The organism is Rhodococcus sp. IEGM 1366, from assembly GCF_033142425.1.
GTDB classification, from domain to species: domain Bacteria; phylum Actinomycetota; class Actinomycetes; order Mycobacteriales; family Mycobacteriaceae; genus Rhodococcus_F; species Rhodococcus_F globerula.
Window position 1 is genome coordinate 226882 of record NZ_JAWLRZ010000001.1, and the last position, 56737, is coordinate 283618.

General features: G+C 61.3%; 60 protein-coding genes (2 of these 60 running past the window's edge). 38 read left to right on the forward strand and 22 right to left on the reverse strand.

The features are described from left to right. The 4 genes from R4P64_RS01170 to R4P64_RS01185 all read left to right on the forward strand — a co-directional run. Positions 1-129, forward strand: the 3' end of a protein-coding gene (locus R4P64_RS01170; protein WP_092804380.1) for a GYD domain-containing protein. Its footprint begins 195 nt before the window's first position; 129 of the gene's 324 nt are visible here — the last part of the coding sequence; its start codon lies beyond the left edge, outside the window; the stop codon is at positions 127-129. A 29-nt stretch (positions 130-158) separates the two neighbouring features. Next, positions 159-1007 carry an LLM class F420-dependent oxidoreductase gene (locus R4P64_RS01175; protein WP_233365846.1) on the forward strand — a complete coding sequence of 283 codons (849 nt, stop codon included), beginning with the start codon at positions 159-161 and terminating at the stop codon, positions 1005-1007. Positions 1008-1076: 69 nt separating this feature from the next. Further along, a complete protein-coding gene (locus tag R4P64_RS01180; protein WP_116102604.1) occupies positions 1077-1826 on the forward strand; it encodes an SDR family oxidoreductase in 750 nt (249 codons plus the stop codon). 63 nt (positions 1827-1889) lie between these two features. Further along, the gene (locus R4P64_RS01185; protein WP_045065355.1) at positions 1890-2351 is read left to right on the forward strand and encodes an RrF2 family transcriptional regulator; all 462 of its coding nucleotides are present in this window, start codon (positions 1890-1892) and stop codon (positions 2349-2351) included. A 6-nt stretch (positions 2352-2357) separates the two neighbouring features. Here the strand turns inward: R4P64_RS01185 and R4P64_RS01190 are convergent, their stop codons facing one another. Next, complete coding sequence (locus R4P64_RS01190; protein WP_033233564.1) at positions 2358-3242, reverse strand: helix-turn-helix transcriptional regulator; 885 nt, start codon at positions 3240-3242, stop codon at positions 2358-2360. Between the two features lie 136 nt (positions 3243-3378). Between R4P64_RS01190 and R4P64_RS01195 the strand changes: the two genes are divergently transcribed. From R4P64_RS01195 to R4P64_RS01210, 4 genes are all read left to right on the forward strand, one after another. Beyond that, positions 3379-4416, forward strand: coding sequence for a zinc-dependent alcohol dehydrogenase family protein (locus tag R4P64_RS01195; protein ID WP_116102603.1), 1038 nt, complete (start codon positions 3379-3381; stop codon positions 4414-4416). A 3-nt stretch (positions 4417-4419) separates the two neighbouring features. Further along, positions 4420-5862, forward strand: a complete 1443-nt coding sequence (locus R4P64_RS01200; protein ID WP_317818932.1) for an MFS transporter — start codon at positions 4420-4422, stop codon at positions 5860-5862. Positions 5863-5876: 14 nt separating this feature from the next. Then, the gene (locus tag R4P64_RS01205; RefSeq protein ID WP_317818933.1) at positions 5877-6290 is read left to right on the forward strand and encodes a cupin domain-containing protein; all 414 of its coding nucleotides are present in this window, start codon (positions 5877-5879) and stop codon (positions 6288-6290) included. A gap of 71 nt (positions 6291-6361) precedes the next feature. Then, a complete protein-coding gene (locus R4P64_RS01210; protein ID WP_317818934.1) occupies positions 6362-6820 on the forward strand; it encodes a hypothetical protein in 459 nt (152 codons plus the stop codon). 5 nt (positions 6821-6825) lie between these two features. Here the strand turns inward: R4P64_RS01210 and R4P64_RS01215 are convergent, their stop codons facing one another. Then, positions 6826-7476, reverse strand: coding sequence for an alpha-ketoglutarate-dependent dioxygenase AlkB family protein (locus R4P64_RS01215; RefSeq protein ID WP_172937049.1), 651 nt, complete (start codon positions 7474-7476; stop codon positions 6826-6828). Between the two features lie 94 nt (positions 7477-7570). Here R4P64_RS01215 and R4P64_RS01220 point away from each other — a divergent pair, with 94 nt between their 5' ends. From R4P64_RS01220 to R4P64_RS01230, 3 genes are read left to right on the forward strand one after another with little or no spacing between them, the layout of a single operon-like run. After that, positions 7571-7921, forward strand: a complete 351-nt coding sequence (locus tag R4P64_RS01220; protein WP_033233572.1) for an ArsR/SmtB family transcription factor — start codon at positions 7571-7573, stop codon at positions 7919-7921. After that, positions 7918-8400 (forward strand): SRPBCC family protein, encoded by a 483-nt coding sequence (locus R4P64_RS01225; RefSeq protein ID WP_033233574.1) that lies wholly within the window; start codon positions 7918-7920, stop codon positions 8398-8400. Before R4P64_RS01220 ends, R4P64_RS01225 begins: the two co-directional genes overlap by 4 nt. A gap of 40 nt (positions 8401-8440) precedes the next feature. Then, entirely contained in the window at positions 8441-8869 is a 429-nt protein-coding gene (locus R4P64_RS01230; RefSeq protein ID WP_095887306.1) for a VOC family protein, read from the forward strand. On the opposite strand, the gene R4P64_RS01235 is transcribed toward R4P64_RS01230, so the two are convergent. Beyond that, positions 8832-9125, reverse strand: coding sequence for an Ada metal-binding domain-containing protein (locus tag R4P64_RS01235; RefSeq protein WP_317819725.1), 294 nt, complete (start codon positions 9123-9125; stop codon positions 8832-8834). The two genes, R4P64_RS01230 and R4P64_RS01235, sit on opposite strands and share 38 nt — an antisense overlap. Continuing rightward, positions 9115-9834: a 2OG-Fe(II) oxygenase gene (locus R4P64_RS01240; RefSeq protein ID WP_317819727.1), complete on the reverse strand. Its 720-nt coding sequence runs from the start codon at positions 9832-9834 to the stop codon at positions 9115-9117. Before R4P64_RS01240 ends, R4P64_RS01235 begins: the two co-directional genes overlap by 11 nt. 206 nt (positions 9835-10040) lie before the next feature. On the opposite strand from R4P64_RS01240, the gene R4P64_RS01245 reads away from it, so the two are divergent. The 3 genes from R4P64_RS01245 (at position 10041) to R4P64_RS01255 (ending at position 14392) form a co-directional block, all read left to right on the forward strand. After that, entirely contained in the window at positions 10041-11378 is a 1338-nt protein-coding gene (locus R4P64_RS01245) for an ABC1 kinase family protein (protein ID WP_411742636.1), read from the forward strand. A 77-nt stretch (positions 11379-11455) separates the two neighbouring features. Further along, entirely contained in the window at positions 11456-13171 is a 1716-nt protein-coding gene (locus tag R4P64_RS01250; RefSeq protein WP_317818937.1) for a PucR family transcriptional regulator, read from the forward strand. A 105-nt stretch (positions 13172-13276) separates the two neighbouring features. Further along, positions 13277-14392: an NDMA-dependent alcohol dehydrogenase gene (locus tag R4P64_RS01255; protein ID WP_317818938.1), complete on the forward strand. Its 1116-nt coding sequence runs from the start codon at positions 13277-13279 to the stop codon at positions 14390-14392. A 59-nt stretch (positions 14393-14451) separates the two neighbouring features. On the opposite strand, the gene catC is transcribed toward R4P64_RS01255, so the two are convergent. Genes catC through catA form a run of 3 tightly spaced genes read right to left on the reverse strand, consistent with a single transcriptional unit; the run spans position 14452 to position 16737 of the window. Then, on the reverse strand, positions 14452-14733 hold the full coding sequence (catC, locus tag R4P64_RS01260) for a muconolactone Delta-isomerase (protein WP_045065374.1): 282 nt from the start codon (positions 14731-14733) through the stop codon (positions 14452-14454). Between the two features lie 13 nt (positions 14734-14746). Beyond that, positions 14747-15868, reverse strand: coding sequence for a muconate/chloromuconate family cycloisomerase (locus tag R4P64_RS01265; RefSeq protein ID WP_317818939.1), 1122 nt, complete (start codon positions 15866-15868; stop codon positions 14747-14749). Between the two features lie 29 nt (positions 15869-15897). Then, positions 15898-16737 (reverse strand): catechol 1,2-dioxygenase, encoded by an 840-nt coding sequence (gene catA / locus R4P64_RS01270; RefSeq protein WP_141486796.1) that lies wholly within the window; start codon positions 16735-16737, stop codon positions 15898-15900. Between the two features lie 199 nt (positions 16738-16936). Here catA and R4P64_RS01275 point away from each other — a divergent pair, with 199 nt between their 5' ends. Further along, positions 16937-17707 (forward strand): IclR family transcriptional regulator, encoded by a 771-nt coding sequence (locus R4P64_RS01275; protein ID WP_317818940.1) that lies wholly within the window; start codon positions 16937-16939, stop codon positions 17705-17707. Here R4P64_RS01275 and R4P64_RS01280 read toward each other — a convergent pair. Next, the gene (locus R4P64_RS01280; protein ID WP_233365842.1) at positions 17704-18642 is read right to left on the reverse strand and encodes an AraC family transcriptional regulator; all 939 of its coding nucleotides are present in this window, start codon (positions 18640-18642) and stop codon (positions 17704-17706) included. The two genes, R4P64_RS01275 and R4P64_RS01280, sit on opposite strands and share 4 nt — an antisense overlap. Before the next feature lie 272 nt (positions 18643-18914). On the opposite strand from R4P64_RS01280, the gene R4P64_RS01285 reads away from it, so the two are divergent. From R4P64_RS01285 to R4P64_RS01335, 11 genes are all read left to right on the forward strand, one after another. Further along, complete coding sequence (locus R4P64_RS01285) at positions 18915-19484, forward strand: flavin reductase family protein (RefSeq protein WP_317818942.1); 570 nt, start codon at positions 18915-18917, stop codon at positions 19482-19484. Positions 19485-19495: 11 nt separating this feature from the next. Continuing rightward, positions 19496-21124 carry a 4-hydroxyphenylacetate 3-hydroxylase family protein gene (locus R4P64_RS01290; protein WP_033233584.1) on the forward strand — a complete coding sequence of 543 codons (1629 nt, stop codon included), beginning with the start codon at positions 19496-19498 and terminating at the stop codon, positions 21122-21124. Positions 21125-21358: 234 nt separating this feature from the next. After that, entirely contained in the window at positions 21359-22756 is a 1398-nt protein-coding gene (benA, locus tag R4P64_RS01295) for a benzoate 1,2-dioxygenase large subunit (RefSeq protein ID WP_095887312.1), read from the forward strand. Positions 22757-22770: 14 nt separating this feature from the next. Continuing rightward, on the forward strand, positions 22771-23280 hold the full coding sequence (benB, locus tag R4P64_RS01300) for a benzoate 1,2-dioxygenase small subunit (protein WP_219110303.1): 510 nt from the start codon (positions 22771-22773) through the stop codon (positions 23278-23280). 28 nt (positions 23281-23308) lie between these two features. Continuing rightward, positions 23309-24844 carry a benzoate 1,2-dioxygenase electron transfer component BenC gene (gene benC, locus R4P64_RS01305; RefSeq protein ID WP_317818943.1) on the forward strand — a complete coding sequence of 512 codons (1536 nt, stop codon included), beginning with the start codon at positions 23309-23311 and terminating at the stop codon, positions 24842-24844. After that, entirely contained in the window at positions 24841-25623 is a 783-nt protein-coding gene (locus R4P64_RS01310) for a 1,6-dihydroxycyclohexa-2,4-diene-1-carboxylate dehydrogenase (protein WP_317818944.1), read from the forward strand. The genes benC and R4P64_RS01310 overlap by 4 nt, the downstream gene beginning before the upstream one ends. A 42-nt stretch (positions 25624-25665) precedes the next feature. Continuing rightward, the gene (locus tag R4P64_RS01315) at positions 25666-27051 is read left to right on the forward strand and encodes an MFS transporter (protein WP_033233588.1); all 1386 of its coding nucleotides are present in this window, start codon (positions 25666-25668) and stop codon (positions 27049-27051) included. Next, a complete protein-coding gene (locus R4P64_RS01320; protein WP_317818945.1) occupies positions 27048-29750 on the forward strand; it encodes a LuxR C-terminal-related transcriptional regulator in 2703 nt (900 codons plus the stop codon). Before R4P64_RS01315 ends, R4P64_RS01320 begins: the two co-directional genes overlap by 4 nt. A 3-nt stretch (positions 29751-29753) precedes the next feature. Continuing rightward, complete coding sequence (locus R4P64_RS01325; RefSeq protein ID WP_317818946.1) at positions 29754-30998, forward strand: benzoate/H(+) symporter BenE family transporter; 1245 nt, start codon at positions 29754-29756, stop codon at positions 30996-30998. A 74-nt stretch (positions 30999-31072) separates the two neighbouring features. Further along, a complete protein-coding gene (gene aztD, locus R4P64_RS01330; RefSeq protein ID WP_317818947.1) occupies positions 31073-32317 on the forward strand; it encodes a zinc metallochaperone AztD in 1245 nt (414 codons plus the stop codon). Positions 32318-32579: 262 nt separating this feature from the next. Continuing rightward, entirely contained in the window at positions 32580-33119 is a 540-nt protein-coding gene (locus R4P64_RS01335; protein ID WP_317818949.1) for a hypothetical protein, read from the forward strand. A gap of 14 nt (positions 33120-33133) precedes the next feature. Here the strand turns inward: R4P64_RS01335 and R4P64_RS01340 are convergent, their stop codons facing one another. Continuing rightward, complete coding sequence (locus R4P64_RS01340) at positions 33134-33601, reverse strand: VOC family protein (RefSeq protein WP_317818951.1); 468 nt, start codon at positions 33599-33601, stop codon at positions 33134-33136. Positions 33602-33704: 103 nt separating this feature from the next. On the opposite strand from R4P64_RS01340, the gene R4P64_RS01345 reads away from it, so the two are divergent. Continuing rightward, positions 33705-34697 carry a helix-turn-helix transcriptional regulator gene (locus R4P64_RS01345; RefSeq protein ID WP_317818953.1) on the forward strand — a complete coding sequence of 331 codons (993 nt, stop codon included), beginning with the start codon at positions 33705-33707 and terminating at the stop codon, positions 34695-34697. Positions 34698-34722: 25 nt separating this feature from the next. Here the strand turns inward: R4P64_RS01345 and R4P64_RS01350 are convergent, their stop codons facing one another. Then, on the reverse strand, positions 34723-35328 hold the full coding sequence (locus R4P64_RS01350; protein WP_317818955.1) for a pentapeptide repeat-containing protein: 606 nt from the start codon (positions 35326-35328) through the stop codon (positions 34723-34725). Between the two features lie 496 nt (positions 35329-35824). Here R4P64_RS01350 and R4P64_RS01355 point away from each other — a divergent pair, with 496 nt between their 5' ends. Then, positions 35825-36529 (forward strand): TetR/AcrR family transcriptional regulator, encoded by a 705-nt coding sequence (locus tag R4P64_RS01355; RefSeq protein WP_172937062.1) that lies wholly within the window; start codon positions 35825-35827, stop codon positions 36527-36529. Next, complete coding sequence (locus R4P64_RS01360; RefSeq protein ID WP_033233596.1) at positions 36526-37263, forward strand: SDR family oxidoreductase; 738 nt, start codon at positions 36526-36528, stop codon at positions 37261-37263. Before R4P64_RS01355 ends, R4P64_RS01360 begins: the two co-directional genes overlap by 4 nt. On the opposite strand, the gene R4P64_RS01365 is transcribed toward R4P64_RS01360, so the two are convergent. The 3 genes from R4P64_RS01365 to R4P64_RS01375 form a co-directional block, all read right to left on the reverse strand. After that, positions 37260-38450, reverse strand: coding sequence for an FAD-binding oxidoreductase (locus R4P64_RS01365; protein WP_317818958.1), 1191 nt, complete (start codon positions 38448-38450; stop codon positions 37260-37262). The genes R4P64_RS01360 and R4P64_RS01365 overlap by 4 nt on opposite strands. Positions 38451-38539: 89 nt before the next feature. Continuing rightward, the gene (locus R4P64_RS01370; protein ID WP_257013253.1) at positions 38540-38923 is read right to left on the reverse strand and encodes a hypothetical protein; all 384 of its coding nucleotides are present in this window, start codon (positions 38921-38923) and stop codon (positions 38540-38542) included. Between the two features lie 29 nt (positions 38924-38952). After that, positions 38953-39930, reverse strand: a complete 978-nt coding sequence (locus tag R4P64_RS01375; RefSeq protein ID WP_317818959.1) for a serine/threonine dehydratase — start codon at positions 39928-39930, stop codon at positions 38953-38955. Between the two features lie 197 nt (positions 39931-40127). Here R4P64_RS01375 and R4P64_RS01380 point away from each other — a divergent pair, with 197 nt between their 5' ends. Both R4P64_RS01380 and R4P64_RS01385 read left to right on the forward strand, forming a co-directional pair. Continuing rightward, complete coding sequence (locus R4P64_RS01380; protein ID WP_033233599.1) at positions 40128-40589, forward strand: Hsp20/alpha crystallin family protein; 462 nt, start codon at positions 40128-40130, stop codon at positions 40587-40589. Positions 40590-40870: 281 nt separating this feature from the next. Beyond that, positions 40871-42232: an ammonium transporter gene (locus R4P64_RS01385; RefSeq protein ID WP_033233600.1), complete on the forward strand. Its 1362-nt coding sequence runs from the start codon at positions 40871-40873 to the stop codon at positions 42230-42232. A 62-nt stretch (positions 42233-42294) separates the two neighbouring features. On the opposite strand, the gene R4P64_RS01390 is transcribed toward R4P64_RS01385, so the two are convergent. The 5 genes from R4P64_RS01390 to glnT all read right to left on the reverse strand — a co-directional run bounded on the left by R4P64_RS01390 (position 42295) and on the right by glnT (position 47435). Then, entirely contained in the window at positions 42295-42957 is a 663-nt protein-coding gene (locus tag R4P64_RS01390; RefSeq protein ID WP_045065415.1) for a helix-turn-helix domain-containing protein, read from the reverse strand. A gap of 70 nt (positions 42958-43027) precedes the next feature. Continuing rightward, entirely contained in the window at positions 43028-44368 is a 1341-nt protein-coding gene (locus tag R4P64_RS01395) for an FMN-binding glutamate synthase family protein (RefSeq protein ID WP_317818962.1), read from the reverse strand. A 25-nt stretch (positions 44369-44393) separates the two neighbouring features. Next, a complete protein-coding gene (locus R4P64_RS01400; protein WP_092804473.1) occupies positions 44394-45119 on the reverse strand; it encodes a protein glxC in 726 nt (241 codons plus the stop codon). Beyond that, on the reverse strand, positions 45107-46003 hold the full coding sequence (locus R4P64_RS01405; RefSeq protein ID WP_045065419.1) for a class II glutamine amidotransferase: 897 nt from the start codon (positions 46001-46003) through the stop codon (positions 45107-45109). Before R4P64_RS01405 ends, R4P64_RS01400 begins: the two co-directional genes overlap by 13 nt. Before the next feature lie 37 nt (positions 46004-46040). Beyond that, positions 46041-47435: a type III glutamate--ammonia ligase gene (glnT, locus tag R4P64_RS01410; protein WP_045065421.1), complete on the reverse strand. Its 1395-nt coding sequence runs from the start codon at positions 47433-47435 to the stop codon at positions 46041-46043. A 318-nt stretch (positions 47436-47753) separates the two neighbouring features. Here glnT and R4P64_RS01415 point away from each other — a divergent pair, with 318 nt between their 5' ends. Genes R4P64_RS01415 through R4P64_RS01445 form a run of 7 tightly spaced genes read left to right on the forward strand, consistent with a single transcriptional unit; the run spans position 47754 to position 52847 of the window. Then, on the forward strand, positions 47754-48140 hold the full coding sequence (locus R4P64_RS01415; RefSeq protein ID WP_045065424.1) for a cupin domain-containing protein: 387 nt from the start codon (positions 47754-47756) through the stop codon (positions 48138-48140). 10 nt (positions 48141-48150) lie between these two features. Continuing rightward, the gene (locus tag R4P64_RS01420; RefSeq protein ID WP_317818963.1) at positions 48151-48666 is read left to right on the forward strand and encodes a dimethylamine monooxygenase subunit DmmA family protein; all 516 of its coding nucleotides are present in this window, start codon (positions 48151-48153) and stop codon (positions 48664-48666) included. Then, complete coding sequence (locus tag R4P64_RS01425; protein WP_317818964.1) at positions 48666-49655, forward strand: PDR/VanB family oxidoreductase; 990 nt, start codon at positions 48666-48668, stop codon at positions 49653-49655. The genes R4P64_RS01420 and R4P64_RS01425 overlap by 1 nt, the downstream gene beginning before the upstream one ends. Further along, on the forward strand, positions 49652-50659 hold the full coding sequence (locus tag R4P64_RS01430; RefSeq protein ID WP_317818965.1) for a DUF3445 domain-containing protein: 1008 nt from the start codon (positions 49652-49654) through the stop codon (positions 50657-50659). Before R4P64_RS01425 ends, R4P64_RS01430 begins: the two co-directional genes overlap by 4 nt. Beyond that, entirely contained in the window at positions 50656-51120 is a 465-nt protein-coding gene (locus R4P64_RS01435) for a dimethylamine monooxygenase subunit DmmA family protein (RefSeq protein ID WP_219110316.1), read from the forward strand. Before R4P64_RS01430 ends, R4P64_RS01435 begins: the two co-directional genes overlap by 4 nt. 29 nt (positions 51121-51149) lie before the next feature. Beyond that, complete coding sequence (locus R4P64_RS01440; protein ID WP_317818966.1) at positions 51150-52139, forward strand: DUF3445 domain-containing protein; 990 nt, start codon at positions 51150-51152, stop codon at positions 52137-52139. Positions 52140-52160: 21 nt separating this feature from the next. Further along, complete coding sequence (locus R4P64_RS01445) at positions 52161-52847, forward strand: dienelactone hydrolase family protein (protein WP_317818968.1); 687 nt, start codon at positions 52161-52163, stop codon at positions 52845-52847. An 80-nt stretch (positions 52848-52927) separates the two neighbouring features. Here R4P64_RS01445 and R4P64_RS01450 read toward each other — a convergent pair whose 3' ends face one another. From R4P64_RS01450 to R4P64_RS01465, 4 genes are all read right to left on the reverse strand, one after another. Next, the gene (locus R4P64_RS01450; protein ID WP_092804491.1) at positions 52928-53554 is read right to left on the reverse strand and encodes an MBL fold metallo-hydrolase; all 627 of its coding nucleotides are present in this window, start codon (positions 53552-53554) and stop codon (positions 52928-52930) included. Then, on the reverse strand, positions 53551-54639 hold the full coding sequence (locus R4P64_RS01455) for an S-(hydroxymethyl)mycothiol dehydrogenase (protein WP_033233613.1): 1089 nt from the start codon (positions 54637-54639) through the stop codon (positions 53551-53553). Before R4P64_RS01455 ends, R4P64_RS01450 begins: the two co-directional genes overlap by 4 nt. A gap of 128 nt (positions 54640-54767) precedes the next feature. Next, positions 54768-56033: a response regulator transcription factor family protein gene (locus tag R4P64_RS01460; RefSeq protein ID WP_317818970.1), complete on the reverse strand. Its 1266-nt coding sequence runs from the start codon at positions 56031-56033 to the stop codon at positions 54768-54770. Positions 56034-56056: 23 nt separating this feature from the next. Further along, positions 56057-56737, reverse strand: the 3' portion of a protein-coding gene (locus R4P64_RS01465) for a DUF4185 domain-containing protein (protein WP_317818972.1). The gene runs 480 nt beyond the window's last position; 681 of the gene's 1161 nt are visible here — the last part of the coding sequence; its start codon lies off the right edge, out of view; its stop codon occupies positions 56057-56059.

Consider the following 56737-nt stretch of genomic DNA (forward strand, 5'->3'; position numbering starts at 1 on the left):
GCGGCATTGAGCATTCGCACCACCGCCGAGGGAGCGGCTCGATCCGAATCCGTCACCCTGCTCACGCCCGAGGAAATCGACGAAGCAGTCAATCGCCCCGCCGACTACCGTGCGCCCGGCGCGGAATAGATCCGGGTCACACTCGGGTTACCACCACCATGACTGACGCGACGCAGACACCTGACCTGGGCACCTACGGAATCTGGCGAGGAGCCGCCGGATTGACACCGGATCTGGGTGCGGCAATCGAGAAACTCGGGTTCGGCACCATCTGGATCGGGGGTTCACCGCGAGCGGACCTTCTGGTGGCCGAGAAGCTACTCGACGCAACGGAACGCATCACCGTGGCGACCGGGATCGTCAACGTCTGGTCGTCTCCCGCTGCTGAAGTTGCCGAGTCGTACCACCGACTCGAAGCCAAGCACCCCGGACGGTTCCTCCTCGGAATCGGCATCGGACATCCCGAAGCCACCGGCGATTACTCGAAGCCGTACGCCACCTTGGTGTCCTACCTGGATGAACTCGACGCGGCTCAGGTTCCGGAATCTCGTCGCGTCCTCGCCGCTCTCGGCCCCAAGGTATTGAAGCTGTCGGCTGATCGCGCTGCCGGTGCGCATCCTTATCTGACAACTCCCGAACACACTGCCGAAGCACGCGAGATTCTCGGACCGTCGAAAATTCTTGCGCCGGAACACAAAGTTGTATTAGAGACCGATCCAGGCAAGGCGCGGGCAATCGGTCGTCCGGCCGTCGCCAATCCATATCTGCACCTACGTAACTACACGACCAATCTCGAACGACTCGGCTTTGCACCCGACGAAATTGCGAACGACGGAAACGATCGTGTCATCGACGCGCTGGTGGCCTACGGAACCGCCCGTTCCATCGCGGACAGGTTGCGTGAACATATTGCGGCCGGGGCCGACCACGTTGCGATCCAGGCGCTTCCGGCCGATGGTGATCCAATTGCGACGTACGAGGCATTGGCCGCAGAACTGTTCCGGTAACTCTTGACTTGGATAAGTCGTGTCCGAGTATACTTGGACACGGCTTATCCAAGTAAAAAGGAGACAGGCATGAAGATCGTCATTTTCGGGAGCGGGCTCATCGGAAGTCAGGTCGCGTCGAAGCTCGGCGACGCCGGGCACGACGTGAAGGCACTCGGCCGTGCGGACGGTATCGACACCACCACGGGCGAAGGCCTCTTCGAAGCCGTGACCGGTGCAGATGTGGTCGTTGATCTTACAAATTCCCCTTCGTGGTCGGACGACGACGTCATGGCCTTCTTCCGCGACGGAACTGGCCATATCCTCGCGGCGGAGGAGAAGGCGGGCGTCGGGCACCACGTCATCCTGTCCATCGTGGGTGCCGATCGACTGTCTGATTCCGGGTACATGCGAGCCAAGGTCGCCCAGGAAGACCTGGTCAAGGCCGGCCCGATCCCCTACTCGATCGTCCGCTCGACCCAGTTCTTCGAGTTCATCGCCGGAATTGCCGATGCCGGGACCGTGGACGGCACAGTCCATGCAACGCCGGCGCATCTTCAGCCGATCGCGTCGCGGGACGTCGCATCTCACGTCGCCGAGGTTGTGACCGGCCCGCCGTTGAACGGGACGGTCGAGATCGCCGGACCCGAACCGCTGGGTATCGACGAATTGGTACGGCGCCTGTTCTCCGTCACCGGGGACGACCGCTCGGTGACGCCCGATCCGGAGGCCGGCTACTTCGGCGCGAAACTCGACAGTGCCGCGCTCACACCGACTCCCGGCGCGAACGCCTGGATTGCGCCGACAACACTGGACGAGTGGTTGGCCTCGAAGGCCTGAAAAAAGACAACACCACCGATGTCCGCCCCAAACCGGTTTCCACGGCGTCGATAGAGTTCTGGCATGAAGCTTTCCGGAGGAGTGGAGTGGTCGCTCCATTGCTGTGTGGTCCTCAGCCAAGCGCAAGGCCCGGTCCCCACGGCCAGACTCGCCGAACTGCACGGGGTGTCGAAGACATACCTGGCAAAACATCTGCGCGCCCTGGCGCAGGCCGGTCTTGTCAATCCGACTGAGGGCCGCGACGGTGGATACGTCCTGACCCGGCCACCCGAAGACATCACAGTTCTCGACGTCGTTCAGGCCGTCGACGGTAAGGAACCTGCCTTCCGGTGCACGGAGATTCGGCAACAAGGGATCCTCGCCGCGCCACCGGAGCAGTGCCTCGCCCCGTGCGGTATCGCCAAGGTTATGGCCGACGCCGAAAAGGTATGGCGTGCTTCGCTGTCGGGAGTCACCATTGCAGATCTTGCGGCAACTCTCGATCTCCCCGCTCTCAAGAAAGTTCTGGCGGCACCGTCGAACTGAGTGCTCCTACAGGGAAGATTCCTTGTCGTTGGCGGGATCCAACTGATCCTGGGTAGCCGCCCAACTCGCCAAGACTTTGAGCGCATCTGCCGTCGGAGTACCCGGCGCCGCGGTGTAGACCAGCAGCGTCAGCCCGGGGTTGGACGGAAGTTCCATCGCCTCGAAGTTCAGCTCGAGGTCTCCGACAACGGGATGATGCACCTTCTTGAAACCTGTTCGATGAAAGCGCACATTGTGTTTCGCCCATCGCGTGCGGAATATCTCACTGCGCGTGGCTAATTCACCGATCAGTTCGGTCAGCGCCTTGTCGTGCGGGTTCTTCCCCGCCTCAGATCGGAGCATTGCCGCAATATCATCGGCGGCACGTTCCCAGTCGGTGAAAAATTCCTGCGAAGCCGGGTCGAGGTACACAAACCGTGCATTGTTCGCGGGACGACGTGGATCCGCCAATACCGGCGAATACAGCGCCCGGGCCATGCGATTGGCGGCTAACATATCGTGCCGGGCGTTGCGAACCCACGCCGGGGCGTCGGTGATGGCGTCGAGTATCTGCTGAATGGCCGGACTGACACCTTTGGGTGCTGATCGGCGCTTCGGCGGAGCCGACGCACTTGCGGTCTTCGCCAGATCGAACAGGTGATCCTGCTCGGCCTCGTCGAGTTGAAGTGCCCGGGAAAGACTTTCGAGTACCGAGTCCGATGCTCCGGCCAGATTGCCGCGTTCCATTCGCACGTAGTAGTCGATGCTGACACCCGCCAGCAAGGCAACTTCTTCGCGGCGCAATCCTTTGACCCGACGGTTTCCGCCGTACGCCGGTAGTCCCGCCTGCTCGGGAGTTATTCGCGCACGGCGGGAGCTGAGGAACTCGCGGATCTCGGCTCGGTTGTCCATGCCGATTACGTTACTCGAGTCGTCGAACCGCAGGGAGGTACTGCCGGTACCTGGAACGACAGGAACTCCCGCCAGGGTGATGCGGACGGTTCACTGGGTATCGACACCGCGAACCGAACAACCAAGAGGATTCATCATGCGCGCAACCATCATGTACAGCGCCGGAGACGTTCGCGTCGAGAACGTACCTGACCCCACACTGCAACAGCCGACCGACGCACTGGTACGCATCGTTCGAGCATGTGTCTGCGGATCCGACCTGCATCCGTACCACGACATGCCTGCCACACCAGGCGGCACTCCGATGGGCCACGAATTTGTCGGGGTCGTCGAAGAGGTCGGCGGCGACGTAGCCACGCTGAAGAAGGGTGACTTTGTCATCGCTCCGTTCGCCTGGTCCGACGGAACCTGCGAGTTCTGCCGCGAAGGGCTGCAGACGTCGTGCCGCCACGGCGGTTTCTGGGCCGGAAACGGCATCGGTGGCGCACAGGCCGAGGCCATCCGCGTGCCGTTCGCCGACGGCACCCTGGTCAAAGCACCCGTCAGCGAAGACTCGGAACTGCTCCCTTCACTTCTCACGCTGTCCGACGTCCTGGGCACCGGCTACCACGCTGCCGTCAAGGGTCGAGTGAACGAACGCACCTCGGTCACCGTCATCGGCGATGGCGCAGTCGGCCTCATGGCAGTTCTCTCCGCCAAACGACTTGGCGCCGAGCGGATCATCCTCATGGGCCGTCACAAGTCGCGCACCGATCTGGGCATCGAGTTCGGAGCAACCGATATCGTCGCCGAGCGCGGCGACGAGGGCATCGCCAAGGTCCGCGAACTGACCAGCGGTGACGGCACCCATGTTGTGCTCGAAGCAGTTGGCCACATGCCCGCCTACGAGCAAGCGATCGGTGTCGTCCGCCCCGGCGGTGTCATCAGCCGCGTCGGTGTACCTCAGTACGAGGTAGCGCCCGTCGGTTTCGGCAGCCTGTTCGGACCCAACGTCACACTCACCGGTGGCCCGGCTCCCGTGCGCGCGTACATCGAGGAGCTCATGCCAGACGTGCTCGACGGAAAGATCCAGCCGGGCAAGGTTTTCGACCGCACAGTCAACCTCGACGAGGTACCGGACGCCTACCGCGCGATGGACACTCGTGAGGCTCTCAAAGTTCTTGTTCGGCCCTAACGCATGACCACCGTCGATACTGCCCGGACCGGTCGCGTCAATTCCACCGCGATCCTGGCGATCATTCTGATCAGCTACTTCATGATCCTGCTCGACAACTCCATCATCTTCACCGGGCTGCCGAGCATCGCAGCCGAGATGGGGTATTCGGCGACCGGTTTGTCCTGGGTGCAGGACGCGTACACCCTCGTATTCGGCGGACTGCTCCTCCTCGGCGCGAGACTCGGCGACATCTTCGGGCGTCGCCGCATCTTTGTGGCCGGGTTGGCGATCTTCGCGGCCGCGTCGTTCCTGGTCGGGGTTGCTCCCAATGGTTGGTGGCTCATCGCGGCCCGCGCCTTCCAAGGCGTCGGCGCCGCGGTGGTCGCGCCGGCGTCACTGTCACTGCTGACGGCAAGCTTCCCTCCGGGGCGCGAACGGACACGCGCGGTTGCCTGGTACGGCGCAGCCGCCGGGATCGGCGCGAGCCTCGGCCTGGTGATCGGCGGCGCCCTTGCCGATTGGGTTTCCTGGCGCGCAGGATTTTTCATCAACGTCCCGATCGGCATCGCGATGATCGTTCTGGCACCGCGGTTCATTCCCGAAACGAAGCCGAGCACAGGACGTTTCGATGTAGCCGGAGCCGTCTACGCCACACTTGGAATGGCCGCATTGGTCTTCGGCATAGTCAACTCCGCCGAAGCCGGCGCGGCATCACCGACGACCTTCCTGCCGCTGACGCTCGGTGTGGTTCTCCTGGCTCTGCTGGTTCGAAATGAATCGCGCGCGGAGCAACCCATCATGCCGCTTCGACTCTTCCGCTCTCGCGAACGATCCGGCGCCTACGCCGCCCGCATGCTGTACCTCGGCGCCATGATCGGATTCTTCTACTTCACCACTCAACTTCTGCAAGGCGCAATGGGATTCAGCGCTTTCCAAGCCGGTGTGGCCTTCTTCCCGATGACTGTCGTCAATTTTGCAGTTGCACTGCTGATTCCGCGCTTGACCCCTCGATTCGGGAACGCTCCGTTGCTCGCCGCAGGAGCGGCACTCACCTTGGTGGGTATGACCTGGCTCAGCTTCGTGCATTCGGGCAGCACTTATCTGAGCGGCGTTGCATTACCGATGATCTTGATCGGCGCAGGCCAAGGTCTCGCGTTTGCGCCGCTCACCGCTGCCGGAATCGCGGGGGTGAAGGCCGACGACGCCGGAGCCGCGTCCGGACTGGTCAACACAGCACACCAACTGGGTAGCGCACTGGGACTCGGCATTCTCGTCGCGATCTCAGCCGGCGCCGGATCCGCTGCAGAATCCCCGAAAGAAGCACTCACCGAGCATATCTCGACTGCACTGACCGCAGGTGCCGGCCTCCTCGCCGGTTGCCTCGTCATAGTTCTTGTCTTCATCGTGCCGTCAGCGGGTAAACGAAGACAGGTAGACAGTCATCCGAAAATCGTTCAGCCATAACATCAGGAGTTCCCATGGAGATTCTGAAGCAACCGCAGACGAGCAAGGCTCCCGCAGACTGGTTCACCGGTGACGTCTGGTGGGACGTCATCTACGCAGGTCAAGAACCGTCACGCATGCGCGCCAACATGGTTCGCTTTGCGCCGTGCTCACGCACAGACTGGCACTCCCACGCGCTGGGGCAGACCTTGCACATCGTGTCCGGCACCGCCCTCATTCAGGCTCGCGGCGGCGAGATCATCGAGGCCCACCCCGGCGACACCGTCTACACACCACCCGGCGAAGAACATTGGCACGGCGCGGCGCCCGACCACTTCATGACCCACCTCGCATTGTGGGAAGGTCCCGGCGACGGCAGCACGGAAACCACGTGGGGGGACAAGGTCACCGACGAGGAATACAACGCCGCTCGTAGCAATCGCCGGTAAAGTCCGCGCGAATCGAGACCGGAACAGAATTATCAGTTCGTTTTCGGTCTGACTCATGGCACGCTGGCCCCATGGAGCCACTCGAACCGATGCGGCCGGTGAGCGTTCACGCCCCGATTCAGACGTCGACCCCGAGATGGAAATCTGCGGCGGCCATGCTGGGAACGATGTGCGTCTTTGCGTATGCCCTGCTCTCGACTAGAACCGGATCCGGCCCTGTTGTGATGGGAGTTGCCGTCAGCGTTGTCGGCATAGTCCTCTATGCCATGTCGATATCGCGCACTCTCATAGAGAACTCGGGCAAACGCATACCGATGTGGGGCGCCCCTCCGGTGTCTCCGCGCGAGATGGACCTGCTTGCCGGAGTCGGTATGCCGTTGTTTGCAGCCGGCACCTTGACTGCACTCCGGGCGTCGGGAATGAATTGGTCATTTCTCTTCCTCGGGCTGTGCGTGATGGTGTCAGTTCTCGCTTTGATACTTCCTGCCCTCATCCATAATTCACGCGTGAAACGGGCACCGGCAGCCTGAGAACTTCACCGCATTCCGGTATCCCGAAGCGTGATGTTCAACCGGCCGGACATCAATCCGCTGTCCGGATATGCGCTTCCTGCAATTACTTTCGGGACTCCGTGATAAGCAAAGCGTGAGGCACCGCCGAACACGAAAAGGTCGCCGGACTGAAGTTCGATGTCGGTGTACGGCTTATTGCGATTCTCAGTGTTCCCGAACCGAAAGACACAACTCTGGCCGATGCTCAGGGACACGACGGGCGCGTCGCAGCGCTCGTCCTTGTCCTGATGCATTCCCATCCGGGCGCCGTCGTCGTAGAAGTTGATCAGCGCCGTGTCGGGGGTGTAGATCTCACCTGAATCTCCGTATGCCACTCGCACAGCTTTGCGCCCCAACTCGATCAGCCACTCGGGTAGTGCGGCTACAGCCGCACCGTTCACGTCGTCGGCCGTGCGCGTGTATTTGTACGGCTGCCAATGCCAGCCGAGGCACACGGTTTGAACGGACATCTTGTGTCCACCGGGGACCACCGCCGAGCGCATCGGGACCGGGGCGGTTGCCCACCGTCGGCATTCGCTCACGAGCATGCGCTGTTGGTCTACGCCTAGCCAATCCGGAACGTGAACAGCTCCCGGGGCTACCACCATCCGCGGGCGCGGGATCAGGGCGTTCATGATTTCCAGGCTAGTAGGCGACGAGGCATTGACACTCTTCACCTCGACTCGTATCGTAATCAACAGATTGGTTGATAAAGGAGTTGGTTGATAAGTGATCGTGGACCCCGGGGCTGATGATCGTCTCGACAAAGCATTCATGGCACTTGCCGACCCGGTACGACGACGGATCATCGCCCGCCTGAGTACCGGACCCCAAACGGTTAACGAGCTGGCTGAGCCGTTCGAAATCACGAAACAAGCTGTCTCCAAACATATTCAGGTACTCGAGGCAGCGGGGTTGGTCACTCGCAGCCGTGACGCCCAGAGGCGCCCGGTGCACCTGAATGCCGCAGCACTCGAGGCTTTGACAGCCTGGATCGACCGCTATCGACTGGTCCACGAACAACAGTTCCGAAACCTTGATCACCTACTGCACACCACACAGAAGGAGACACAGCCATGAGCACCACCAATCCCGTCACGATCACGGCGCCCGAGGGCGTTCCGTTCATCGACATCACACGCGAATTCGACGCACCCGTGAGTGCCGTGTTCGCGGCTCACTCCGATCCCGAACTGGTCAAGCAATGGCTCGGCCCCAACGGTTACGAGATGGACATCGAGGAATACGACTTTGTCAGCGGTGGTCGATACAAGTACATCCACCGCGATCCAGAGGGTGGCGAGTACAAGTTCAACGGCGTTTTCCACGTTGTTCGTAAGAACGAATTTGCCATCCAGACCTTCGAATACGAGGGCTTTCCCGATGTGGTCAGCATCGAATCCATGACGTTCGAAGATCTGGGCAACGGGCGCACCCGCCTCTCCGGCCACTCCGTATATCCGAGCCTCGAGGCGCGCGACGGCATGATCGAGAGCAATATGGAACGCGGCGTCGTCGAAGGTTACGAGCGCCTGGACAAGATCGTCGCACAGTCCTGATCACCTGTTTGCCCGATCACTCACTGCGAAAGGCACTCTCATGGATTGGACGCTTGAAGTTGTCATAGTTCCGGTCAGCGATCTGGGGCGTTCCATTGCGTTCTATCGCGATCAGGTCGGATTCAATCTCGATCACCACACCGTGAACGAGCACATGACGGTCGCCCAGCTCACGCCACGTGGATCGGGTTGTTCTATCGTCATCGGCAACCTGCCGTCACAAACCGAGATGCCTCCCGGCTCGTTGAAGGGCCTGCAATTGGTTGTGTCCGACGCGGCAGCGGCCAGGCAGGAGCTCATCGACCGGGGCGTCGACGCCAGCGAGGTCACAGTTTTCGACGAGCGTGACGGCGGCACCTTCTTCGGGTTCTCCGATCCTGACGGCAACACCTGGGCGGTTCAGCAACTGAAGGTTCGCGGCGAAAAGCCACTCATTCCGAAGGAGTACCAGGACCGCTTCGGCCAGTAGAAGCAGCCTTCCACACTGCATAGTCCGCGGGCATGCAGACAGCGCAGGGTCGATAGCCGGCCGCAATCGCGGTCGGCTCGTCGGCGAAGAACACCCGACTGGCGACATACCCACCGCGCGCGATTGCCTGGGCCGCCCCGCGACAGTCGAGTCGACCGTAGATCTTCGTTTTCCGGTGTCCACCAAGCACTCCGGGTGCCTGACTCTCGTACGGCTTGTTGTCGGCATCACGGAGGATGTACGTCCTATTCGGCATCATGAAGCACCAATCCCAAGGTTCGACGCGCCCCTGACTTCACGACGCTGACACCGTGCCGCACAGGCGCTCTGGACCAACCGCGCGCTCTGGGAACCGGTCTGTCCCTGGTGGTGAATATCAGGGCATGTCCTTGCTCGAGCACTATGACGGTTCCCTTGGACTGGGCGCGCGGCCGCTGCTCCACGATCATGAATTCACCGCCCGTGTAATCGATGTGCGGCTTGTCCAGCCCGATCACCACTTGCATCGGAAATACCAACTCGCCGTACAGGTCCCGGTGCAGCGCATTCCAGTCACCAGGGCCGTAGGACAGCAGAATCGGCGTCGGACGCTGTTGGCCGCCGTCATGACACAACTCGATCCATTCGTCGAAGGTATCCGGCCAGGGCGCGTGATCCCCCAGGTTGAAAGCCCACTCACGCGCAACAGGCAGAAGCTGCCGGTAGAAGGCGGCTCGCATGACCGTGATCGGGTCCGGTACCGGATCACGAAAGTATCGGTACTCCCCTTGCCCGAATCGGTACCTGGCCATGTCGATCGTGCTCCGAAATCGGCCCACCTCCGCGTACCAGGACGCAATTTCCTTGCATTCCGACTCGTCGAGCAACGGTCCCGTCTGCGCACACCCGCTCGTGTTGATTCCCTCGATCAGCGCAGGCCAATCGAGGGAATCAACACGAGCGGGCAAATCGGTGAACTGGTCCATACGAAGTAGACGATGCTGCGCGCAGAAACGTGAGAACGGCCCCTGCTGTACGTAGGCTGAGGCATTGCCCGCATTCGACAAGTTAGTGTGACTCGGCATACTGACTAAAGTCGAACGTTGAACAAGGGAGAGCCGTGCCGGACCACACACGACGTCCAGTCGGTCCCTACTCTTCAGGGGTGCCCGTAGGCGCTCTCGACGTACGTATGCCTGACCTGGAACGATTCGGCCTCCCTCAGCTGTGGCGATCGGCAGTCATCGCGGTGGTGTTGTCCACGTCGATCATGCTTGCCCTGATCGTGTGGCCGTTCCGCAGACGCGGACGCACCATCGCTGACGCGGCTTCCGACGGCTTGGTGGACGGCTTCATCACCCTTGGCCCGACGTTCGTGAAGCTCGGTCAACTGGTTGCGTCGTCGTCGGGTATTTTCCCGGCACCACTGGCCAATGCGTGCCTTCGGTGCCTTGACGACGTGCCACCTTTCCCAGCGCAGCAGGCTCGCAGCGTCGTGGAAGCCGACCTCGGATACTCGATCTCCGAACTGTTCGCGACGTTCGACGATCAGCCGCTGGCGGCTGCATCGGTGGCGCAAGTGCATGCGTGCGTCCTGCACGACGGACGTGAAGCCGTCATCAAAATTCAGCGGCCGGGTATTTACGCCCGCATGCTCATCGATCTCCGGGCCGCATATCGAGGCGCGAGAATTCTGGAGAAGTTCGTCGAATTCCTACGGATAGCCAACGCCACGGCCATTATCCGCGACCTGCACACTGCCACGATGACGGAACTGAACAGTGCCGTCGAAGCCGATCGACAGACAACGTTCCGGAACAACATCGGCGCTTTCGGCGACAACACGGGCGTGACGACGCCCGAGGTGTACTGGGATTACTGCGGGCCTCGAGTGATCTGCATGGAGCGAATGCGGGGTGTCCCTCTCGATCGTTTTGTCGCGAGTCCGGACGGCGTCGACGAAGCCCGGATGCTGATTCGGCGAGGCGTGAAGGTTTGGCTCGAATCCGTCATTGTTCACGGGCCATTTCACGGTGATGTTCACGCTGGAAATCTCTGGGTCCTCGATGACGGTCGAATCGCGATGCTCGATTTCGGAATTGTCGGAATTCTCCCCGAAACGTGGCGAACAATTCTCACCGACATGTTTCGCGCGACATTGATCGACGGAGACTTCGCCCGTGTCGCGCGCGGTATCCGCGCCTTGGGATACGCCACCGACTACGAGGTGGACGACGACCAACTCGGTCTGCAGGTAGCCACGGCATTAGCGCCAATTCTGGGCCGAGACCTGGGAGAACTCAAGTTGAGTGAACTCATCATGACGCTGATCCAGCTAGGCAGACAATGGGGTGTGGCCAGCCCCGAGGAATTGGTTCTGTTCGGCAAGCAGCTCGGCTATTTCGAGCGTTATGCCACCGCGCTCGCACCGGGCTGGGTTATCGGTCAGGACCTTTACCTTTTCAAGAATATGTTTCCCGACGAAGTCACGGCCAAGGCGCACAATTTGGGAATCACCCTTCCGGAATAAATCTGCCTAACTTAACTACTACGACAATCCAGGCGCGGGGATTAATCTGAAGCAACCCCCTGCGCTAGGAGCACGCCGTGCAAGCAGCACCCGCCATCATTGCCGAGCAGAAGTCCGCAGACAACCGAATCAGCGGAACGACCCCTGCAACCACCATCGGCACGCTCATCACGTCCTTCGACAGTTCCATCATCGAGTTACTCGTCAGCCCAGGTGGGCTCGACGTCGAGATTCGATCAATGACACTCCTCGAAGACTCCGACATCGACGGCACGGAATCCCCGGGCGCACTGTCCGACGTGTATCTGCCGGTCGGAGTTCCGATTGATTCGGTGATCAAGTGGCTGGTCGCGTCGGAGCACAAGCCGAAGCTGATGCTCGTCAAGAATGCCGTCAACGAAAGCGCATTGCGGGCGGCTGCGGAAAAGTCGGGAATCGCGCTCGCGTCCGTTCACCCGCAGGCCAGCTCCGGTCATATCTACTCGCTGATACAGCAGTTGCTCATCAAGAACACCTACCGCCGTCGTGCAACCGCTCAGGGTTCTGGGCTTGACCCCACTGGCGATTCCGACTTGTTCGCGCTCTCCGAGACAGTCGCAGAACTGACCGGCGGTTTGGTCACGATCAACGACAATGCCCAGCACATCCTTGCCCATTCCACCGGACACGAGAATGAGGACGAATTACACCAACGGTCGGTGCTCGGCCGCGAATGGCCGAGTGGCTACAGCGAATGGCTGCAGAAGCGAGGCACATTCGAACATCTACGACGCTCGGACGAGGTCATCGACATCCCGGCCGCACCGGAGTTCGGCGCCGCACACCGGCTGGCCGTCAGCATTCGGCGCCGCGGCACAAGCGTCGCTACCTCCGGCGTGCACCAGCAGCATCTCGGAACCATCTGGGTCCAGACTGCGGGAACACCACTTCACGACGGTTCCGACGAGGTGCTTCGCGGCGCAGCAGAAGTGGCCTCACGCATCGTGATCCGGATACTCGACGCGTCCCGCCGGGAGAGCGCCCAGATCCAGCGACTGTTCGGCGCCCTTGGCGGCGGAGTCGATATCACTTCCTTGGCGGATTCACTCTCACTATCCCTCGACGGACCGGCCGCGGTGGTGGGATTTGCGACCACCGAGCAGACGCCGGCCGAGTTGCGGCGGATGACGAACTCACTGCGCCTGCACGCCAGCGCTTTCCGACGTGACGCCGTCACCACGGCGATAGTCGACCGGATATACGTGCTCTTCCCTCGCGCAGAAGACGAATCGCCGATCAGCGACTGGGCCTCCGACACAGTTCACTACCTGGAGAGTTCGACGGACATCGTCGCGCGGGCTGCGGTCGCAGTGATGATTCCCCGGCTGTCCGGGGTGCCAGAGGCCCGCAGAGAAGTCGACCGGGTACTCGACGCTCCCGGCGACACGCCCTCCCGCGTCACAACTCTGGCTGCCTCCCGCACCGCAGTGCTACTCGGCGAAATCCTCGACCTGATCGGGGACAACGACCGACTGCGCGATCCCCGGGTGGATCGCTTGTTGTCTTACGACGACAAGAACTCGTCGGACATGCAATTCACACTCACGAGCTACCTCGCTGCGTTCGGTGATGTGAAAAAAGCTGCGGCCCTGCTGAAAGTGCACCCCAACACGTTGCGGTACCGCGTCCGTCGCGCTGAGCAGATCATGGGAATCTCGCTCGACGAACCGGACACACGACTACTGACAGAGCTTCAACTAGCACTTGTCAGCCGGGAACCGTCCGAACCCGAACGGCTGACACCCACCCTCTGACGCCCCACCGCTCCGTCCGATCAACGAGACACGTCACGTACCGCGCACCACTTGCGCGGTACATAACACTCGTCAATGAATCGAACGTCTAACTCAGGAGCACCCTTGAGAACTCGCGGAGCCGTCATCCGTCAAGCGCCCGGCAAGTACGAAGTCGTCGACCTCGAACTCGATTCACCTCGCACCAATGAACTGACCGTCAAAATGGTTGCCTCCGGCCTGTGCCATTCCGACGACCACATCGCCAGCGGCGATCACGCAGTAGGCCGCTACCCCATCTGCGGTGGCCACGAAGGTGCAGGCGTTGTGGTCGAGGTCGGCCCGAACACCGAGGGATGGACAGAAGGCGACCACGTCATCTTCTCCTTCCTTGCCGCCTGTGGCCGATGCCGTTGGTGTGCAAGCGGAATTCAGAACCTGTGCGACAACGGCGCAGCAATCATGACGGGTGGTCGTCCCGGCGACGCCGAAAGCTACCGCATGTCGTTGGACGGCGAACCGGTTTCACAGACCTGCGGCCTCTCCACCTTCAGCGAATACACCACGGTCAGCACACTCTCCGCCGTCAAGGTGGACAAGCACCTTCCGCTCGAGACGCTGTGTCTGCTGGGCTGCGGCGTCGGCACCGGTTGGGGTGCAGCCGTCAACTCCGCCCAGGTGTACCCGGGCCAGACCGTGATCGTCATGGGCGTCGGCGGCATCGGAATCAATGCAGTTCAAGGCGCCGCGCACGCCGGCGCCGCGCACATCATTGCGGTGGACCCCGTCGATTTCAAACGCACGAGCTCCCTGAAATTCGGTGCCACACACGCAGTGTCGACGATGGAAGAAGCAACCGATATCGCTCGGTCCTTCACCAACGGCCAGGGTGCCGACTCCGCGATCGTCACGGTCGGCGTGACCACTGGAGACCATGTGGCACAGGCTTTCTCGTCGATTCGCAAGGCCGGAACCTGCGTGGTCACCGGACTGGGCAAGATGACGGACATCGGAATTCCGGTGAGCCTGATGGAACTCACGCTGTACCAGAAGAGAATTCAGGGATCGCTCTTCGGCGCCTCCAACCCGACTGCCGACATCCCGTGGATGATCGATCTCTACACGAGCGGAAAGCTCAACCTCGACGGGTTGATCACCAACCGCTACTCCCTCGATCAGATCAACGACGGCTTTGCCGACATGCATTCCGGCCGGAACCTCCGCGGCGTTATCAACTTCTAGCACACGCTGTCTGGACTCGACCTCAAGTCGAGTCCAGACAGAACTCGCAGCATGACCGGCTACTTGATCGAGGATCCGTGTTGCGTCAACGGCATGACTTCGATGCTCATGTACGGGAACAAGGGGAGATTCCAGAGAATCTCGTGCAGTTCGTCAGCCGACTCGACGTCGAAGATACTGATGTTGCTGAACTGACCCACGATTCGCCACAAATGCACCCACTTGCCCTGGCGCTGAAGGTCTTGCGAGTACGCCTTCTCCGTGGCTACGGTCTCCGCGCGCACCACCGGGTCCAGATCGCGTGGAATGTCGACGTCCATCCGTACGTGAAACAGTGCCATGTTCTTTAATCCTCTAGTTCCTGGTCCAGGTTTTGACGGCGTCCATGTTCAGTTCGACTCCCAGGCCAGGCCCGGAGGGAAGGTGCAACTGACCTTCGGAATACTTCAGGGGTTCCTGGAGCAATTCCTCACTGAAGAGCAACGGTCCGAAAAGCTCTGTTCCGAAGTTGATTCCGGGCTCGGCGCAGGCGAAGTGCAACGAAGCCGCCGTACCGATCGGCCCTTCGATGGACGTCGCACCGTGGCACGCGATACCCGCAGCCTTGGCAATCGCGACGACCTCGCGGCTACGCTGCAACCCACCGCATTTGGTGGTCTTGAGCGCGATGACGTCGGCAGCGCTGCGACGTGCGATTTCCAGAGCGTCGTGCGGCGTCTGCACGCTCTCGTCGGCCATGATCGGAATCGGTAACAGCCAACTGAGTTCTGCGAGAACCTCGATTTGGTCTGCCGGAGTGGGCTGTTCGATCAACTCGACGCCCCCCTCGGCGAGTTTCGGCAGGTACCGCAGCGCAGTGAAGCGATCCCACCGCGCGTTGACGTCGACGCGGACACCGGCATGACCGTCGAGCGCCTGCGCGATCTCGACGATGCGCGCAACATCGACGGCAGGATCAAGTGCGCCCATCTTGAGTTTGAAGCTGAAATTGAGTCGGGCTTCGAGCTTTTCGTGAGCTTCCTCGATGATCTCTGCCGCCGGCGCAGCACCCAGTGCCCATGTGACGTCGACGCTTTCACGGAAGGCCCCGCCGAGCAGCGTGTGCACCGGCACGCCCAGGCTGCGAGCCCAGGCATCGTGCAACGCCACGTCGACGGCAGCCTTCGCGAATCGCGTATTGGCAACAACCTTCTCGATGTCGGCCATGATCGCAGTGATCTGATCGACGCGCCTGCCGACAACTACGGGCGCGATGTACTTCTCGATGATGACCTGCATCGTCTCCACCGATTCGCCGCCCCACCACGGGCCGCCCGGAACGACACCTTCGCCGTAACCGATCACTCCGTCGGACGTGCGGATCGCGACCAGCAACAACGGCTGCGCCGTCATCGACGTGGTGGCGAACTTGTGGGGGCGAACCAGCGGGACGTCGAGGATGGACGTCTCGATGGAGACGATCGACAGGTCTGTCATCAAATCACTTTCTTTCGAACAGTTGTGGATCAGGCCGGGTCGAGCACGAAGTCGTACGTGACCCGGTTGATTCCATCGGCACCCGGCTTCGGATCGAGAATCAGTTCGGGCTTCGTGGCGGTTGCCACGTCGTTCTCGATCCACTCACCGTCCTTGAAATAGAGCTGCGTAGTGATCGTGCGCTTGCCGGGAGCCTTCACCATGAGGTGCAGGTGAGCCGGACGCCACGGGTGCCAGCCGGCCTTCTCGATGAACCATCCGGTGGGGCCGTCGGTCGGAATCTGGTACGGCGCAGGCTGAATCGTGGTGATCTCGAACCGTCCCTCCCCGTCGGTCACGATCGTTCCGCGGAGGTTCCCGTCGGGGATGTGCGGCGCGAAATGGGAGTAGTAGCCCTCGTCGTCCGCATGCCACAGCTCGACGGTGGCCCCGTCCAACCCGTTGCCGTCGAGGTCACGGACCTGCCCCTCGAAGACCAGCTTCGATCCAACCTCGTTGTCACGCATGGGAAGTTCGCACTTAGCCGCCAATGTCTTGGCGTCGGCCACGTAGTACGGTCCCTCGATGCTGCCCTTCGTACCGCTCTGGCCGCGGTACGCAACCTCTTCGACGTTGTGCTCGAGGAAGACGTCCAGCCACAGCGGCCATTCACCGAACTGGCCGATGTCAATCAGCCACTGCTTGAGAACCCGATACTCGGGGTAGGTGACACCATGCTTGTCGATGACGCCGGCAAGTGCTTCGAGGACGTCCTTGGCGATGGCCGAGACACGCTCGGGCGGGGTGTCCGCACTGACTCGTTCCTGGAGGAACTTGTCGGTGGCGGCGGTGCCCGAACCTACTGCGGTGGGGCTCTCGGAAGTGGTCATGTGGTCCTCCTCGGGGCCGTGTATGGCTGTTACCGGGTGGGCGCCGTACTGCTGGGCTGAGTCGGCTTCCCAAGTCTGGTTGTACGCTCTGCGTACATCTGTTACGCTGTGCGTACGCTTGTACTGTGCGCCCAATCACAGACCTTTGTCAACCTTCGGGCGTACTACGTCGACATAACCGCAGCTGAAGGGCTATCCCTTGACCGAGAACGATCGCGATTACATCCAGAGCATCGAGCGTGGATTTGCGGTACTGACGGCATTCGACGAGAAGAATCCCAATCCGTCGCTCGCCGATCTTGCCGCTGAAACAGGGCTCTCCCGCCCTGCCGTGCGGCGCATCCTCCTCACCCTTCAAAAGCTCGGGTACGTCACCGGCAACAACAGTCGGTGGTCGCTCACCCCTCGCGTTCTGAGCATCGGACAGCACTATTCGGCGTCACACGCCCTGACGGAGGCGGCACTCCCCCGCCTGCTGGAGATCGCAGAACACACTCACGAGTCGGCGTCACTGGGCGTGCTAGACGGCGTCGACGTGGTCTACGCCGCCCGTGTACCCGTCCGCCGGATCATGAGCATCAACGTCAGCGTCGGCACCCGAGTGCCTGCATATGCCACCTCCATGGGCCGCGCCCTGCTCGCATGGGCGCCAACCGACATCGTTGACAACGTCATCGCAAACTCCACGTTCGACGCCCTCACACCCACCACGATCACCGACGAAGGCGCATTCCACACCGCGCTTCGTGTTGTGCGCGAACAGGGCTACGCCCTCACCTCCGAGGAACTCGAAGACGGTTTGATCTCCCTCGCCGCCCCCGTCCGCGATGCCGGCGGAAGCGTCGTCGGCGTGACAGCGTGTTCAACCTCGGCGGGACGAACTACCCCGGAAGCCTTCCGCACCGACGTCGCACCTTTCCTCATGGAGAAGGCAAATCAACTCAGCGCAGACATGGGATACCGGAGCTAACTTCTCAATACTTCAGAAGGCAACAGACCGTACTTACGCCGGAATGACGACGCAAACCGTCCGGTGTGCGTAAAACCCCATCTCACAGCAACATCGGTGACCGTCGTCGAGTCGTCGGCATCGCGCAGATCTGCGTGGACCCGTTCGAGACGGATGTCGAGCAGGCATTCCGACGGGCTCCGGCCCACGTACTGCCGAAATCCTTCCTGCAATCTCCGTACGCTGACGCCCGCCACTTCGGCCATCTCCGCTGCGGTCCACACCCTGGCCGGGTCGTCGTGCATCTCGTCGAGTACGCGCTTGACGATGCGCGGCCTGGCGTGTCGCACCGCATCCTCACTTTCGGGCATCGCGGCAAGGACAAACGCCGAGATCACAGCGCCGGAGAGCTGGCCTGCCACCAGTTCGTTGTGCAGCACTCCAACCGGGCCGAGGATCTGATCCGACAGTGAGCGAACAAATTTCAGCCATCTAGCTCCGTCGTCTCCCCGAAGATCCACCTGATCAGGCAAGTGCATTCCGGGCCGGCCGAGTACCTTCTCCATCTCGCGGTCGAGGTATTCGCGGTCCATCCGGACTCCGACAATCTCGCAGTCCGCGCTCCACCGCGTGATTCTTGTGGTGATGTCGGGTGGACACACCGTCGCCACACCCTCCGTCGAGAGCACGTGCGATCCCGCGAACACCGACTCGAGCTCGCCTGAGAGCGGGATGTTCACCCCGTAGGCACCGGGATGATCGGATTCGACTGCGACGTCTGCGCCCCATCGAATATGAGCGATCCGCAGCGGACCCAACTCAGCGGTGCACACCCCGACTCCACTGGCCGCGTGCCGTGACAACGGCGTCAGCGTGTGCGGGAAGTAGGCATCCGACACCGCATGACATGCCTCGTCCCAGTCCCGCGGAGCTGTACCGATCATGGAATCGACCATCGTCCTTCACCTTCCCAACCCGTGACCAGCCACATTGCCGAGCATGGGCGCTGAACATCATTGAACACTGTGTCCCCGGTCACCTCCAAGGAAAAACGGGTACCGGTCGTGATCGGGTGCGCAATCCGGATAGACACCGCGCTGTACGGATCGACCGAAGGCCGCGCTCGCCGTACGTTCGTCTTCACTCCCGGCGCGAGTCGTCTGCTACTTCCGCCTCCCGCACTTCGCGGCACTCTCACTCACCAGCCATCCGACAAGGAGGTCCGGTCATGGAACAAAATCAGCTTCGAGGCATCTTCGGCCAATTCGCCAGCGGCGTCACCGTCATCACCTGCAGCAACGCCGACGGTCAGCCACACGGGGCCACGGTCACCGCATTCACGGCAATCTCCCTGGAACCACGCTTGTGCCAGATAACGATGACGCGAAAGTCCAAGGCGTGCGGCTACCTCGGCAACGCGCCGTTTGCCGTGAACATCCTTGCCTCCGACCAAGTAGACACGGCCATGCATTTTGCGGGCCGGCCACAGCGCACCGAGCCGCGATGGATCGACGGACCGACCGCTCCCCTGCTCGACGGCGCCGCAGCAACCATCTCGTGCATCCCGTGGAAGGAGTACGACGGCGGTGATCACATCATCTTCATCGGCGAGATCGTGGACGCACAGTCCAGCGGCAAGGATCCACTCCTCTTCTACCGAAGCACTTTTCACGATCTAGGCGCTACCTCGTCGACCACCGTCTGGAACGGCAGTCAGGACGACCCGCACAGCGGGTGGTTCGACGCCACCACTTCCTTCACTCCGATTCATCTTCAGCCCGCACCTCAAACGATCTGAAAGGCTTTGCCATGACGACCACCGAAATTCCTCCCACCGGCGTCGACCCCGCAGATTCCGGAGCGCCACAGGCCAATCCGGCCGCCGATTGCGAAGCCAACCGCACGAAGAACTTCGCCACCCGGCCGATGACCGGCGACGAGTACATCTCGAGCCTGCAGGACGGTCGCGAGATCTGGCTCCACGGAGATCGTGTCAAGGACGTCACGACGCATCCCGCTTTCCGGAATCCGATCCGTATGACCGCAAGGCTGTACGACGCTCTGCACACCGGCGAGCACGTGGACGCCCTGACTGTTCCGACCGACACGGGCAACGGCGGTGTCACCATGCCGTTCTTCCGCACCCCGACGTCGTCGGCTGATCTGCTCAAAGAGCGCGACGCCATCGCGACGTGGGCTCGTATGACCTACGGCTGGATGGGCCGCTCCCCCGACTACAAGGCAAGTTTCCTGGGAACCCTCCACGCCAACAAGGAGTTGTACGCACCGTTCCAGGACAACGCCGAGCGCTGGTACCGCGAATCGCAGGAGAAGGTTCTGTACTGGAACCACGCGATCATCAATCCCCCTGTGGATCGCCAACTTCCACCGGACGAGGTCGGCGACGTCTTCATGAAGGTGGAGAAGGAAACCGACGCCGGTTTGATCGTCAGCGGCGCCAAGGTGGTCGCCACCGGGTCGGCGATCACCAACTACAACTTCATCGCTCACTACGGTCTGCCGATCAAGAAGAAGCAGTTCGCCCTGATCTGCACGGTACCGATGGACGCCCCGGGCGTGAAACTGATCTGCCGCACCTCGTACACCGAACATGCTGCGGTGATGGGCAGTCCGTTCGACTACCCGCTGTCGAGCCGCATGGATGAGAACGACACCATCTTCGTCTTCGACAAGGTGCTGGTGCCGTGGGAGAACGTCTTCATGTACGGCGACGTCGACCGGATCAACGCATTCTTCCCTCAGTCGGGGTTCCTGCCGCGCTTCACCTTTCAGGGCTGCACTCGGCTGGCCGTAAAGCTCGACTTCATCGCCGGCCTGTTGATGAAGGCACTCGAAGCCACCGGCGCCGGTGGCTTCCGCGGAGTCCAGACCCGTGTCGGCGAAGTGATCGGGTGGCGAAACCTCTTCTGGTCGTTGACCGAATCGATGGCACGCGATCCCGAACAGTGGGTCGGGGATTCGGTGATACCGAAGCTCGAGTACGGCCTCACCTATCGGATGTTCATGATCCAGGGATACCCCCGGATCAAGGAGATCATCGAACAGGACGTCGCGTCGGGCCTGATCTACCTGCCGTCGAGTTCACTCGACTTCAAGAGCCCGGACGTGCGCCCCTACCTCGACAAGTACGTTCGAGGTTCCGACGGGATCACCGCCGTCGACCGCGTCAAAGTCATGAAGGCTCTGTGGGATTCGATCGGTACCGAGTTCGGCGGCCGGCACGAGCTGTACGAGCGGAATTACTCGGGTAACCACGAGAACGTCAAGGCGGAACTCCTCTTCGCCGCGCAGAATCGTGGGCACGCCAGTTCCATGAAAGGCCTGGCGGAACAGTGCCTGAGTGAATACGACCTCGACGGCTGGACGGTTCCGGACTTGATCGGCAACGACGACGTCTCCTTCTTCAAGAACCGGTAACTCCCGCCACCGTCAGGGCGGACTCGCGGTGCCGAGTCCGCCCTGACGGCAGGACCACGTTCACGAACACCATGCCCTGGGTCAGGACTAGGCATATGCCTAGTGTGACCCGCAACACAGAATGTCAAGGTGAATCCAGTACCGGACACAGCCCCGTCCGGAAAGCAGGCCCCAAGCAGATACCGACAGCCCTCGGTAATCGCAGCTGGTCGCCTAGTCGAGCTGGAGGACCCCATGACAGATATGTTGGACGCTGCTCAGAGCACAGACAAATACGCGAAAATGCGCGCTGCCCTCGACGACGCTCTCGTCGAGGACCCGGAGACCGGCCGCTACCAGGTACGGCGCAGCGTCTTCACGGACGAGCAGCTGTTCGACCTCGAGATGACCCACATTTTCGAGGGCAATTGGATCTACCTCGCGCACGAGAGTCAGATCCCCAACGTCGGCGACTACTTCACCACCTACATGGGCCGTCAGCCCATCGTCATCACCCGAAACAAGGATGGCGAACTCGGCGCACTGATCAATGCCTGCAGCCACCGCGGCGCGATGCTCTGCCGCCGCAAGACAGATAACCGAACCACCTTCACCTGCCCGTTCCACGGATGGACGTTCAACAACAGTGGAAAGCTCCTCAAGGCCAAGGATGCTCGGACCGGCGGCTACCCGGAACAGTTCAACAAGGACGGCTCACACGACCTGACCAAGGTCGCACGATTCGAAAATTATCGAGGGTTCCTCTTCGGCAGCCTCAATCCCGACGTCCTGCCCCTCGAAGAACATCTCGGTGACACCACGAAGGTGATCGACATGATCGTCGACCAGTCACCCGACGGACTCGAAGTGCTGCGCGGCGCCTCCACCTACACGTACGACGGCAACTGGAAGTTGCAGACCGAGAACGGCGCTGACGGCTACCACGTGTCCTCGACGCACTGGAACTACGCCGCCACCACAGCCCGCCGCACGGCCGGAGAATCGGCCAACGAAACCAAGGCGATGGACGCCGGTACCTGGGGTAAGCAGGGCGGCGGATACTTCTCCTACGACTACGGACACCTCCTTCTGTGGATGTGGTGGGGCAATCCCGAAGACCGCCCACTGTTCGAGCGTAAAGCGGAGCTGGAGGCTCAGTTCGGTTCCAAGAAGGCCGAATTCATGGTTGGTGCGTCAAGGAACCTCTGCCTCTATCCGAACGTCTACCTCATGGATCAGTTCAGCAGTCAGATCCGGCACTTCCGCCCGATCTCTGTTGACCAGACCGAAGTCACGATCTACTGCATCGCGCCCAAGGGCGAAAGTGCCGCAGCCCGAAGCAACCGCATCCGTCAGTACGAGGACTTCTTCAATGCAAGCGGCATGGCCACCCCGGACGACCTCGAAGAGTTCCGGTCCTGCCAGAAGACCTATCAGGCCGCCGGTGCGCCGTGGAATGATCTGAGCCGTGGTGTGACACACCAAATTTCCGGACCCAATGACGTTGCCAAGGACCTAGGCATGGACCGCGTTCTCTCCAGCGGATCCAAGACCGAGGACGAAGGCCTGTACCCGATTCAGCACGGCTACTGGCGCGACGCCATGATCGCCGCGGTCGATGCCGAACAAGCCGCTTCTGCCCGGACCAACTGAGGATCTCGATCACCATGACACTAGCAACCGCCAATGCCGTCACCCTCGAATCCGTGCAGCAGTTCCTCTACCGCGAAGCCCGCTATCTCGACGATCGTGAATTCGAGAAGTGGATCGAGTGCTACCACCCCGATTCCGAGTACTGGATGCCCGCCTGGGCCGACGACGGTGAACTGACTACCGATCCGCAGGCGGAAATCTCATTGATCTACTACCCCAACCGGGGCGGCATCGAAGATCGCGTATTTCGCATCCGCACCGATCGTTCCAGCGCGACAAGTCTTCCCGAGCCCCGCACCGGCCACAACATCACCAACGTGGAAGTGGTCGAAGAGCGCGGCTCCGTGGTTGACGTCCGCTTCAACTGGTTCACGCTGTACTTCCGTTACAACACCGTCGACACCTACTTCGGCACCTCGCATTACACGATCGATTTCTCGGGCGAGCAGCCGTTGATCCTGAAGAAGAAGGTAGTCCTCAAGAACGACTACATCCATCATGTTGTCGACATCTATCACTTCTGACGTTTACGATCGAATCGAGCTGTTCCCCATGACCTTTCAAATAGCATTGAGTTTCGAGGATGGCATCACCCGCTTCGTCGAATGCAACACCGACGAAACTGTCGCCGACGCCTCCTACCGCGCCCGGATCAACATCCCCCTCGACTGCCGCGACGGAGCCTGCGGCACGTGCAAGTCACTGTGCGAGTCAGGCACTTTCGACGCCGGCGACTACATCGAGGAGGCACTCACGGACGGCGAGGCCGAGCAGGGATACTGCCTGCCGTGCCAGATGGTGCCGGAATCCGACCTCGTACTGCAGATCCCCACCACCTCCGCCGTGGCCAAGACTGCTGCCGGTTCGTACACGTCCACCATCACCGAGATCGTTCGCCACTCGGATTCGACTGTCGGCTTCACCGTCGCGGTCGACAATCGCGCAGATCTGGTCTTCCTTCCCGGTCAGTACGTGAACATCCTCGTTCCGGGAACCGAAGCAACACGCTCGTACTCGTTCAGCACCGGCCCCGACGTCGAGTCGGCGTCGTTTCTGGTCAAGATCACGCCGGGCGGGCTGATGTCCGACTATCTCAGTCTGCAAGCGCAGGTCGGTGACACACTGGAATTGACCGGCCCGATGGGCAGTTTCTTCCTGCGTAGCGGGCAGCGACGCGCACTCCTGCTCGCCGGGGGAACCGGTTTGGCGCCACTGCTCTCGATCCTGGAGAAAATGCAGACCGACGGTGTGACTCGACCCGTTCACTTGATTTACGGTGTGAACTCAGACCTCGATCTGGTCGAACTGGAGAAGCTGAGTGCGTACGCAGCATCGTTGCCGCAGTTCACCTTCGACTACTGCGTATCCGACCCCAACAGCACAGCACCCAACAAGGGGTACGTCACGAGCTTGATCGAACCGGGTCATCTCGACGGCGGAGACGTCGACGTCTACCTGTGCGGCCCGCCGCCGATGGTCGAAGCCGTTCGCCAGCACTTCAAGAACGTGTCGATCACACCCACGAACTTCTACTTCGAGAAGTTCAACAGCGCGGCGACCCCGGCTGATTCACCGGCAAGCTCGATCGAAGAAACGGCAGCCGACACGTACGAGATCGGTGAAGAACACCTGCCTGTCGCGGAATCGGACGCACAGTTCGACGCCCGGATGGCGCTCGAACTCGGCGCATTGGAACTCACGATCGGGCGCCTTACTCCGGCACAGTTGACGGAGTACCGCATTCTGGCGGAGAACTCGGCAACCTCCATCGACCGCGACCACTTCACGGACGCAGCGGCATTCACCGAAACCAACGCCCTCTTCCACGACTTCCTCTTCCGCTGCACCGGCAACGACATACTGCTGCAGGCCTACCAACGTCTCGAGGTCACGCAGCTGATGAACCGAGTACTCCGGACCGCGGACTGGGTGGACGAACATGTCGCAGAGGATCACTCACGCATTGTGCGCGCATTCGAGCAGAATGATCGCGCCGCGGCCCGTGAGCTGATCGTTCAGCACAGCAAACACGCGAAGTCGACGATGCGACGTGCCATCACCGACGCTCGGGTCAGTGTGGCGTCGTGAACGCACGTTACTTCTCCGGCCGGTTCGACGATCGGGTCGTTGTCGTCACCGGAGCGGCCCAGGGGATCGGGCGCAGCGTAGCCGAAAGAATCTCCGCCGAAGGCGGTTCCGTTGTTCTCGTGGACCGAGCAGAGCTGGTCCACGAGATTGCGGCACCGATGGATCGTTCCCATTCGGTGACCGCGGATCTCGAGACCTTCGAAGGTGCCCAGCACGCAATAGATTCCGCGCTGAGACACTTCGGACACATCGACGTACTGGTCAACAATGTCGGCGGCACAATCTGGGCAAAACCATACGAGCACTACACCCCGGAGCAGATCCACGCCGAAGTCACACGTTCGTTGTTCCCCACCCTGTGGACGAGCCGAGCATTGCTACCCCACTTGATCGAACGGGCGAGCGGAACCATCGTCAACGTCTCCTCAGTCGCTACCCGGGGCGTCAACCGTGTTCCATACGCTGCGGCCAAGGGCGGAGTCAGCGCCATCACCGCGGCACTGGCGATGGAAGTCGCGCAGTACGGAATACGAGTCGTGGCAACAGCTCCCGGTGGAACGGAAGCGCCACCTCGCGTCGTGGCCCGCGGCCCCGGTGCACAGACCGACGAAGAGAAACTCTGGTACCAACAGATCGTCGACCAGACCGTCGACTCGTCACTACTCAAGCGTTACGGCACCCTCGACGAACAAACTGCCGCCATAACCTTCCTTGCCTCCGATGAGGCGTCGTACGTCACCGGAACGGTCCTTCCCGTTGCCGGCGGCGACCTCGGCTGAGCGAGTCACCCCAATTCCTGATCTCTCGAACGGAGATTTGTCATGTCCTCGATCGAACGCGGTTCCTGGGCCAGCGCCCGCCATCGCTCTTCAGTGCTGTGGGTAGTCACCATCGCAGCCATCGCCATCTTGTTCGACGGATACGACCTCGTCGTATACGGCACGATTCTGCCCGTCCTGATGGACGATCCCGGCCACATCGGAGTGCTTTCTGCCTCTCAAGCTGGAGCATTGGGCTCGTACGCCCTTGTCGGAGTCATGGTGGGTGCGTTGACGTGCGGCGCAATCGGTGACTACTTCGGACGCCGAAAGATGATGCTGATCAACATCGTCTGGTTCTCGGTCGGCATGGCGCTGGCGGCGTTTGCGACCAGCATCACCACCTTCGGGCTCCTGCGATTCTTCACCGGCATCGGCGTCGGCGGACTGGTTGCCACTGCCGGAGCAATGATCGCCGAGTTCGCCCCGCCAGGGCGTCGAAATCTGTTCAACGCCATCGTGTACAGCGGCGTCCCGGCCGGCGGCGTCATGGCGTCGATCCTGGCAATCATTCTTCGTGATTCCATTGGATGGCGGGGACTCTTTCTCATCGGCGCACTTCCGTTGATCATCCTGTTTCCGCTTGCGTGGTTCAAACTTCCCGAATCTCCCGCGTGGCTCGTCGCCCGCGGTCGGAGTGACGAAGCTCGGGCAATTTCCTCGAAAACCGGAATTCCCCTGCCCGTTATCGCCACTAGCCCCGCCGATTCGCCCGCAGAGCGAGTCGGCTTCCGAGCCTTGGCCAGCAAGCAATATGTTTGGGGCACAGCACTACTGGGCCTCATGAGTTTTGCCGGTCTTCTTCTGACCTACGGACTGAACACCTGGCTGCCCAAAATCATGGAGAACGCCGGATACAACGCCAAGGGTTCACTCTCGTTCCTGCTGGTCCTCAACGGCGGCGCGATCATCGGCGGACTACTGGCGTCGCGGATCGCCGACATCACCGGGCCCCAGCGGGTTGTCGCAACCACTTTCGGTTTGGCCGCATTAGCACTCCTGCTGTTCACGTTCGGCTTCCCGCTACCCGTCCTTCTCGCATCTGTTGCGATCGCCGGGGTCGGCACAATCGGAACTCAGGTGCTCATCTACGGATTTGTCTCCAACTACTATTCGACGGCGGCCCGAGCGGCCGGCGTCGCGTGGTGCGCAGGCTTCGGCCGTCTCGGCGGCATCTTCGGCCCGCTGATCGGTGGAAGCTTGATCAGTGCCGGTATCAGTTCCGAGTCCGCGTTCTACGTGTTTGCCGGTATCGCCGTGCTTGGCTCCATCGTGACCTTCTTCGTACCTAAGCAGGCCCCAGATCTCGATACTGCCGCAACTCCTGCCGCAGAGGTCCGATCGGAAAACGAATCTCGCGGTGAGCCCGGCGTTACGGTAGTCAGGTGACACTTCGGGACGTGCTGGTGGGCCGAGAACGCGAACTGAGCGTTCTCGGCCAGGCATTGGCTGCGGCGAAGGCAGGCACTCCGTCCCTCGTTCTCGTAGAGGGCGATGCGGGCAGTGGCAAGTCCACTCTGGTCAGCCGGTTCTCCGAAATATCGGCGCAGCACACTCTTCGATCCGCTCGCGGATTGGAGTGGGAGTCTCAGACGCCGTTCGGGGTCGTCACACAACTACTCGACCATCCGGTGTCGGTCCACGATCCCGTCGTCATTGCCCAAGAGATTCTCGACAGCACTGACCAGTTGACCATGGTTGTCGTCGACGACGCCCACCACAGCGATGTCGGCTCACTTCAGGCGATTACTTCAGCGCTCCATCGAGGTCGGGGCGCGCAACTCTTGGTTGTGCTCGTCGTCGAGGATTCACCGCACATCAACGCCGAGGTCCGGCGCATTCTCGAACTTCACTGGTCGCAGCGACTGCACATCAGCGCCCTCGACGCCGCTGCCGTCATCGACATCGCCCGGGTTCGCAACGGAATTGATCTCAGTTCCGGCGTCGCGCTCCAACTTCAGGAGTTCACAGCGGGCAACACACTCGACGTCGTCTCGCTACTCGACGAATTGCCGCCGACGTATTGGACTCAGTGGCACCGCACCTTGCCTGTTCCCCGCTATCGCGCAGCGTCGATCGCAGGCACACTTGCGCTGTGCTCCGAGGGTGCACGCACTTTGGTCGAAGCCGCCGCGATCCTCGGGCGCAGCACGACGTTGTCGCACCTCGCTCAACTAGCCGAAGTCGACGACATCGTCAGCGCGCTGGACAACGCCTTTGGCTGCGGTCTTCTCACCGTGCACGAGCAGCGCGGCAGCACCGAAGTATCCGTTCGAGGAAAGATGGTTGCGGCTGCCGTGAGCGCCACCTTAGGACCTACCCGACTGCACCAACTGCATTGTCGCGCAGCCGAGATCGCCTGGGGAGACGGCGAGCGGTTGTTCCATCTGGCTGCCGCCGCTACGACGCACGACGAAGCACTGGCCTCAGAACTGGTGACCTACGCTGAACTCCGGGCAGCCGACGGCGCGTGGTCCGAGGTGGCCGACGCAATGGTCACCGCCAGCCGTCTCACCACCAGCAGAAGCGACCACGAGACTCGACTACTGAGGGGAATTGACGCGCTGACCGGTGCTGGCGACATTCCACACGCCATGGACTTCGTTCCCGAAATCGAGAGTATTACGCGCGGACCGCTGCGCGACGCCGTCCTCGGATACCTCGCGATTCACCGGGGACGCCCAACCGAAGCTGCTGACCTACTGACTCGCGCTTGGAGCAGTTGCCCTGCGGATCTCGATCCCGCAGTCGCGGCAATGATCGCCCAGCGAATGGTCCTGCATTCTCTGGCCAGACTCGACGGCGCCGCTTTGGTCCAGTGGGTCGACCGCGCAGTCGAATTGGTCGGTCCGTCAGATCCTGCCGCAGTGGAGTCCGAAGCGATAAAGGGCCTCGGACTGGGTGCCACCGGACACACCGAACAGGCGCTCGCGGCCTACGAAGAACTGTCGGACCGCATCCGGCCCGGCGCTCAAGCTCAGCGATTCCAGATGGGCCGCGGTTGGCTCGAGCTGGCAGTGGATCATCCCGAGGCGGCCCGTCGCGATCTCGAAAGCGCAGTGTCCACTGAATTTTCCAGCGGCTCGGCGCGTATCTCGCTGTGGGCGCAGGCCTGGCTTGCCCGCACACAGTTCGCCTTGGGGGCGTGGGACGACGCATTGTCGACGATCGACAGTGCCGCCGCGCAAGTCGATCGTTTCGAAATCGACATCGTCCGACCGTTGGTGCATTGGTCCGGGGCACAGATTCACGCGCTTCGCGGAAACTGGGACCTGGCCCGCAATCACGTGCGCCGCGCGCATGTTGGTGCACATTCCTACGAAATCATGTACGTGCCTTCGCTTCTCGCCCGGGCACAATTCTCCGAAGCTGCGGCCGACTACGCCGATGTACTGGCAGCGCTGACGCCCCTGACCTCGAGCACGTCACAACAGTGGCTCGACGAACCCGGGTTCTGGCCGTGGGTCGATCTCTATGCGAATGCTCTCGTGATGGTCGGTCGGGTCGACGACGCCGATGCCTTCCTCCAACCACACGAGAAGACAGCACGCATTCGCGGGCACCGTTCTGCCACAGCACGTCTTGGATATGTTCGTGGCAGAATCCATGGAGCCCGAAGCGAACTCGACGCCGCCAGAAACTGTTTCGACGACGCGCTTCTCAGCCTCGAGGACCTGCCACTCCCCTACGACCGTGCCCGAATCAATTTTGCCTACGGCCAAACTCTCCGGAGAGCCGGCAAACGCGCAGAGGCAGACGTCGTACTGAGGGACGCACGCGAGCTCTACTACGCGCTGGGCGCAGCGACATACGTCGAGCGTTGTGAGCGTGAGCTGCGCGCCGGCGGGTTGAACCTTTCACGTATGGACAAGGGAATCACCGATCTGACCCCACAAGAGCGAGCCGTTGCGGATCTTGTCGCTGCCGGCAAGTCCAACAAGGAAGCTGCGGGCGAATTGTTTCTCTCTGTCAAGACAATCCAGTATCACCTCACTCGTGCGTACGCAAAGCTCGGACTGCGCTCTCGTAGCGAACTTGCGGCGCTCTTTCGTGAACGCGAACTTGGCGATCCACACCAGGAGACCTGAAACATGTCGAATACCTCGACAATTGCACCCACTCGTGTCATCACCGAGCCGCTACCCCAACCTCTCTACAGTCCTCGGCGCGTTTTGCGAGACTTCGGCGGAACATACGGCGCAAACGCAGTTATCGGGATTGTCTTCTCTGCCACCGGCCCAGTAGCGGTCATCCTTGCTGCCGGCTTGGCCGGCGGGCTGAGCCAATCACAATTGGCCTCTTGGATTTTCGGCGCCTTCTTCGTCAACGGAATCTTGACGATCACCGCGTCCTGGCTGTACCGGCAACCACTGGCGTTTTTCTGGACGATTCCCGGAACCGTCGTCGTCGGCGCGTCCCTGCATCATCTTCCGTGGGAGCAGGCGATCGGAGCATTCTTTGCAACGGGCGTTCTGATCTTGCTGCTGGGATTGACGGGGTGGATCACACCGATCATGAATGCACTCCCCATGCCCATCGTCATGGCAATGGTGGCAGGCGTTTTCCTTCACTTCGGTACCGACCTGGTAGAGGCGCCCGCCCACGACGCCGCCATTGCACTGCCGATGATCGTCACCTTTGTTGCACTCAGCGCCTTCGCGAAACTGGGAAGGTATATCCCTCCCGTTCTCGGTGCCTTGATTGTCGGGGTGGTGGTCGTTCTCGCGACCGGACGGTTCGCACCTACCGGCGGCGATCACGAATGGTTTGCGCACCCAGTGCTGTCCACACCGGCATGGTCGTGGCAGGCAATGATCGAACTTGTTGTGCCGCTGGCGATCACCGTGGTCGTTGTGCAGAACGGCCAAGGGATCGCCGTCCTCCGAGCGGCCGGCCATCAACCGCCGATCGGCAGCGCAACGATTGCGTGTGGCGTGTTCTCACTCGTCAACGCGGCGGTGGGATGCGTATCAACCTGCCTGACCGGGCCCACCAACGCTCTCTTGTCAGCGTCCGGCGAACGAACAAGGCAGTACACCGCCGGCATTTTCTGCGGCGTGCTCGCGGTTGTCTTCGGCCTTTTTGCCCCGACCTTCGTGTCGATGATGCTGGGCACGCCCGCTGCGTTCATCGTGACACTGGGCGGATTGGCAATGCTGAAGGCACTGCAAGGCGCCTTCGTCACTGCATTCGGTTCGCGATTCACCTTCGGCGCGTTGATCGCGTTCCTCGTGACTATCTCCGACGTCGAACTGTTCAATATCGGTGGCGCATTCTGGGGACTAGTACTGGGAGTGATCGCCTCACGCATCCTCGAGCGCTCTGACTACTCGTGAAGACTGCCCTGACATGCGAATATTCGCATACGCGACTTTGACAATCATTTACATTAAGCAGTAGATCTATACCCATGCACCTCAACACCCGCGTATCGCGGCGCCTCACTCTTGCCACATCAGTGGGCCTCTCACTCGCCCTCGTCACAGGATGTTCCTCTGACACCACGGACGCGGCGGAGGCAACAACCACCGCCGCGTCGTCGGCACCGAACGAACAGGCTTCGGCAACACCACGTCTCGCCATCTCCTACGACGGCGGCGTCCTGGTACTGGATGCAACCTCCCTCGACGTCGTCGGCGAAACCGATATCGACGGCTTCACACGACTCAACCCGGCCGGCGACGGTCGGCACGTCATGATCTCCGCCGGCGAAGCGTTCAAGGTTCTCGACACCGGTACATGGTCCTCGGCCCACGGTGACCATTCCCATTACTACACAGCCGATCCCGCGATGTCAGATGTCGAGTTCGCGGCCAACGAGCCCGGACACGTTGTGCGACATGCCGGAAAAACTGTCCTCTTCAACGACGGATCCGGCCTGGTCGAAATATTCGATCCAGTTCAGCTGGCCAAGCGGCAGCCGCGCGTCGAGACGTACACAACCCCGCAGGCGCATCACGGGGTGGCTGTCGCACTCGCCGATGGAAGCCTGTTGACCACCATCGGAAACTCCGAGTCTCGCAACGGAATTGCAGTACTCGACGCCGATCGCAAAGAGGTAATGCGCAACGAGCAGTGCCCGGGCGTTCACGGCGAGGCAGTCGCAGCAGATGAAACGATCGTGCTGGGCTGCCAGGACGGCCTGCTCGTGTACAAGAACGGCGCGATCACCAAGGTCCAGAGCCCGGATCCATACGGACGCATCGGAAACCAGGCCGGCTCCGAAGACTCCGAGATCGTACTCGGTGACTACAAAACAGATCCGGACGCCGAACTCGAACGGCCACAGCGAATCTCACTCACCAATACCAGTACATCGGAACTGAAGCTCGTTGATCTCGGGACCAGTTACACCTTCCGATCACTCGGTCGCGGACCGCACGGCGAGGCACTTGTTCTCGGGACCGACGGCGCTATCCACGTCATCGACCCGAACACCGGCGCAGTGACCAAGAAGATTGCCGTCATCGGCGAGTGGACCGAACCCACCGAATGGCAGGAGCCCAGGCCCACCCTCTTCACACTGGACCACACGGCCTACGTCACCGACCCCGCGTCGAAGAAGCTGATCGCCGTCGATCTCGAAGACGGCAGCATCCTGACCGAAACCACACTCGATCACACCCCGAACGAATTGACCGGTGTCACTGGCTGATTCGGATTTCGCTTGTGCCCCCGTCTCGCACCGAGGTGGGGGCCGAAGCCGTCTTACGAGTACGGATTCCGAACGGCATGTCGACCACCAGCCACATTTACACCGAAGCCACCGGCGAATGCAGCGGTCGGCAGGTTATTCAGATTTCAGCAACCGAAGATGAACAGTCCAGATCCATTTGATTCCTCTTCTTCAGAAAGTTACCGACGACAGGACCGCAGGGGAAGCCTCGAATCGCGACGGGATTGTTAGTGTCGAGGACGTGCTCACACATGGATTGACGGTGGACGGCCCACCAACGCTCGAACACATTGATTTCGCCGTTTTGGATTCCTTTCGTTTCCCGGATGGGGACGGCTTCCCCGCTTCACATCGTGCATTTATCCGGCATGCAGGTTGGGCGCGGTCCTTCGGACTCTGGCTCATCTACCCGCCCGTGCATCCCGGATTTGCCGATGGCTGGCAAGGGCGCGCAGGGTATCTCACCGCGCACCTCCATTCCGTCTACCGAGAGGGCCACAGCGAGGAGTTCGATTGGATGGTCGAACCCGACGGCGATTGGTCGCTCCCCGCCTCGCTGCACGTATTCGGATTGAGCGAGAACGGCGACGCTCTGCTGTGGGATACAACATCGCGCGGCACCGACGGGGAGTTCCCAGTCTGGGAATCACGCTCACTCAACTCTCTCCACCGACTCGGCGACAGTCTCTCAGAAGCACTTCCGTCCATCCGCGATCGAGCTTTGAGCTTGTTCGGACCGCGCACTTACGACATCGAACCACTCCCTCCGATCCCACTCTGAAGCACGAGGAGTGACTACGCCGGGCTTTCCGCGGCGGAGACGTCGAGGATCCAGGTCACCCCGAAAGCATCGGTGAGCATGCCGAAACCGGGGCTCCACGCTGCCGCGGCGAGGCCCTCGACGATGGATGCGCCGGCCGAGAGCTTGGCCCAGTAATTCTGCACCTCTTCGAGGGTCTCCCCGCGAACGGAGACGAAGAACGGCTGTTCGGTGATCGTGGTGCCGTTCTCGCGGTGCGTCGAGCCGGCATTTCCCACCGAACCGCCCGACTGCCCGGGGATGTCGTACGCCATCACGCAAAATCCGTCTGTGGTTTCGACCTGGCCGAAGACGACGTTCTCCGCGCCAGGTACATCCTTGGGCATCCCGAAGTCTCCGTAGGTTGCAATCGTGACCTGTCCACCGAAGACGGACTGATAAAACTCCAGGGCCGCGCGGGCATCGCCGCGGAAGTTGAGGTGGGTCGTTGTCTTGATGCTCATGGCTGCTCCTAGTAAGAACGTCGCCCGGGTTTCTCCTGGACAACACCAACTCTCACAGGCATATAGGACTGCTTTTGTCCTAGACTCCAACTAATCTCCAGAGATGGCGACCACCTCCCGGCTGTTGAATCTCCTGTCTCTCTTGCAGACCAGGCGCGACTGGCCGGGCGTCCTTCTCGCCGAGCGACTCGACGTCAGTCACCGCACGGTCCGCCGCGACATCGACCGGCTGCGGGAAATGGGCTACAACATTGCGGCAACCATGGGCCCGGACGGCGGATACCGACTCGATGCGGGTAGTGAGCTGCCTCCCCTCCTGTTCGACGACGATCAAGTCATCGCGTTGGCTGTTGCCCTGCAGACGGCGACCATGACCGGCGTCGGAATCGAAGAGGGTGCAGTTCGTGCTCTGACCACCGTGCGGCAAGTGATGCCGTCGCGTCTGCGCCATCGACTCGACGCTCTCGCATTCACTGCGATTTCGGCCGGCCCCGGTGACACGGCGTCCGACTCCGTGTCACCGGAGGTACTCGTTGCGATGTCCACAGCGATCCGCGCTCTCGAAGTGCTCCGTTTCGATTATGCGAGCGACCGCCCGGCCGACAGTTCAACCGATAACGGCGAACCAGCGCCCCCACGCCGGGTGGAGCCGCATCATCTCGTGACCTCCAATCGTCGCTGGTACCTCGTCGCGTGGGATCTCGAGAGAGACGAATGGCGAATCTTCCGCGCCGATCGAATCGCCCCGCGCACCCCGAACGGCCCCCGTTTCACGCCGAGGGAGATCCCCGGCGGCGACGTAACCGAATACGTGTCCGGGCGCTTCAAAGGCTCGGAAAAAACCAACAAGTGGCCTTGCCATGGCAAGGTCATTCTCCATCGGCCGGCCAGTTACGTTCTCCCCTTTGCCGGGGACGGCATCGTCGAAGATCTTGGCCCCGACCGGTGCAGTCTCGAAGCCGGATCATGGTCCTGGGTGGCTCTCGCAGCATCTCTCAACCGATTCGACACCGACATCGATGTCGTCGGACCAGCAGAACTGACCGGCGCCTTTGCGCAACTCGCCGCCCGCAACGCCGCGACCGCTGCGAATTAGATGCTCTCCCCGGCGACAGGTCCCGCTAGCGAACAAGCCAATGTGGCGGGGCTGCAACACCGGCGGGCAAACATGTGTCACCGTTACCTCTGGCTGCGTTCACCTGGGGCTGTGTGACGAACAACGCGGCCGAGAGATCCGCGCCATCCAACCTGGCATCACGCAGATCCGCCCCGAGCAGATCTACCGCTGTGAGGTCACTTCCCCTCAGATCCGCGGCGATCAAGCAAGCTCCGCGCAGATCGGCCCCACACAATCTGTGTGCGCGCAGGTCCGATCCAGCAAGGTCCGCTTCGGCGGCGATGCTCGAGTCCAACTGATCAACTTCGGCAAAGTAGGAAGCCCGAACTTCCGCACTGATCTCCATCAGCACTGCCCTGACCACAGAATGTAATGCGCCGATGTCAGTCGAGAACAGTTCGGCCTGTCCGCCGCGGATCAGTGCGGCAATGGTGGATGCGAGTTCGCGAGCTTCGTGCGCAGCGTCCGGGTCATAGGTGCGTTCCTGCGCCTCGAACAGGTACCACAGCATCTCGTGCAACTGTTTGACGATCTTGAAGGCGGAGAACATGTGTTGCTGCGCATCAGGACGCTCGCGCCAGCTGACGCCGGAGAACAACTGCTGCGACACAACCTGTCCCGCGCCGAAGCAGTCGAAGACCGTGCAGCCGCGGAACCCCCGGGATCGAAGTCCTTCATGGACAGTGCAGGAGAAATTCGAGCCGAGGTGCCGGCACGGAGAACCCGCGGGCTTGTCCTCGGCAAAATCTACCGATCGCGAGAACCCGAAGGCCGTGCAGCACAAGGAAAAACAGTTACTGCAGTCGGCGCGCAGATCCTCGCGCCGAACAGATGAGTGTGTCGATGACATGATGAATGAGCTCCAAAGTGGGGATTCCAATGCAGGACAGGAGGCGGGAACCCGAGGTCGGGTTCCCTCTCGGGACACACGGAATCACCACCGCGCGCAGGCGCGGCACACAATCATCGCGACGGGTCTGGATCACAGACAAGTTTTGTTTATCACTGCAAACAAAGTACCAGTTCGGGCACGACGAGTCCGCGACAGGTCGAGCAACCGAACGACAACGTACCACTGCTAACCATATTCTGTTATCGTTGATTTCATGAGCTCGAGAGCGAAGATACTGGCAGCGGCAACCGAGTTACTCAACTCCTCTCCGGACGGCGACATCTCCACCCGCGCCGTCTGCGAGAGAGCCGGCGTCGGCGCGCCCGCGCTCTACCGCCAGTTCGGCGACAAAGACGGCCTGCTCGCAGCCGTCGTCGAAGCCGGGTTCTCCGAGTACCTCGCAGGCAAACGCGCTGCGATCCCCTCCGCAGATCCGGTAGCCGATCTACGTGCAGGCTGGGACGCGCACACGGCGTTCGCGCTCGCGCATCCTGCGCACTACCGGTTGTTGCATTCACCATCCACACAGAGCGCTGACACCGCCATGCAAGCCCAGGCGCTACTTCGATCCGTTCTCGAACGCTGCGCTGCCGCAGGTCTTCTGACCGTATCCGTCGACGTGGCAACACAGATGGTGATGTCCGCCAATGCGGGCGTCGCACTGATGCTCGTCGTGAGACCGCAGCAGTATCCCGACCCGACACTGTCGGGGCGTGTTCGCGACGGAATCCTCGCATCCATCATCGACGAATCCGGCACCCCGCAGGACGCCTCGCTCAACACCGTCGCATCCACCCTGGAGACCCAACTCGCTACGGCAGATTCAACTTCCCTCTCCACCAACGAGGTTGGACTGCTGCGCGAGTGGCTCCGCAAGCTGTCCGACGCCCCCGAACCCACTTCAGGAGTTACATCATGACTGACACCACCACCCGCGTCGCCATCGTCACCGGAGCGTCCGGCGGCATCGGCCGAGCGACTGCAGAGAAGCTCGCGGCCGATGGAATGGCTGTCGCCGTTCACTATTCGGGAAATCTTCAACGCGCCCAGGAAACAGTCGACACCATCGTCGCAGCGGGCGGGCACGCCATCGCGGTGCACGCCGATGTCGCAGACGAAGGTGAAGTAGCCGCACTGTTCGACACGGTCGAGCAGGAGTTCGGAGGCATCGACGTTGTTGTCCACGCAGCCGGAATCATGATTCTCTCGACCGTCGCCGAATTGAACTTCGACGACTTCGACCGGATGCACCGCACCAATGTTCGGGGCACGTTTGTTGTCGATCAACAAGCCGCGAGGCGGGTGCGCAGCGGCGGTGCCATCATCAACTTCTCCACCTCCGTGAAGAAGCTGGCCTTCCCGACCTACGCTGCGTACGCGGCCACCAAAGGCGCAGTGGACGCGATCACGCTAGTTCTTGCGAAAGAGCTACGGGGACGCGACATCACAGTCAACGCCGTGGCTCCAGGCCCCACCGCCACCGACCTGTTTCTGGACGGGAAAGACGAAGCGACAGTGGAGAACCTGTCGAAGATGGCGCCCCTCGAACGGCTCGGAACTCCGCTCGACATCGCGGAGGCAGTCTCGTTTCTCGCCGGCCCGGCGCGGTGGGTCAACGGTCAGGTGATCTACGTCAACGGCGGCGTCGTCTAGCGCATCTCCCCCGCTCCCACGTATGGATTAAGGCTGACGAGAGGCTTTCCCTCGGCAAATCTGCTGAATCGGAAATCGTTGCCGTCCACGGCCGAATCACTACTGATGCCGTCGAGAATCAGATCGGCAACCAGCCGTCCGACAGCCGGGGAAATCTTGTATCCGTGTCCGCTGAAACCGACTGCGAGGAAAAGTCCGTCGACAGGTGACGGGCCGATGATCGGGTTGTAGTCCGGAGTGATGTCGTAACAACCCGCATACGACGACGCCAAACGTGGATCCGGCATCGACGGCAGCAGACGCTCGAGCTTGCCGATCGCGGTCTCCACAAATGCATCCCCTGCCCGGTTCAGGTAGCTGTCCGGGTCGGCAAACTCAGGCGCAGAGTGATCACTGTTGCCTACCAACAGGTCTGCGTTGGGTTCGCGCCGGATGTACTGCAGGTTCACCAGATCCGAGAAGGTGGGCACGAGCGGGGTAGGTTCCCCCTGATCAACGAGCAGCAATTGCTCCCACTGCACCTTGATCGGGATGTCGACTCCGACCGTCGCGGCCAACGCGGGTGACCATACGCCGGTAGCAAGAACAACAGTATCCGCATGGATCTCGGCGCCGTCGGCAAGTGTGACGCCGTAGACGGATCCATCCTCTCGCGTCAGAAGTGTTGTCACTTCGGTCGATTGACGAACTGTCACGCCGAGTTCGCGCGCTTTCGTGCCGTATGCCATCCCCGTCATGTACGCATCGCCGTGCCCACCCAAAGGTTCGTAGGCAAAGGCCGCGAAGTCGTCCAGGTTGATGCCCGGCCAGAATGCTCGAACGGCGTCGGCGTCGATGAGGTCGACGGGCACACCCAGAGCACGATGCATCTCGACATTTGCCAACAAGGGTTCTGTGTTGTTGCCGCCAACCCCGACTATGTAACCGGTCTGACGGAAGCCGATATCGGTGCCGAGTACCTGTTCTGCATCCGAAAAGACCTGGACCCCATGCCAGGCCATCGCCGCCAGCGACGGGACCCCGTAGTGGCAGCGAACAATTCCACTCGATTTGCCCGTCATCCCCGAGCACATCGTATTACGCTCGAGCACAACTACATCCGACTCGCCCCGCAGCGCAAGCGACCACGCAATCGCAAGGCCCTCGAGGCCACCTCCCACGATCACTATCCGCGCATGCTCCGCCATCACTTACTCCTGTCTCGAGTTTCTCAACAAGAGACAGTGTTTCATAAAATGAAACCAAGAGTGTGACGGCGAAGTAAAACTTCGCAGACTCACTCGTTCTTCGGTTGTGGCTTCTCCGGGTTCGGCGTGGCCGGATCGATGGTGTCCGCCTGATCCCGCTTCTCGTTCAACTCATCCTTCGAGCTTGCTACGTCCCGCCGATGCTGCGCCGCATGCTGTTGCAGGGCAGATGCTTCCGCAGCTTTGGCATCGGCCTCGGCTTGCACCATGCGAGCCTTCGCCTCACTTTCCTTGGCCCTGGCCTCACGCTGGCCTACTTCGAACGACGACTCCGCCACGTCCTTGCGAATCGCCTCGGCCTCGAGGTGGCGCCGCTCGTTACGTTTGTTGCGAGCCGTCCACACCAGAAGCGCAACGACCACAATCACAACGACCACAACTACAATTGTCCAGATAACACTGCTGGTACTCATACTGAAAGCAGTACCCACCAGCAGATTTCTCACACGCCCATGTCCCCCAGACTTACGTTGGCGCCACACAGAACGACACACAGCTCACCGTCTCGCGGCGGTGAAACCGTGCCGTCCAACACCGGAACCAGCGCTGCGGCGGTACCCAACTCCACGAGTATCCGAAACTCGCGCCACAGAAAAGATCTAGCCCGAACGATCGAATCATCATCTACGACAACACTGTCTACCGCGTTGTCGGTGACGGTCGCCCAGGCTATTGCGCCTACGCGGGACGCTCCGAGAGAATCGGATGCAATGCTGTCCAACTCGATATCAACAGGGTGTCCGGCTTCCAGCGCAGCATGCAACGTGGCGGCACCGATCGGCTCTACCGCAACAACTCGATCCTCTGGCCGCGCTGCGGCGGCGATCCCCGAGACCAGTCCACCGCCGCCCACAGCGATGCAGTACGTTATCGGCCCGCTCGCTTCCTCCGCGACCTCGAGCGCGATGGTTCCGGCACCAGCCACAATGTCGGGAAGATCGTAGGCGTGTAGCTCCAAAGCTCCGCTCGACAAGGCAATCTCGGACGCTGCTGCTGCCGCGAGAACATACCGATCGCCCACCTTTTCGACCGTTGCCCCCAACGCGCCGAGCGCCGCAACTTTTGCATCGGGCGCAGTTTCCGGCACGACCACGGTGCACCCCAACCCCCGGCGACGCGACGCCCATGCAGCTCCGATAGCCGCGTTTCCACCCGACGCGATCACCACCCCCGCACTGGGCATCGTGCCGTCAGCAGCTGCCCGCTCGATCGCGTTGAAACTGCCGCGCACCTTGAACGACCCACCGTATTGGAGGTACTCGAGCTTGAACAGGACCGCAACGTCTCCGTGCGGTGTCGGGACCGTGGTGCGAAAGATCGGAGTCCGTCGAGCCAACCCGTCGATCCGCTCGCGGGCGGCCTCGACGTCAGCGCTCGTCAGGGCTACTGGTCCCGTGATGTTCTCGGTGCGAGGAGTCATAAGGCAACCTTACGGATCGGCACCCGCTTTACCGACCACCTGCCACATGGACCACGCTGGGCCACACACGTCACTGGAGTAGCCGACCTCACGTGTCTGGCACTCGACTACTTCGAGTGCTAATCTTGCTGGTGCACAGTGATTTCGGTTGCTGTCACAGGGACTGCGACCATGGGAAACATGGGAGGTGAGTTGCTGTGCTTCGCTTCGATCCGTTCAGTGATATCGATTCGATCGCGAAGTCGCTGCTCGGCGCAGACGTAGGCGCCGGCCGAGTTCCTCGTTTCATGCCGATGGACCTCTACCGGGTCAACGATCACTACGTACTCAACGCCGATCTTCCCGGAGTAGATCCAGGAACCGTCGACGTGAGTGTCGATCACGGAATGCTGACGCTCTCTGCCACGCGTACTGCATCGTCGGACGAAAACATGCAGTGGCTCGCTTCGGAGAGGTTCGCCGGGAGCTACCGGCGGCAACTGGCACTCGGAGAGAACATCGATGCCGACCGAATTTCCGCGACGTACAACAACGGCGTTCTGTCCGTCACGATTCCGATTGCCGAGCAGGCAAAGCCTCGACGCATCGAAATCAGCCGAGCAGGAGATTCCGAACAGACGATGATCAACCCAACGCGTGAGCACGACTCCAATCGTTGATCAACTACCCGCACGTCGTACACGGTAGAAGGAGGCGAGGTCCAGGGTCCGAATACGATGTCTTTGATGGTGATCGCCATTCGGTGGTCACCATCTCTTTGTGCAGCACCGATACCGATGCCCCTTCGCACCGGCATTTACACAGTGTTCACCTGCCCCACTTGCAGGCCTTACACAACCAGTCCACTCTCGGGTGACGGTGATTCACCGCATAAGACACATCGCCGAACACACGTCGCATTCGAACGGCGATCACTCCGGACTCAACAAGGTGGACACATATGGATCAGGCAATCATTGCCGCAGATACCGCGTGGATCTTGGCTGCATTCACTGCCGTATCTCTCATGGTTCCCGGACTGGCTCTGTTCTACGGCGGAATGGTCAGTGTCCGAAGCACTCTCAATATGGTCATGATGACCTTCGGCGGCTTTGCCGTTGTCGGCGTTCTCTGGATCATTTTCGGATACTCCGCAGTCCTCGGCAATTCACTGGGCGGACTCGGATTACTCGGCGACCCACTCGAATACATCGGTTTGGGGCAGCTTCTCGAAGCACCCGCCGAACCCGCACTGCCGCCCGCATTGGTGGCAGGATTCCAGCTTCTGTTCGCCGGCATCACCGTCGCACTGATCTCAGGAGCGTTTGCCGACCGCCTCAAGTTCGGCGCCTGGATGATCTTTGCCGGGATCTGGGCCACTCTCGTGTACTTCCCGGTTGCGCATTGGGTATTTGCCTTCGACTCCGCCGACGGCAGCGTCGTCGGCGGCTGGATCGCCAATAAACTTGCCGCAGTGGACTTCGCGGGTGGAACCGCTGTGCACATCAATGCCGGTATCGCCGCACTCGCGGTGATCCTGGTACTCGGTAAGCGTCGTACATTCCCGAACGCGCCACGGCCGCACAGCGTTCCACTGACCATCCTCGGCGCCGGCATCCTGTTCTTCGGCTGGTTCGGGTTCAACGGCGGTTCTGCACTGGCTGCCAACAACAATGCGTCGGTAGTCATCTTGAATACCGTCGCCGCCGCGTGTGCCGGCATCTGTGCCTGGCTCGTCGTCGAAAAGTTCCGCGAGGGTCATGCTACGACGCTCGGCGCTGCTTCCGGGCTGATCGCGGCTCTGGTCGCCATCACCCCTGCGTGTGGTGCAGTCTCACCGATGGGTGCGTTGATCGTCGGTGCAGCAGCAGGCGCGTTGTGCTGCTTCGCCATTTCGTTCAAGTTCAAGCTCGGCTACGACGACGCACTCGACGTGGTCGGGATCCACCTCGTCGGTGGCATCCTCGGCACTCTGCTTGTCGGTTTGCTCGCCGTACCCGAGGCGCCCAGCGGCGCTCAGGGACTGTTCTACGGGGGTGGCCTCGAGCTACTGGGCAAGCAGAGCGTGGCAGTGGCCGCTGTGGTCGCCTACTCGTTTATCGTCACGTTCATCATCGCAAAGGGCATCGACCTCGCGATGGGCCTACGTGTCAACCCGGAAACCGAGTACGAGGGCCTCGACGTGGCTGTTCACGGCGAAACCGCGTACGTCATGGATTCCGTCTCGATGACCAGTTCCACGAAGCACCAACCCGACGCGGTATCTGTTGCCGCCGAATCCATGACCACCAAAGCTGCAACCGCAGTAGAAAGCAGTTCGTAGTCTCGCAGACGTCCCGAAGTGTGCCCCTGCTCTCGACATCGAGCGCAGGGGCACACTGCTGTTCAGCCTTGGTGATTGTCAGGGTAGGCAGTCACTGCCAGGAAGCGAATAGGCAACTGCACCAACTCGTTCGGTCCGTGCAGCCCCTCACCGTCGAGCAGGAGCGAGTCTCCTGGACGCAAGTGATACTCCGAGTCGCCATGGCCGTAGATCATTTCACCTTCGAGCATGTACAGCAGTTCGGTACCGGGATGCTGAAAGAGCGGAAACACTTCACTGGCGTCGGTCAACGTGACAAGAACGGGTTCGAGTCGTTTGTTCTGCCCGCGCAACGCACCGAGCAGTTCGTAATGGTGCCCGACCCGGGTGCCGCGGCCGACGATCTCCGCACCGTGGCCGGCTTCGACGAAGACCGCGTCCCGCTTGGCATCGGCTCCGCGGAAGAGAGAGGTGACCGGCACGTCGAGACCGGCCGCGAGGCGGGCCAGGGTGGAGAGGCTGCAAGACGTCTGGGCATTCTCGATCTTGGACAGCATCGCCTTCGAGATCCCGACTCTCGTAGCCATGTCCCCGACCGACAGACCACTGGCCAACCGGAGCTTGCGCACCTGGGCTGCGATCACCTTCTCGAGGTCGAGGCCGGTCGGAGTGTCCGCAGGAACTTCGCGCTGCTCCGGTGCCGGGTCTCCCGTGTCTCGGTGGACACTGCGCTTCGACGTCGTCATAGGCACAAGCCTAACGGCGCGTCTACTGGGAGTAGACGCGCCGTCACTGATTGTGTGGCTTACATTCGTGTTACATCGCCCCGGGGATCCAGGTGGTGCCGGCTAGCGGCACCCGAGCCATTGCCGAGGCCTCCACTGTCAACGCAACCAGATCCTGCGGTTCGAGATTGCGGAGGTGCGATTTGCCGCAGGCCCGCGCCAGGGTCTGTGCTTCCATCGTCAGAACCCGCAAGTAGTTCGCGAGGCGTCGACCGGCGTCAACCGGATCGAGGTTCTTTGCCAACTCTGGATCCTGAGTGGTGATTCCGGCCGGATCACGCCCCGCCTGAAAATCATCGTAGAACCCGGGAGCAGATCCGATCTCCGCGTACTGCTCCGCAAACCGGGGGTGGTTGTCGCCCAGCGCAATGAGTGCCGCTGTCCCGATGGCAACAGCGTCTGCGCCCAACGCCATCGCCTTGGCAACATCTGCGCCGCTTCGGATTCCGCCGGAGACGATCAACTGCACCGAACCTTCACCGCTCCCACGATGAACGCCCATCTCCTGCAACGCCTGTACTGCTTGTGGAATCGCGGCCAGCGTGGGAATTCCGACGTGTTCGATGAACACGTCCTGAGTGGCAGCCGTCCCACCCTGCATACCGTCCACCACCACGACATCGGCGCCGGCTTTCACGGCAAGTTTCACGTCGTAGTAGGTGCGTGTTGCGCCCACCTTGACGTAGATCGGCTTCTCCCAACCCGTGATCTCACGCAATTCGATGATCTTGATCGCCAAGTCGTCAGGGCCAGTCCAGTCCGGATGGCGGCAGGCGCTTCGCTGGTCCACCCCCATCGGCAGCGTTCGCATTCCGGCAACACGCTCGGTGATCTTCTGTCCCAACAGCATTCCGCCGCCGCCAGGCTTGGCGCCCTGACCGAGCACGATCTCGATGGCATCCGCCTTCCGAAGATCGTCCGGGTTCATGCCGTAACGCGACGGTAGGTACTGGTACACCAGATTCTTGGACTGCCCCCTCTCCTCCGGCGTCATTCCGCCGTCGCCGGTAGTTGTGGATGTGCCCACTTCACTGGCCCCGCGCCCCAGAGCTTCCTTGGCCTGGCCGGACAATGCGCCGAAGCTCATCCCCGCAATCGTGATCGGAATATCCAGGTGCAGCGGAAACTTCGCATGACGGCCGCCGAGCACCACATCGGTGTCACACTTCTCGCGATACCCTTCCAACGGGTACCGCGACATCGACGCGCCGAGGAACAGCAGATCGTCGAAATGCGGCAGCTTTCGCTTTGCGCCCCAGCCGCGGATGTCGTAGATCCCGGTATCTGCTGCCCTCTGGATCTCGTGGATGACCCCGCGGTCGAAGGTCGCGGATTCACGAAGCCATGGTGTGGTTGTGCTCGGAGTGGTCATGGAAGGCTCCTTCGGAGAAAAAGATTCAGTACGCCGAAGCGTTGTCGACGTGGAAGTTGTACAGCGACCGGGCGGAGCCGTAGCGGGTGAACTCACGTGGATCTGCGTCGAATCCGGCTGCGCCCAGCAGTTCCTGAAGCTCGACGAGATGCTCGGGGCGCATCTCCTTCTTGATGCAGTCGGCGCCGAGAGACGCCACGGTTCCGCGAACGTAGATCCGAGCTTCGTACAGCGAATCTCCCAACGCTTCACCGGCATCTCCGAGAACAACCAGCCGACCGGCCTGCCCCATGAACGCGCTCATGTGTCCGATGTTTCCACCGACCACGATGTCGACACCCTTCATCGAAATACCGCAGCGCGCAGCAGCATTGCCTTCCACCACCAACAGTCCGCCGTGGGCCGTCGCACCCGCGGACTGCGACGCGTCGCCGCGTATCCGCACTGTCCCCGACATCATGTTCTCGGCAACTCCGACACCGGCGTTTCCGTTGACGGTCACCGAGGCCTGCTGATTCATCCCGGCGCAGTAGTAGCCGACGTGCCCGTCGATTGTGACGTCTATCGGCTGATTCAATCCGCACGCGAGTGCATGCTTACCGGCCGGACGACTCACGCTCACGCTGCTCGGAGCCTCGGTGGACTGAAGTGCGGCGTTGAAATCTCGGGTTTCGGTGATGTCGAGATCAAAAGATTTGGTAGAGAGCGTGACCGGTGCGGAATCTACCGGAACTGCTGTCATCGGTGCCATACGTAAACCTCTTCCGGCTCTGGTTCGAAAATGTGTGCCTGGTCGATTCCGGGCAATCCCGCGAGTGCGCGGTATTCGGAGGCCATCGCGACGTACTGATCCGTCTCGGCGACGATCGCAGGCTTGCAGGCAATCGGATCACGCACTACTGCAAAGGAATCACTGGTCGAGACCAGCAGGGTGTAAAACCCGTCGAATCGCTCACCCAACAGTCGGAGCGCCTTCTCGAGGTCGACACCTTCGGAGAGTTGCTTGGCTACGAACCTCGCACCTACCTCCGTGTCGTTCTCACTGTCGAAGACCACACCTTCCGATTCGAGTTCACGTTTCATCGTCAGGTGATTGGAGAACGACCCGTTATGTACGAGGCATTGGTCCGGGCCGACGGCGAAGGGATGTGAACCTGCCGCCGTCACAGCCGATTCCGTTGCCATACGGGTATGCGCAACACCTTGCCACCCCGACGCCGACGGCAAGCCGAATCCACGCGCCAACTCGAGCGGGTTGCCCATTCCCTTCAGAACGGTGACATCCTCACCGAATCCGATGATCACCGCTGCGGGGAGCGTCTCACGGACTGCCGCCAGAAGAACGTCAGTCGGAACGGCGGCGTGGATGACGGTGGTGGGATCCGCCTCGAGTACGGTCACCGCAGCACCCACCGACTCGGTGAGACTGTCCGCCAAGAACACAGCGTCTGATCCCGCACCGAGTACCGACACCGAACTGTGCCCGGCCGGTGACCACGTCGGGTCTCCGTAGATCGCCATACCGGCAGAATCCGGTCCACGATCCACCATTTCGCCCAGCATTCCGGTGAGCAGTTCACCGAGGCGGGGATACAGCGAGGGCTCTCTCAGATGAAGCCCGACAATGCCACACATGGGCAGTCTCCTTGTCTCTTGCGAAGGAATACGAGAATCAGAACGCGGTGAGGTAGTTGTCCACTTCCCAGGGAGTTACCGTGTTGTGCCACTGGAAGAACTCTTCACGCTTGAGGGTCGTGAAGTACCCAGCCACGTCGGCGCCCGCAGAATTCAGCGCCCCGGTCACCACGGGGTCTGCGGCCAAGGCATCCATGGCGTGCAGCAACGTCATCGGCAGCGAATCCGACGTCGATGCGCCTCCCGGTTCGCCTGGGTCCAGTTCGCGCCGAATACCGTCCAGACCGGCTGCGATCGTCGCGGCGGCGGCAAGGTACGGGTTGGCAGAGCCGTCACCACCACGCAGTTCGACGCGGTTGCGATCGGGAACCCGGAGATAGTGTGTGCGATCGTTGCCGCCGTACGTCGCATGCCGCGGTGACCACGTTGCGCCACTGGTCGTTGCGGTGGCCCCGGTTCTCTTGTACGAGTTGACCGTCGGGGCAATCACTCCTTGGAGTGCACACGCATGGTCGAGAATTCCGGCGATGAAGGAGTATGCGGTCGACGACAATCCGAGGCCTCGCTCGTCCGTCGAATCCGGGAATGCCGATTCTCCGTCTCGCCAGAGCGAGAGATGCATATGCATGCCGCTCCCCGTACGGTCGGCGAAGGGCTTCGGCATGAATGTTGCAGTCATACCGCGTTCTTCGGCAAGGACGGAGATCAGGTAGCGCAACGTGATCACTCGGTCGGCGGTGGTCATCGCATCCGAGTAGTTGAAATTCTGTTCGAACTGCCCGTTTCCGTCCTCGTGGTCGTTGGCGTAGTTTCCCCACCCCAGCTTGTTCATGGCAGTAGAAATCGACGTCAGGTGCTCGTACATGCGGGTGACATCGCGGGCGTCGTAGCACGGTTGGCGTGAGGTATCGAGAGTGTCTGCGGTGCGCAGGGCTCCGCTCTCGTCCTTGTCCACGAGGAAGTACTCGATCTCCGCTCCTACGTTCACGTCCAAGCCCATCTCCGCGGCCTCCGCGAGCACGGATCGCAGCATCACTCTCGGTGCGTAAGGCCAAGGCTTACCCTCGACATGCGGATCGCAGTGCACCAGCGCAAGGCCGGGCCGGATAAATGGAATAGGTGTGTAAGAGGTTGGGTCGGGGATCGCCACGAGATCGGGATCCTTCGGCTCCTGCCCCATCGCGCCGGCTGCGTAACCCGCAAATCCGACGCCCTCTGTCTGCAGTTCTTCCACCGATTCGATCGGCACCAACTTCGCGCACGGTTTACCGGCGAGATTGACGAATACCGCGAGGATGAATCGTGTTCCGTCGGCCCGCGCTCGCGTTGCCAGGTCCATCGGGCGCTCACCTGTCACTGCATCCGGGATTGCCTGGGGCACTGCATGCAACTCTGCCGCTGTTTCATTCAGTTCGGCGGTGTCGATCGCCATCGAGACTCCTAGTTTCACGCAGGGCCCTAGTTCCACCCAACGTGGTCGGCTATTCCGGTTTCACTGGGTGAATCACTGTCATCTAACAGGAAACAAGGTTGATATGTCCATCTCGTTACGCCCAAGTGAGGTTGTGATGACGGCACCGTCGGCACTGGTGAATTTCTAATCAAGTTGCAGCAAAACAGATTACGGAGATTTTGTTTACCGCCACGTAACCGAAAATCAGTTTCCTCTCATTACAGTAAGTTTCACGTCAGCGATCACATCCCTGCGATCGGACGCTCTTTCAACCATCCCATTCCCTCAGGAGCACCGATGAGCATTTCTACGACGTCCACCACACCGGCAGAGTTCCGCGTCACCGCAGACTTCTGGGCAGACCTCCCCCAGATGCCCGAATCCGAGTACCCCGGCACCAAGGGATTCATCGACGACGTCTACTCCAATCCAGACGGTTCAGCGATGTCCGCGGGCTACTTCGAATTGATCCAGACCGACGCTCCACTCGACTACCTCTACGAATACGACGAAATGAAGGTGGTCCTCGAAGGCGAGTTCGTTCTCGAAAACCTTGATACCGGCCAAGTGAGTGTCGCGAAGGCCAAAGATGCGATCTTCTTCCCCAAGGGTTCGCGCATCAGGTTCACCACCCCCGATCGCGCGCTGGCCTACTACGTCGGCCACCGCTCGTTCGCACCGTAAGCCAACCGTCGTGAGTGTCTGTGCCCGGTCGACCAGCGTTCCGCGCTGGGACGCCGAACGGCTTCTCAGCGATCCGGACGGACGCTACTTCACCGTCGTCTCCTTCGGCGACCGCGCGCACACCGATGCTGCTCAGGTGGTCGGAGAACACTCCGGCCACCGGGTCAGCTGGCTGAAACTCGGGCCGCAGTGGAGCGCCGCGACATCGGCGGTGTTGCAGCGGGAGTTCGCTGCCGCGAGAGTGGGTTGGCGATTGATCGTGATCGGCGCCGAAATCGAAGTACTACAGGCACGTTCGGTGGCAATCGCCGCCGGCGCCATACCCGCAGAGATCCTGACGTACGTCACAGGCGACGCGCAACGTCGCGTCTACTGCGTGCATTGCCGGCACGTTCACCAAACAGATACACCTGTCGGAGCGCTCAGCCCCTGTCCGCGATGCCGTACCGACTTGTTTGTCTACCACCATGTATCCCGTAGGTACGGAGCCTATCTCGGGTTCATGGCCGATGCCGAGGAGCAATGATGACCGCAACAACGGACGCACCTGGCGTCACAGACACCAAGTCGTTGACCTTGGTGCTGACAGAGGCCACCATGCTCTGCGACGGTGTCCGATCTCTCCGCCTCGAAAGCGCCGACGGCTCAACACTTCCGTCCTTCACGCCCGGGAGTCACCTTGTTCTCGACTGCGGTACAACACCCCAGGGAATGCCGCGGCGCAATTCGTATTCGATGACCGGGCCGGAACTCGAACCGGATCACTATTGCGTTTCGGTCCAGCTGGATCGAGGCGGTAGAGGTGGATCACGCTGGATTCACGACTTGGAGATCGGCACGAGTATCCGCACGTCGCGCCCGCGCAGTGTGTTCGCTCCGGTACTCACGGCACGGCATCACTTGCTGGTTGCCGGCGGAATCGGTGTGACGCCGATACTGTCGCACGCGCGGGCCGCCGCACAATGGGGTCGATCCTTCACCGTCCTGTACGTGTGGCGGGGAACCGACGCAGCGCACCTGGCCGAACTGCGCGAACTGTGCGGATCACGTCTGCACGTCTTCTCCTCACGCCAGGAGTTGTGGGCCCACCTGGGGCCGGCTCTGCTGAAACAACCACTGGGCACCCACCTGTACACGTGCGGCCCCAGCGCGATGATCGACGCCGTCGAGGGTGCCGCCAAAGCAGCGGGATGGCCGAGTGCCCGCATTCACTACGAACGTTTCGGCGGCGTGGAGCTGGACCCCGGACAACCGTTTACCGTCGCATTGCGCGGCAGCGGACAAGAGTTCGACGTACCTTCCGGAACAAGTGTCCTCGAGACCCTCGAACAACACGGCATCACCATCCCCAATCTCTGCCGTCAAGGAGTATGCGGAGAGTGCCGAATACCGGTGGCAGACGGGAGCATTGCACATCGCGATTTATATCTGACCGACGAGGAGAAATCCCGTGGCAGATCGATGATGGCCTGTGTATCGCGGGCCGAGGGATCACGATTGGAGTTGAACTTGTGAACGCATCGGCAGAACTACTCGACGTGCCCACTCGAATTGCGAATTTCCCGTTCCCTTTTGCCAAGGACTCGTACCGCTACAGCACCAACGTCGAACCTGCCGGGACACCTGCAAGAACGGCCGCCGGCGAGTGGGGCAAACACACGATCGAGATCGACGAGAACTACCATCACGAATTGGCCGAGCGAACAAGGATATTGACTTCGGATGCCAGTCGATATCAGAGTCTGCCCCACATGATGCCGGCGCAGTGGGACGCCATGATCTCGATCATGCGCATGCTCGCCGAGAGCTATCCGGACTCCATGAGTCTCGAACGCGACGGCGCGGCTTGGATCTGGCGAAACGGATTGCTCGATACCGAGCAACGGTTTGTCGTCGGCGATCTCGGTACGCTTCCGATCGACCCACTTCGGTTTGCCACCAACCAGATTCAGGAAGATGTCGTCCTCCTCGATCAGCGAGAAGGACAACTCTGGGGTGACGCCGGTGTAGTTACCTTCGCAGCTGATTGGTCATTGCGATTCGACGTCGGTATGAGCTTTCTGCAGATCCACGGCCCGGTACCTCGCGTGCATGCTGAGGGTGTTGTCTCCCGCGCCCAGAGTTTTCTCATGCGCCTCGAACCCGGTGAGCGATACCGCCGAACCAACTGGACCTTGACCGTCGACGGCAAACTCGACACCTCCACCGAGACGTATCCGCAGTGGGGACCCGACCGAACCAGCCTGGCACAGGGACCACTCGAGGATGTCGGCGACCGACTGTTCCTCCGCGTCGAGGTACAGCACCTGATTCGCTTGGCAACCTCCGGATCGATCATGTTTCTCATCCGGAGTTACCTTCTGCCACTGCGAGATATCGCATCGGTTCCCGTCTGGGCTCGGCGTCTACACGCAGTGCTCGACGACCTGCCGGAAGACATGGCCGACTACAAAGGGATTACCAAAACCCGCGGACCGGCAATGGACTGGCTGCGCGCGCATGCAGGAGTGGGCTCGTGACCGCAATCCCGGAACTGGACAGTGCCGGGCGTGAGTTTCTCCTCATCTCACTCGGCGGGTGTCCCGACGGTCGAAACACCGTGATCGACTGGGCAACCGAGGCAATCGCCGCCGGGCGATCGGTGACTGTTCACGTTCAGAATCAACTCGATCTCTCGCGCATCGAGCAGTCGGTGGCAGGTTGCCACACCGGTGCCCGCATTGCCGTTGCCGGTCCAGAGTACGACGTGATGCAGGCACTGGCCGCCATACGTGCCTGCGGCGCACTGCCATGCGAAGTGCGATCCAGCGTCACGAGCACGGGAACAATTTCGCTCTTCTGCCCACATTGCGCACACACCCATCGGGTCGAGACCCGTCCCGGCTCGGCACACGAATGCCCTTCGTGCCGACTACTACTCGATATCCGGGTACACAGAAATTCACATCACGGGAGCTACCTCGGCTCCGTCGCCGCGTAACACCGCCTTTCCACTCGAGGAGTGCAGTTGTGAGTGATCTGAAAACCTTGCCGTGGCCGTTCCCCGACGAAGACCGAACCTTTCGCTACGGCGTCAACGTTCAACCGGCACCGCGGTTGACGACAACCCTGGCGGGCGAGTGGGGTGAACACGTCGTTGATCTCGGCGACGACTACCGCTACATGATGCAGCTACGACGCGACATCCTCGATCGGGATCCGGGCCGGGCACAGATGCTGCCGCACATGATGCCGGCGTGCTGGGATGTCATGCTGTTTCTCATGCGTCAACTCGCCGCGTCCTATCCGGTTTCGATGTCGTTGGAAGGCAGAGGCAATCGCTATCGCTGGACCAATCGGCTACTGGGGATCGAACAGACCTTCAGACTCGGCGACCTGTCCACCCTTCCCGAAGACCCACTGACATTCATCGGTTGCCAGGTACCCGACGATATTCTGCTGCTCACCGAACGCGACGACCAATTGTGGTTCGACGCCGCACTGGTCACCTCGTCTGCCGACTGGTCCGTGAAATTCGATATCGGAATGAGTTTCGACGAGATTCACGTACCGGTTCCTGGGTTGACCGCAGGTGGCGTAACCGGCAGAGCCCAGAGTTTCATGCGGATGCTGACAACAGAGCAGATCTATCGCCGGGTGAACTGGACGTTCTCCGCCGTCGGTTCCCGGTTGCGTGACACCAGCCTCGAAACGATGCCACAGTGGATGCACGACATGCCGGAGTTGATCTCCCAGAAAGACTGGGGCCGAATCCAACTCCGCATCGAACTCGAACACCTGATCCGACTTCCCTTGACCGGAGCACTGGTCTTCAATATCCGCACGTACCTGGCCCCGCTGTCGGACATCGCCGCAATCCCACAATGGGCGGAGCAATTGGCGGCCATAGTGACCGAACTACCTCAGGAAATAGCCGAATACAAAGGTATCGACGGTTACCGCATGGAAGCAATGGCGTGGCTACGTGCACAATCCGAGTTGCTCGCTGCGACGGGCTGAGCGTTCGCTTACAGTCGGAGAATGGACATCCTCTCGAGCACGGTGAACGACGTACCGCTGAGCATCGCCCGACCCGAATCGCCTGCCACGCAGAAACCTGCGGTGATCGTGCTGCAGGAGGCCTGGGGCGTCAACGCTCATATCGAGAGCATCCTGTTACGCCTCGCCGACGCCGGATACCTTGCGGTCGCTCCGCACCTCTACCACCGTGGATCACAGTCGTTCTTCACCGATTTTCCATCGGCCAAGAATTCTCTCATGGCGCTGAACAGCGAGGGGATCGGTCACGACGTACGTGCCGCCGTCGCGTACTGCAAGTCCGAGGGAGCCGGCAAGGTCGGCTCCCTCGGATTCTGCATGGGTGGCACCGCGTCACTGTGGTGCGCCACTGTTCCTCTTGTCGATGCCGCGGTCACCTACTACGGCGGCGCGGTTGCCGAAGCACGATGGTCAGGAATCGCTGCCGGGACCGAACTTGCTGCCCAACTGAAGGTTCCGTGGCTCGGCCATTACGGCGACCTCGACACCGGTATCCCGCCGGAGAGCGTCGAACAATTACGCGAGGCCGCCTCCGAACTCGCCCGGGTGTACCGGTATGCCGACGCAGGCCACGCGTTCAACAACGACACCGCCGGCGACCACTACAACCCCGACGCTGCAACACTCGCCTGGTCACGCACTATGGAGTTTTTCGCCGAGACTCTGTGACGCTGAGTTTCGGTCAGGGAACGCGCCCTGAAGGTCGGTGCGAACACACGTCGTGCTCGCACCGACCGTTTCTGCCGCAGTCAGGATCCGGCGCGGATCCATTCCTCGAGGTGCGGCGCCTCGGTACCGATTGTGGTGCCGTCACCGTGACCGGTGTGAACCGTGGTCTCGGCAGGTAGGGCAAACAGCTTGTCGCGGATCGATCCGATGATGGTCGGGAAATCGGAGTACGAGCGCCCCGTTGCACCGGGTCCACCGGAGAACAAGGTGTCGCCGCTGAACAGTTCCCCCGCCTCGGGCAGGTAGAGGCAGGTCGATCCCGGCGAATGGCCCGGCGTGTGCATGGCCAGAATATCGGTGCCTGCCACCGAGATTCGCTGCCCGTCTTCCAAACTCAGGTGCTTGACGCCTGGATGTGTCATCTCCCAGAGGACGTCGTCAGCCGGATTCAGGTAGATCGGAGCGTCGAGCTTCTCGGACAGTTCCGGCGCAACGGTGACGTGATCGTTGTGTCCGTGCGTACACACGATTCCGACAACCTTGCGGCCGGCAACGGCGTCGATGATGGGCTGCGCGGTGTGCGCGGCGTCCACGACAACCACCTCGTTGTCGTCACCGATCAGCCAGATGTTGTTGTCCACGTCCCACGTTCCGCCGTCGAGGCTGAACGAACCTGATGTGACGACGCGATCGACTCGCAAGGTCACAGGACCACCACCGAGCGCAGGACCTCGCCACGGTGCATCGTCTCGAAGGCCTTCTCGACCTCGTCGAGCTTGATGCGCTCGCTGACGAACTTCTCGAGCGGCAGACGCCCCTGCTGGTACAGATCGACCAGGACCGGGAAGTCACGCTCGGGCAGGCAGTCTCCGTACCACGACGACTTGAGTGCGCCACCGCGAGAGAAGAAGTCGACAAGCGGCATCTCGAGGGTCATGTCCGGCGTCGGAACACCCACCAGCACTACAGTTCCCGCGAGGTCACGCGCGTAGAAGGCCTGCTTCCACGTCTCCGGGCGTCCAACTGCGTCAACGACGACATCTGCGCCGAAACCACCGGTCAGCTCCTGAACAGCTTCGACAACGTCGTCGACCTCGGTGGCGTTGATCGTGTGGGTTGCACCAAGTTCTGTGGCCCACTCCAGCTTTCGCGGATCACGGTCGATGGCGATGATGGTGTTGGCGCCGGCCAGACGCGAACCCATGATGGCGGCGTCGCCGACACCACCGCAGCCGATGACAGCCACCGAGTCGCCGCGGCCGACGTTGCCGGTGTTCATGGCGGCACCCATACCGGCCATGACACCGCAACCGAGCAGACCGACAACAGCTGGATCAGCCGACGCATCGACCTTGGTGCACTGGCCTTCGTGGACAAGGGTCTTGTCGGCAAACGCGCCAATCCCGAGGGCCGGCGTCAGTTCGGTTCCGTCTTCGAGGGTCATCTTCTGCTCGGCGTTGAAGGTGTCGAAGCAGTACTGGGGGCGTCCGCGCTTACATGCACGGCACTGCCCGCAGACGGCGCGCCAGTTCAGAACGACGAAGTCGCCGACCTCGACGTGCGTGACTCCCGCGCCGACGCTCTCGACGATGCCCGACGCCTCGTGCCCGAGAAGGAACGGGTATTCGTCGTTGATGCCGCCGTCGCGGTAGGTGAGGTCGGTGTGGCACACGCCGCACGCTGCGATGGCAACAACCACCTCGTTGGCACCGGGATCGGGAATCGTGATGGGAACGATTTCGACGGGGGCACCCTTGGATCGGGCGATAACGCCGCGTACCTGCTGTGGCATGGCTCTGCTCCTGGCTTGTGCGTTTTCGGACATGTCGTCACATAGCAATATATGAACGCACTACGAGGTTAACCCGAATACCCGAGCTGGAACCCTAGCCGAAATAACTGACCGACCTATCCGAAGAGCTAGGGAGCTGGTTTGACGCCGGCTTCCGCGCCTACAGCCGCGGCAGCACCGCGGCTGTCGACGCCCAGTTTCTTGAGAACTCCCGCGACGTGAAATTTCACGGTGCTCTCACTGACACCGAGACGCTCGGAGATCGCCTTGTTCCGACGACCCGCGACCAGGTGCTCGAGCACCTCGATTTCTCGCGGACCCAGATCGGACAGCGTGTGGTCGACGGGCGTCGCGGCAACCACGTCGAGCGGAATGGTGGCACTGATCCGGCTGCCCCAACCTGTAGTCGACTCCGAATCTATTGTTCCGCCCAACGTCTCTACCCGCGAACGCAATTGGCGTTCCAGATCGGCAACGTCGGCTTCGCCTCGCCCGTCGTCGCGGATGTCGATCAACAGAGCGGAACCGTCGAGGCTCCACTCGACCCGAATCCGCGACAGCGTGTGTTGATCCGCAAGAGCAAGCACCGCACCTCGCACCACCGCCCGCGCGCCGTGCGCAACTTCACCGGGAAGTCCACGCCCCTCGACCGGCGGTTCCACCAGTTCCAACTCGACGTTGCGGTGTTTGAGCAGTGATCGCAACTCCCCGCGCATCCGCGCAAAAGCCGTGGTGATTGCCTCTTCCGCCAGTTCCCGATGGACGTCGACAGCGGACCGCAACCGGATCAACGCCGACGACGTGGTCTCCCTGGCAGCTGTTCGCGCCCGAGTATCGTCGAGATCATCCGAACGCAACGTTGCCAGGACGGTCTCCAGCGTCGCCGCGTGAACCTCGGTCATCTCGGCAACCGTGCGCGCGCGTTCCGACGACGCGGCCCGCGACTCCGCCAAATAAGCCGGGCTGGCATTGCGGACCTGCAGTTGAATGCCGGTCGCGACCACCCCGAACAGTGCTGCCGTCAACTCGAGCGCCGTTGCCCAAGTTGCCGTCGAGCGCGGCATCAAGACCAGTACCGTGTCTGTCCGATCGAGAACAGCAACCACTTCACGCTCCCGGCCGGCAACCGCCAGTTGCCCCCGAAAGATCTGTCCCACAGCAAGATCGGTACGGATACGATCAAGTTCGGCGATGGTGACTCGATCGACGACTGCCGGATCTCCAGCCACCTTGCGTGGCCGGCCGGTGCATTCACGTGTGAAGATCACGAGCGCGGTGTGCGGCACCAGATCAGTGAGCAACGCCGAGAATCGGCGGCCGATCTCGGGCAGCGGACCCACCAGTACGTCGCGCAGGTCGGAGATGAGGGTGGGGAATTGTTCGGCGGTGCTCACCGTTCAACGATAGCCACTCGCTTTTACAGCGTCGTTTTCATCAACATCACGTTGTAGTCCGACCACGTCGTAGCAAGGAAGTACAAATCCTGCCCCTGAGACCACGGATGCATATACGCGCCGTAGAGGCCAGGGACGGCGCCCGGTTCGATCACGATGTCGGGGGCACTCCACGGGCCGGTCAGTTGGTCGGCGGTGCGCAACACCAGAGCACCCCATTCGTTCGAGTACATCGCAACGAACTTTCCGAGATAGTTGTTGTACTGCACCGACAGTTCGCTGACGTCGCCGTCGAGAACCGGCGTCGCTACATCGGGTTTGTTTGGCACCCAAGCCTTTCCGTCCCAGTATTCGTACGCCGCGACGTCTATGATCGACTCTTCCTTCACGCGCGAAAGTCGCGCTTCGCCGAACCTGCCCGACGGTGTCCCGAAGTTGTAGACATACCCACCGTCCTTGACGAAGGACCCCATCTGGAAGTTGGCGTTACCGGTCAACGGCAGGTTCGGACGCGCCGACGCCGGTTCCACCTGCCACGTTTCGCCGTTGTCCCGGGAGGACGCGATCTGCGAGAAATTTGTCACCCATTCTCCTGATCCTCCCCACGACCGCACCGACATGTAGTTGACGTACTGCACGCCACCCACCGCGATACCCGTCGTAGGAATGCTGCTGGTTTCGACTCCGGTGACTTTGAGGCTGTC

Coding starts and splice junctions, on each gene's coding strand:
- R4P64_RS01415 (WP_045065424.1), top strand. CDS start 47,754: ATGAGCATTTCTACGACGTCCACCACACCGGCAGAGTTCCGCGTCACC.
- R4P64_RS01205 (WP_317818933.1), top strand. CDS start 5,877: ATGGAGATTCTGAAGCAACCGCAGACGAGCAAGGCTCCCGCAGACTGG.
- glnT (WP_045065421.1), bottom strand. CDS start 47,435: ATGGCGATCGACACCGCCGAACTGAATGAAACAGCGGCAGAGTTGCAT.
- R4P64_RS01235 (WP_317819725.1), bottom strand. CDS start 9,125: ATGCCGAATAGGACGTACATCCTCCGTGATGCCGACAACAAGCCGTAC.
- benB (WP_219110303.1), top strand. CDS start 22,771: ATGACACTAGCAACCGCCAATGCCGTCACCCTCGAATCCGTGCAGCAG.
- R4P64_RS01400 (WP_092804473.1), bottom strand. CDS start 45,119: ATGGCACCGATGACAGCAGTTCCGGTAGATTCCGCACCGGTCACGCTC.
- R4P64_RS01200 (WP_317818932.1), top strand. CDS start 4,420: ATGACCACCGTCGATACTGCCCGGACCGGTCGCGTCAATTCCACCGCG.
- R4P64_RS01360 (WP_033233596.1), top strand. CDS start 36,526: ATGACTGACACCACCACCCGCGTCGCCATCGTCACCGGAGCGTCCGGC.
- benA (WP_095887312.1), top strand. CDS start 21,359: ATGACAGATATGTTGGACGCTGCTCAGAGCACAGACAAATACGCGAAA.
- R4P64_RS01225 (WP_033233574.1), top strand. CDS start 7,918: ATGAGCACCACCAATCCCGTCACGATCACGGCGCCCGAGGGCGTTCCG.
- R4P64_RS01455 (WP_033233613.1), bottom strand. CDS start 54,639: ATGCCACAGCAGGTACGCGGCGTTATCGCCCGATCCAAGGGTGCCCCC.
- catC (WP_045065374.1), bottom strand. CDS start 14,733: ATGGCACTGTTTCACGTACGGATGGACGTCGACATTCCACGCGATCTG.
- R4P64_RS01285 (WP_317818942.1), top strand. CDS start 18,915: ATGGAACAAAATCAGCTTCGAGGCATCTTCGGCCAATTCGCCAGCGGC.
- R4P64_RS01355 (WP_172937062.1), top strand. CDS start 35,825: ATGAGCTCGAGAGCGAAGATACTGGCAGCGGCAACCGAGTTACTCAAC.
- R4P64_RS01185 (WP_045065355.1), top strand. CDS start 1,890: ATGAAGCTTTCCGGAGGAGTGGAGTGGTCGCTCCATTGCTGTGTGGTC.
- R4P64_RS01445 (WP_317818968.1), top strand. CDS start 52,161: ATGGACATCCTCTCGAGCACGGTGAACGACGTACCGCTGAGCATCGCC.
- R4P64_RS01280 (WP_233365842.1), bottom strand. CDS start 18,642: ATGGTCGATTCCATGATCGGTACAGCTCCGCGGGACTGGGACGAGGCA.
- R4P64_RS01375 (WP_317818959.1), bottom strand. CDS start 39,930: ATGACTCCTCGCACCGAGAACATCACGGGACCAGTAGCCCTGACGAGC.
- R4P64_RS01240 (WP_317819727.1), bottom strand. CDS start 9,834: ATGGACCAGTTCACCGATTTGCCCGCTCGTGTTGATTCCCTCGATTGG.
- R4P64_RS01405 (WP_045065419.1), bottom strand. CDS start 46,003: ATGTGTGGCATTGTCGGGCTTCATCTGAGAGAGCCCTCGCTGTATCCC.
- R4P64_RS01325 (WP_317818946.1), top strand. CDS start 29,754: ATGTCGAATACCTCGACAATTGCACCCACTCGTGTCATCACCGAGCCG.
- R4P64_RS01215 (WP_172937049.1), bottom strand. CDS start 7,476: ATGAACGCCCTGATCCCGCGCCCGCGGATGGTGGTAGCCCCGGGAGCT.
- R4P64_RS01340 (WP_317818951.1), bottom strand. CDS start 33,601: ATGAGCATCAAGACAACGACCCACCTCAACTTCCGCGGCGATGCCCGC.
- R4P64_RS01195 (WP_116102603.1), top strand. CDS start 3,379: ATGCGCGCAACCATCATGTACAGCGCCGGAGACGTTCGCGTCGAGAAC.
- R4P64_RS01315 (WP_033233588.1), top strand. CDS start 25,666: ATGTCCTCGATCGAACGCGGTTCCTGGGCCAGCGCCCGCCATCGCTCT.
- R4P64_RS01265 (WP_317818939.1), bottom strand. CDS start 15,868: ATGACAGACCTGTCGATCGTCTCCATCGAGACGTCCATCCTCGACGTC.
- R4P64_RS01345 (WP_317818953.1), top strand. CDS start 33,705: ATGGCGACCACCTCCCGGCTGTTGAATCTCCTGTCTCTCTTGCAGACC.
- R4P64_RS01175 (WP_233365846.1), top strand. CDS start 159: ATGACTGACGCGACGCAGACACCTGACCTGGGCACCTACGGAATCTGG.
- R4P64_RS01425 (WP_317818964.1), top strand. CDS start 48,666: ATGACCGCAACAACGGACGCACCTGGCGTCACAGACACCAAGTCGTTG.
- R4P64_RS01395 (WP_317818962.1), bottom strand. CDS start 44,368: ATGACCACTCCGAGCACAACCACACCATGGCTTCGTGAATCCGCGACC.
- R4P64_RS01230 (WP_095887306.1), top strand. CDS start 8,441: ATGGATTGGACGCTTGAAGTTGTCATAGTTCCGGTCAGCGATCTGGGG.
- R4P64_RS01245 (WP_411742636.1), top strand. CDS start 10,041: ATGCCTGACCTGGAACGATTCGGCCTCCCTCAGCTGTGGCGATCGGCA.
- aztD (WP_317818947.1), top strand. CDS start 31,073: ATGCACCTCAACACCCGCGTATCGCGGCGCCTCACTCTTGCCACATCA.
- R4P64_RS01385 (WP_033233600.1), top strand. CDS start 40,871: ATGGATCAGGCAATCATTGCCGCAGATACCGCGTGGATCTTGGCTGCA.
- R4P64_RS01210 (WP_317818934.1), top strand. CDS start 6,362: ATGGAGCCACTCGAACCGATGCGGCCGGTGAGCGTTCACGCCCCGATT.
- R4P64_RS01370 (WP_257013253.1), bottom strand. CDS start 38,923: ATGAGTACCAGCAGTGTTATCTGGACAATTGTAGTTGTGGTCGTTGTG.
- R4P64_RS01180 (WP_116102604.1), top strand. CDS start 1,077: ATGAAGATCGTCATTTTCGGGAGCGGGCTCATCGGAAGTCAGGTCGCG.
- R4P64_RS01390 (WP_045065415.1), bottom strand. CDS start 42,957: ATGACGACGTCGAAGCGCAGTGTCCACCGAGACACGGGAGACCCGGCA.
- R4P64_RS01190 (WP_033233564.1), bottom strand. CDS start 3,242: ATGGACAACCGAGCCGAGATCCGCGAGTTCCTCAGCTCCCGCCGTGCG.
- catA (WP_141486796.1), bottom strand. CDS start 16,737: ATGACCACTTCCGAGAGCCCCACCGCAGTAGGTTCGGGCACCGCCGCC.
- R4P64_RS01365 (WP_317818958.1), bottom strand. CDS start 38,450: ATGGCGGAGCATGCGCGGATAGTGATCGTGGGAGGTGGCCTCGAGGGC.
- benC (WP_317818943.1), top strand. CDS start 23,309: ATGACCTTTCAAATAGCATTGAGTTTCGAGGATGGCATCACCCGCTTC.
- R4P64_RS01290 (WP_033233584.1), top strand. CDS start 19,496: ATGACGACCACCGAAATTCCTCCCACCGGCGTCGACCCCGCAGATTCC.